Here is a 47,786-nt window from a genome sequence, read left to right as displayed (position 1 = left end):
GGCGAGCTGACACTCGGCCATTTGAGTGGTGAAAAGCATGCGCTTGGCTTTAGCTTTTTCTGTGGGAGCTGGCTTGCCAGCGATGGCGGCCTGATAGCCGACCAATTTCTACCTGAATACACCGGGTTCAACCTGTGGGAGCGGGCTTGCTCGCGAAGGCGGCCTGACAGCCGACCAATTTCTACCTGAATACACCGGGTTCAACCTGTGGGAGCGGGCTTGCTCGCGAAGGCGGCCTGACAGCCGACCAATTTCTACCTGAATACACCGGGTTCAACCTGTGGGAGCGGGCTTGCTCGCGAAGGCGGCCTGACAGCCGACCAATCTCTACCTGAATACACCGGTCTCAACCTGTGGGAGCCAGCCTGCTGGCGATGGCGGCCTGACAGCCGACCAATTTCTACCTGAATACACCGGGTTCAACCCGTGGGAGCGGGCTTGCTCGCGAAGGCGGCCTGATAGCCGACCAATTTCTACCTCAATACACCGGTTTCAACCTGTGGGAGCGGGCTTGCTCGCGAAGGCGGCCTGACAGCCGACCAGTTTATCTAATCCAATTGAGCGACTGAAGGCAGCTCCTGAAGGGACTGTAGGACGAATCCGTATTTTGGAATATCGATGTTCTTGAGCGCGACAACCGGCGTGCTGGACGTTAGTGTTCCAGGTCATGCCAGTCGCTTTGAGAGGTCAATGGAATGACGCGCAACCTCATCCATCTGCTGCGCCCCAATGGCTATTTCAGTCTGATGGCCTGGGTGCTTGCGGCGTTGCTGTTCATCAATCGTCTGAGCAGCATGGTCAAGTTGTTCATGGCGCTGTATCTGCGCCAGGAGCTGGGGCTGGCGATTGAAACCGTCGGCTGGTTGCTGTCGGCCTATGGTGCCGGGTTGTTGGTCGGTTCGATGCTCGGTGGGCTGCTCAGTGATCATGTGCGCACGGCGCGGCTGACGGCGACGTTGTTCTTTGTTTCGGTGTGGGTGTTGATCCTGCTGGGGCTGGTCTCGCAAGTGCCGTTGCTGGCGGCATTGCTGTTGCTCAGCGGGACGATCGATGGGGCCATTCGCACCCTGCACCAGCGCCTGATCATGGAGTACTGCGAAGTCGCTCAACGCTCGCGCGCGCAGGCCTTGAGCCGGGTGGCGCGCAACCTTGGCATGGCCGCCGCGGGTGTGGCGGGCGGGGTGTTGGCGCAGACGGATTTCCGTTGGGTGTTTTTCGGCAGCGCGGCGATGACGCTGTTGGCCTTGCTGTGGTTTGTTCGCACTACGTGGCGTCGGCCGGTACTGATCAATGACGCCCCCTCTACAAACGGCGCCGGTGGATCCGTTGCGCCGTTTTACGATAAAGCGTTCCTGTGGTTGCTCGCGGCGACGGCCGTGCTTGGCATTGCATTCGACACGGTCTACAGCACGCTGGGCAATTATCTGCGTGATTACTACCACTTGAGTACCGAGGCGATCGGCTGGCAGTTCGGGCTCAATGCGTTGCTGGTGATCGCCTTGCAGATTCCCTTGTCACACTGCGGCGAGCGTTGGGGCACGCGGCGGCAAATGCTCGCGGGGAGTTTGTTGCTGGCCGGCGGATTGGGCATGTTGCCGTTCGGATCCGGGCCGGCGTTCGTCTGCCTGTCGACGGTGATCTGGACCTTGGGCGAGGCGTTGTTCATGCCGCCGCTGAATGTGCTGGCGATGCAATTTGCCCAGCGCGGCAAAAGCGGCCAGTACTTTGGTCTGTTCTTTATGAGCTGGAGCGCCAGTGCGCTGTTGTCGCCGGTGCTCAGCGGTCAGTTGTACGGCAATTTCGGTGGCCATAGCGTCTGGCTGGGTAGCGCCGTACTGGTGTTGATGTCGATTCCCTTGACGTGGCAAGCGACCCGTCCGCATAGCTGATTCCGCGATAGGTGTTATTCGAAACCTGTCTGTCTGTGGAGGGCATTTCTGTCTGCTCGTTAGCGTCCTATCTGGTGAACCCGACGGATCGGAACTAGATTTCACACAGCGCCAGTCAGGCACCCATGTCTCACCTGAAAGTGGATGGAGTCAGCTATGAAAAGCAGGTTGCTACGGTTTTTATTGCTATTGAAAGTGATGGTCATGCTGTCCCTCGGCACCGCGACGGCCTGGGCCGAGTGCGAGGATCACGATTCCCAGGCCTTTAACGGCCAGGTTGGACACAGCGGCCTGATGCTCGCCAAGTCCGAATCAGAGCCAGGTGATCAGGGGCAGGGTGGCAGCGCCGATGACGATGACTCGACTACTGATGAACCGGACTCTGATGATCCGGACGACGAAGGCGACAGCCAGACGTAAATCGCAAATAAAAGAAAACCCCCTCTTCCCCGACTGATGCGCAATCGGGGGAGAAGGGGTTTGGTTAACGCTTTAGCGACAACTCAAGTTCCCTGTGGGAGGGGGCTTGCTCCCGAAAGCGGTGTGACAGTCACCATTATCAGTGACTGTCACACCGCATTCGCGAGCAAGCCCGCTCCCACAATTTCGTCCGCCGTTAATCAGGCGGCGCCGTCGAGGAATTGCTCGGCGTAGTGGCAGGCCACCTGGCGATTATCCAATTCACGCAACAACGGCTCTTCAGTGCTGCAACGCTCGGTCGCGTACGGGCAGCGCTTGTGGAACGCGCAGCCCGGTGGCGGGTTCAGCGGGTTGGGCAATTCGCCGACGATCTTGATTTTCGGCTTGTTCGGGTCCGGGTGAATGGTCGGGGTCGCCGACAGCAACGCCTGGGTGTACGGGTGCAGCGGACGTTCGTAAATAGCGTCTTTCGGGCCCATTTCCACCGGGCGACCGAGGTACATCACCATCACGTCATCGGCCACATGTTGCACCACCGCCAGGTTGTGCGAGATGAACACGTACGCGGTGTTGAACTCTTGCTGCAGATCCATGAACAGGTTCAGCACCTGTGCCTGAATCGACACGTCCAGTGCCGAGGTAGGCTCATCCGCGACCAGCACTTTCGGTTGCAGCATCATCGCCCGGGCGAGAGCGATCCGCTGGCGCTGACCGCCGGAGAACATGTGCGGATAGCGCTGGTAGTGCTCGGGACGCAAGCCGACCTGCTTCATCATCGCCTGGACTTTTTCGCGGCGTTCAGCGGCGGACAGGTTGGTGTTGATCAGCAGCGGCTCGCCGAGTTGGTCACCGACTTTCTGCCGTGGGTTCAACGACGCGTACGGGCTCTGGAATACCATCTGCACGTCTTTGCGCAGTTGTTTGCGCTGGGCCTTGTCGGCGCCAGCCACTTCCTGACCGGCGATTTTCAGCGAACCGGACGACGGCTCTTCAATCAGGGTCAGGGCGCGGGCGAGGGTGGATTTGCCGCAGCCCGATTCGCCGACCACGGCGAGGGTCTTGCCGGCTTCCAGTTCGAACGACACGCCGTTGAGCGCGCGCACGGTGGCGTGCCCCTTGAACAGGCCACGGGAGACTTCGTAGTGACGGGTCAGGTCGCGGGCGGTAAGTACGACGGCCATTACGCCACCTCCTGGTTCAGCGGGAAGAAGCAGCGGGCGAGGCTGTGGCTTTTCGGATCAAGGGCCGGACGCTGCGCGCGGCAGGTGTCCTGCACGTACGGGCAGCGCGGCGACAGCAGGCAACCCTGCGGACGGTCGTAGCGGCCCGGGACGATGCCCGGCAGTGTCGCCAGACGCTCGGCGCCCTGGCTGTGTTCCGGAATCGCCTTGAGCAACGCTTCGCTGTACGGGTGTGCCGGGATGTCGAACAGTTGCGGCACCTGACCGACTTCGACAGCCTGGCCGGCGTACATCACGCACACGCGCTGGGCGGTTTCGGCCACGACCGCGAGGTCGTGAGTGATCAGCACCAGGCCCATGTTCTGTTCTTTCTGCAACGCCAGCAGCAGATCCATGATCTGTGCCTGAATCGTCACGTCCAGCGCCGTGGTCGGTTCGTCGGCGATCAGCAGTTTCGGTTCGCCGGCAATCGCCATGGCAATCGCGACACGCTGGCTCATACCGCCAGACAGTTGGTGCGGGTAGGCGTCCATACGGCTGGCGGCGCCCGGGATCTCCACTTTTTCCAGCAGTTCGATCGCACGTTTGCGCGCTTGCTTGCCGGACATTTTCAGGTGCAGACGCAGCACTTCTTCGATCTGGAAACCGACGGTGTAGCTCGGATTCAGCGCGGTCATCGGGTCCTGGAACACCATCGACAGGTCTTTGCCGACGATTTGCCGACGTTGACGATTGCTCAGCTTGAGCATGTCTTTGCCGTCAAAGCTGAGCGAGTCGGCGGTGACGATGCCGGGATGCTCGATCAGGCCCATCAGCGCCATCATGGTCACGGATTTACCCGAACCCGATTCGCCTACGATCGCCAGGACTTCGCCTTTGTCGACTTTCAGGTCGAGGCCATCGACAACGGGTGTCGCGGTTTTGTCGCCGAAGCGAACGTTGAGATTCTTGATTTCTAGCAGTGACATGGGAATCTCCTCAGGCGGCGTTCTTGAGTTTCGGGTCCAGCGCATCGCGCAGACCGTCGCCCATCAAGTTGATTGCCAGCACGCTGAGCAAAATGGTCAAACCAGGCAGACTCACGACCCACCAGGCGCGTTCGATGTAATCGCGGGCCGAGGCCAGCATGGTGCCCCATTCAGGGGTTGGCGGTTGTACGCCAAGGCCGAGGAAGCCCAGTGCCGCAGCATCGAGAATCGCCGAGGAGAAGCTCAGGGTGGCCTGCACGATCAGCGGCGCCATGCAGTTCGGCAGCACGGTGATGAACATCAGACGTGGCAGACCGGCACCGGCCAGGCGCGCGGCGGTCACGTAGTCGCGGTTCAGTTCGCCCATCACCGCAGCACGGGTCAGACGCACGTAGGACGGCAGCGATACCACAGCAATGGCGATCACGGTGTTGATCAGGCCAGGGCCGAGGATGGCGACGATCGCCACAGCCAGCAGCAGGGACGGCAGGGCCAGCATGATGTCCATCAGACGCATGATGGTCGGGCCGATCATTTTCGGGAAGAAACCGGCGAACAGACCCAGCAGGATCCCCGGGATCAGCGACATCACCACCGACGACAGACCGATCAGCAGCGACAGGCGCGAACCCTGAATCAGCCGTGACAGCAGGTCGCGACCCAGTTCATCGGTGCCGAGCAGGAATTGCATCTGCCCGCCTTCGAGCCACGCCGGTGGCGTCAGCAGGAAGTCACGGTATTGCTCGCTTGGGTTATGCGGCGCGACCCACGGCGCGAAGATCGCGCAGAAGATGATCAGCAGCATGAACAGCAGGCCGGCAACCGCGCCCTTGTTCTTGGAGAAGGCTTGCCAGAATTCTTTGTACGGTGACGGGTACAGCAGGCTTTGATCCGCGCTTGGGGCGGAAGTGGCTACTGAGGATGTTGGAGTGCTCATGGTATGGACCTCAGCGCTGATGACGGATGCGTGGGTTGGCAAAGCCGTAGAGGATGTCCACTACGAAGTTGACCAGAATCACCAGGCAGGCGATTAACAGGATGCCGTTTTGCACAACCGGGTAGTCCCGGGCGCCGATGGCTTCGATCAGCCATTTACCGATGCCGGGCCAGGAGAAAATGGTTTCGGTCAGGACTGCACCGGCCAGCAGGGTGCCGACTTGCAGGCCGACCACGGTCAGCACCGGAATCAGCGCGTTGCGCAGGCCGTGCACGAACACCACGCGCGAGGGCGACAGGCCTTTGGCCTTGGCGGTGCGGATGTAGTCTTCGCGCAGCACTTCGAGCATCGACGAACGGGTCATCCGCGCGATCACCGCCAGCGGAATGGTGCCGAGCACGATGGCCGGCAGGATCAGGTGATGCAGCGCATCGAGGAATGCGCCCATGTCATCGGCCAGCAGCGTGTCGATCAGCATGAAACCGGTGCGCGGCTCGATGTCGTAAAGCAGGTCGATCCGTCCGGACACCGGGGTCCAGCCCAGGCTCACCGAGAAGAACATGATCAGGATCAGGCCCCACCAGAAGATCGGCATCGAATACCCCGCCAGGGAGATGCCCATCACCCCATGGTCGAACAGGGATCCTCGCTTTAGAGCCGCAATCACCCCGGCCAGAAGACCGAGGATGCCGGCAAACAGCAGGGCGGCCATGGACAGTTCCAGGGTCGCCGGGAAGAGGGATGTGAACTCGGTCCATACGCTCTCACGCGTACGCAGGGATTCGCCGAGATCGCCGTGGGCCAGTTTGCCGATGTAGTCCAGGTACTGGGCATACAGTGGCTTGTTCAGACCTAGGCGTTCCATTGCCTGAGCGTGCATTTCGGGGTCGACCCGACGTTCGCCCATCATCACTTCCACGGGGTCGCCCGGAATCATGCGAATCAACGCGAAAGTCAGCAAGGTGATGCCGAAAAACGTGGGGATCAACAACCCCAGTCGGCGGGCAATAAAACTAAACATCTTGTGTGGTACCTCATCAGCCGGTTAGGCGTGCCCGGCGACCCTGGGGTCAGGGAGGCCGGGAGTTTCTTATCTACTTCACCTGGGTAGTGGCGAAGTTATTGGTTGTGAGAGGGCTGATGTGATAACCCTCTACGTTGTTGCGCATTGCGGTAAACATCCGGGTGTGGGCCATGCTGATCCACGGTTGGTCCTGATTAAACAGCACCTGGGCCTGTTCGTAGAGTTTGGCGCGTTCGGCCGGATCTACTTTAGCCCGTGCTTCGTCGAGCAGGGTCTGGAATTTCTCGTTGCACCAGCGCGCGTAGTTTTCGCCGTTCTTGGCTGCTTCGCAACTGAGCATAGGCGTCAGGAAGTTATCCGGGTCGCCGTTGTCGCCCGCCCATCCGGCCGATACCATGTCGTGCTCGCCGGCCTTGGCGCGCTTGAGCATTTCGCCCCATTCCATGACGCGGATGTCGATCTTGATTCCGACCTTGGCCAGGTCAGCCTGCATCATCTGCGCGCCGAGCATCGGGTTCGGGTTGGTCGGGCCACCGCCGTTACGGGTAAACAGGGTAAACACGGTGCCTTCCGGAACCCCGGCCTCCTTGAGCAGGGCACGCGCCTTGTCCAGATCGCGTGGCGGGTTCTTCAGGTCGTGGTTGTAGCCCAGAAGGGTCGGCGGGTACGGGTTGACCGCCACACTGGCGTTGCCTTTGCCGAACAGCGCGTTGACGTAGGCTTCCTTGTCGAAGGCGATGTCGATGGCCTTACGCACGCGCACGTCGCTCATGTATTTGTGCTGGGTGTTCATGGCGATGTACGAGACGGTCATCGCGTCCATCTCGTCGACTTTCAGGTTGCTGTCTTTCTTGATGCTCGGGATGTCATCCGGTTTCGGATACAGCGCGATCTGGCACTCGTTGGCCTTGAGCTTCTGCAGGCGCACGTTGTTGTCGGTGGCGATCGCCAGGATCAGCGCGTCGGCCGGGGCCTTGCCACGGAAGTAGTCCGGGTTGGCCTTGAAGCGCACCTGCGCATCCTTGGCATAACGCTGGAAGATGAACGGGCCGGTGCCGACTGGCTTGTTGTTGAGGTCGCCGGTCTTGCCGGACTTGAGCAACTGGTCGGCGTATTCGGCCGGGTAGATCGAGGAGAACGCCATGGCGATGTCGGCCAGGAACGGCGCTTCGCGGCGGGTCAGGGTGAACTTGACCGTGTTGTCGTCGACTTTCTCTACGCTTTTGAGCAGTTCCTTGAAGCCCATGCTTTCAAAGTACGGGAAGCCCACGCTCGACAGTTTGTGCCACGGGTGATTCGGGTCCAGCTGACGCTGGAAGCTCCAGACCACGTCGTCGGCGTTCATGTCGCGGGTCGGCTTGAAGTATTCGGTGGTGTGAAACTTGACGCCTTTGCGCAGGTGGAACGTGTACGTCAGGCCGTCTTCACTGATGTCCCAGGATTCGGCCAGTGCCGGAATCACTTCGGTGGTGCCGGGCTTGAAGTCGGCCAGGCGGTTGAAGATCGTTTCGGCCACCGCGTCGGCAGTGACTGCAGTTGTGTACTGGACCATATCGAAGCCTTCCGGACTGGCTTCGGTGCAGACCACCAAGGGTTTGGCCGAGACGCCGATGGCGGCGCTCAACAACGCGGCAGCGACGGCCGCACGTAGGGGAAGCATTTTCATCGATAACCCTCTGCAATCGGTTGAAGACAAAAAACCGAACGGCCGACTCGTCATGAGTCAGCCGTCGGTTGGCGGTTTTTACAGGATGTTGAACGGGATGGTGGTCACGAGACGGAACTCGTTGATGCTGCCATCCAGCTGGTTTTCACTGGCACGGTGTGCGGTGTAGGTTGCGCGTATTGCGGTAGCCTTGAGCGGCCCGCTTTGCACGGCGTATGCAGCACCGATCCCGTATTCGTAGTGGTGTTCGCCATCCATCGCCAGCACGCTGTCGTAAGCGCCGCCTTTGTAGTGAGTGCCGTCGATGCCCCAACCACGAGCGCTGTAGATGTTGAACTTCAGGCCTGGCACGCCATATTCAGCCATGTTCAGACCGTAAGCGACCTGGAAGGATTTCTCGTTCGGGCCGTTGAAGTCCGAGAGCAGGGAGTTGGCCAGGTAAATACCGTTGGTTTCGTGCAGATAGTCGAAGTATTCGTTACCGTTAATTTCCTGGTACGAGAAGGTCAGGCTATGGGCCTGGTGAGTCAGGCCCAGCGACAGCGAGTAGGTATCGTTGTCGATTTCGCCCAGCTTCTTTTTGCCTTCATCGACGGTCTTGTAGTAGTTCAGACCGGTGGTCAGGCTGAGGATCTGGCTATCGCCCAACTCGTGGGTGGCGCCGAAGTAATACTGTTTCCACATATCTTCAGCCTGAGTTGCCCACAGGCTGGTTTTCAGACTGGCAAACGGCTGGTAGGAAATACCAGCGGTGTTGACGTGATCAATTTCAATGAGCGTGTCAGCATATTCGGAGCGGAACTTGCGCTGGCTTTCTTCCATACGTGGCGAGTTCTTGTCGAACGTAGCGATGTCGAAGGTCAGGTTTTCCAACTCTTCGCTGTGCAGGCTGACACCTTGGAAGCTCGAAGGAAGAGCGCGGTTGCCGATCACATCGACCATCGGGCTGCTGAAGTTTTGGCGGCCGGCGGTCAGAGTGGTATTTGAAACCCGCGCCTTGATGTTGGCCAGACCCAGTTTGCTCCACTGTCCCTCCGCATCGCCACCGTCTCGGGTCAGGGTCCGGTTGTTACCGGAGGCGACGTTAGGAATCGGCGCCCCACCGACGTTTGCAGCGAGGTTTTTGCGGTCACGCTCAAGAGCTACAGCGTTATAGACCGCCACTTCAGTGCTGATGCCGACAGTACCTTCGGTGAACCCCGAGTTGTACTTGAGAATCGTGCCTTGTACCCAGTTGATCCGGCGATCAGTAAGTTCGGTTGTACCGTTTTTTTGGTACTTGAACTTGGCACCACGTTTCAATTGCTCATTGGCGTACCAGTTACGCGTCGTACCGGTAATCGACTGTCCTTCGACGAAGCCGGTCGCTTCAGCCTGGGCGCTCTTGGTGTTGACGGTCACCGGGGTGAACGCCTGGCTTTGGGTTTCCGCATAAGCCGTAGCGGTGACGCTGCTGATGGCCAGGGCCAGTATCGCGGTGCTGCTCAGTTTCATGGGTGAAGCTCCTTTACTTTCTTTTTATGCCGGCTTTTTTGGGTGGGCCGGTTATTGGTTTAGAACTCATTTCACACATCGCAAACGTTTGCAAAATGCCGGATCGGCGAATTTCGGCAAAGCGCTTGCGTGAGGGGATAGACGGTCCCCTCAGCGTTGCGGCTAATCGGTTGGGTTAATCGATACTGACGCCCGAGAACACATTGCGACCGAAGGGGCTGACCTTGAAGCCTTCAACCCGGGCGCTTAACGGCTGGTTGACCGTCGAGTGGGCGACAGGCGTGATCGGCACTTGCTGCTTGAGCAACTGCTGCGCCTGTTTGTAGAGCGTGGTGCGCTGGTCGCGATCGGTGACGACCTTGGCCTCTTTGATCAGCTTGTCGTACGCCGGATCGCACCACATGGAATAGTTGTTGCCGCCAATCGCGTCGCAGCTGTACAGGGTGCCCAGCCAGTTGTCCGGGTCCCCGTTGTCGCCGGTCCAGCCGATCAGGCTGATATCGTGCTCGCCATTCTTGGTGCGCTTGATGTACTCGCCCCATTCGTAGCTGACGATCTTCACTTTCAGACCGATTTTCGCCCAGTCTGCCTGGAGCATTTCGGCCATCAGTTTGGCGTTCGGGTTGTATGGACGCTGTACCGGCATCGCCCACAGGGTGATCTCGGTGCCTTCTTTCACGCCGGCAGCCTTGAGCAGCTCGCGGGCTTTTTCCGGGTTGTAGGCGGCGTCTTTGATGCTGTCGTCGTAGGACCACTGGGTCGGTGGCATGGCGTTGACCGCCAGTTGCCCGGCGCCTTGATAAACAGCGTTGAGAATCCCCTGTTTATTCACCGCCATGTCCAGCGCCTGACGTACTTCGAGCTGGTCGAAGGGCTTGTGGCGCACGTTGTAGGCGATGTAGCCGAGGTTGAAGCCCGGCTTGGAAATCAGCTGCAGTTTCGGGTCGACCTTCAGTGCTTCGACATCGGCAGGGCGTGGATGCAGGGTGATCTGGCATTCGCCGGCCTTGAGCTTCTGCACGCGTACCGAAGCGTCGGTGTTGATCGCGAAGATCAGGTTCTTCAGCTTGACCCGGCTCGGGTCCCAGTAGTGCTCGTTACCGGTGTAACGGATATTCGAGTCTTTCTGATAGCTCTTGAACACGAACGGCCCGGTGCCGACCGGCTTCTGGTTGATGTCGCTCGGCTTGCCTTCGGCCAGCAGCTTGTCGGCGTATTCGGCGGACAGGATGGCAGCGAAGCTCATGGCGATGTTCTGGATGAACGCGGCGTCGACGCTGTTGAGCGTGAACTCCACGGTCAGCGGCCCGGTCTTTTCGACCTTGGCAATGTTCTTGTTCAGGCTCATCCCGTTGAAATACGGGAATTCGGTCGGATAAGCCTTACGGAATGGCTGTTGCGGATCGAGCATGCGGTTAAACGTGAACAGCACGTCGTCGGCGTTGAAATCGCGCGTCGGTTTGAAGTACGGCGTTGTATGAAATTTCACACCTTCACGCAGGTGAAAGGTGTACTTGAGACCATCCTCGGAAATATCCCACTTGGTTGCCAGTCCCGGTACGACGTTGGTCGCGCCTTTTTCAAACTCGACCAGGCGGTTGTACAGCGGCTCGGCGGCATCGTTATCGGTGGCCGTCGTGTATTGCGCGGTATCAAAACCCGCCGGGCTGCCTTCGGAGCAGAACACCAGGCTGTTGCTGGCGGCGTAACTGGCGGACGTGGCGGCCAACAGGCCGGCGCCCAGCAGTGCGGAAAAAACCAAGGTATGGCGCATGACGCTCCCTCTTTTTTGTAGTGTTGTTCAATGCACCGCGGTCCCGTCCAGGGACGCTGAGGTGGCATTGAGCTCAATCCAGTGCGTACGGCAAGCCGGTGGCACACGCAGAAACTGGTCAGAACCCGACGGTAGGGGCCGTGGGTCTGGCAGTAAATGCGTAATTGCCTGAAAACTCGTAGGAAAAGTCGACGCGTCCTATGCCACTGCAGTCATCCGCAGCGGAATTGGCTGTAGGCAAATTCCTGACTTCCCGGCAGCTAAAGCAAAGGCGACGTCATGAACGTCGCCCTTGCAATGGCTTAATTGCTGACGCTGACGCCGTAGAAGGAGTTCAAGCCGAATGGGCTGATCTTGAAGTCCTGCACGTTGGCGCGCATGGGTTGATACACCGTCGAGTGAGCGATAGGTGTCATTGGGACTGCATCTTTGAGGACGTGTTGCGCCTGTTTGTACAGTTCAGTGCGCTTGGCCTGGTCGGTCGTGCGCTTGGCTTCCTTGACGAGACCGTCGAACTTCTTGTCGCACCACTTGGAGAAGTTGTTGCCGCTGAGCGAGTCGCAGCCGAACAGCACGTTCAGCCAGTTGTCCGGATCACCATTGTCACCGCTCCAGCCAATGATCATGGCCTGGTTCTCGCCACCTTTGGAACGCTTGATGTACTCGCCCCACTCGTAGCTGGTGATCTTCACGTTCAGGCCGATCTTCTTCCAGTCGGACTGGAGCATTTCAGCCATCAGCTTGGCGTTCGGGTTGTACGGACGCTGCACCGGCATCGCCCACAGCACGATCTCGGTACCTTCCTTGACGCCGGCTTCCTTGAGCAGTTGCTTGGCTTTTTCAGGATCGTACTTGGCGTCCTTGATGGTGGTGTCGTAGGACCACTGGGTCGGTGGCATGGCGTTGACGGCCAGCTGGCCGGCGCCCTGGTAAACCGAATCGATGATCTGCGGCTTGTTCACCGCCATGTCCAGCGCCTGACGTACGCGCAGGTCAGCCAGCGGGTTAGCCTCGTTGCTGCCCTTGACCTTGTCCATCACGTTGTAGGCGATGTAGCCCAGGTTGAAACCGGCCTGGTCAGGCATCTTCAGGGTTTTGTCGGCCTTCAGCGCCGCGAGATCCGCCGGACGCGGGAACAGGGTGACCTGGCACTCGTTCTTTTTCAGTTTCTGGATACGTACCGACGGGTCGGTGGTGATGGCGAAGATCAGGTTGTCGATCTTCACGTCCTCAGGCTTCCAGTAATCCTTGTTGCCGGTGTAGCGGATGTTCGAGTCTTTCTGGTAGCTCTTGAACACGAACGGGCCAGTGCCGATCGGCTTCTGGTTGATGTCGGCAGCCTTGCCTTCCTTGAGCAGCTGGGCAGCGTACTCGGCGGACTGGATCGAGGCGAAGCTCATGGCCATGTTCTGGATGAACGCGGCGTCGACTTCTTTCAGCGTGAACTTGACGGTGTGGTCGTCGACTTTATCGATCTTGGTGATGTTGGTGTCCATCCCCATGTCGGTGAAGTACGGGAATTCGGTCGGGTACGCCTTACGGAACGGGTCATCCTTGTTAATCATGCGATTAAAGGTGAACAGCACGTCGTCGGCGTTGAACTCACGAGTCGGCTTGAAATACGGGGTGGTGTGGAACTTGACGCCTTCACGCAAGTGGAAGGTGTAAGTCAGGCCGTCCGGGGAAATGTCCCAGCTGGTGGCCAGGCCCGGGATAACGGCGGTGCCGCCACGCTCGAACTGGCTCAGACGGTTGAACATGGTTTCGGCTGAGGCGTCGAAGTCGGTTCCGGTGGTGTACTGGCCTGGATCAAAACCGGCCGGGCTCCCTTCGGAGCAGAACACCAGGTTAGTCGCAGCGGATGCGAAAGGTGCGGAGGCTAACAAGCCTGCGCCGACTAAAAACGGAATGACCGCGTGTTTAAGCATGTTGGCCTCATGATTTGTTGTCATTTTTTAATATTGAGGTACGACCTCGTGAGTCGTGCCTGCGGATACTTATGCAGGGGCCATACCCAATGCAAGATCCAGAGTGTGAGCGAGCGTTAAACGGTGGCACGTACGTACCTTAATGTCGCATCTGTATAACTTTTGACGCATTTGACCGTTTGCGGGTGGTTTTTACGGTGCAAACGAAGCCCCAAAACGGTGCGCCGGTCACGTTGTGCGCGCCGCATTGGGGCTCGGTGTTACTTATTTATACCCACGCCGTAAAAGGGCGTAAGGCCAAACGGACTGATCTTGAAGTCGGTCACTTCCTTGCGCAGCGGCTGGAACACCGTGGAGTTGGCGATCGGGGTGATCGGCACCTGCTGTTTAAGGATCAGTTGCGCCTGTTGATACAGTTTTACCCGTTGCGCCTTGTCGGTGGTCACCTTGGCCTGCTGCACCAGTTTGTCGTAGGCCGGGTCGCACCACTTGGCGTAGTTGCTGCCCTTGACCGCGGCGCAGCTGTAGAGCACGCCGAGCCAGTTGTCCGGGTCGCCGTTGTCACCTGTCCAACCATAGATCATCGCGTCGTGTTCGCCATTTTTCGCACGCTTGATGTACTCGCCCCATTCGTAGCTGACGATGTTGGCCTTGATGCCGATTTTCTCCCAATCCTGCTGGATCATCTGCGCCGACATGCGTGCATTCGGGTTTGAGGCGCGCTGCACCGTCATCGCCCACAGGTTGATGGTGGTACCCGGCGCAACCCCGGCTTCCTTGAGTAGCGCCTTGGCTTTCGCCGGGTCGTATGGTGCGTCCTTGATGTTCGGGTCATACGACCATTGCGCCGGCGGCAAGGCGTTCTGCGCCAGTTGGCCGGCACTCTGGTAAACCGCTTTGATGATCGCCGGTTTGTCGATGGCCATGTCCAGTGCCTGACGGACCTTGAGCTGGTCCAATGGCGGGTGAGTGGTGTTGTAGGCGAGGAAGCCGAGGTTGAAACCGGGCTGCTTGAGCACACGCAGGTTCGGGTCTTGTTGCATCACTTCGATGTCGGCCGGGCGCGGGTAGCCGCTGACCTGGCATTCGCCGGCCTTGAGTTTCTGCAGGCGTACGGCGGCGTCGGGGGTGATCGAGAAGATCAGGTTGTCGATCTTCACGTCTTCGGGTTTCCAGTAGGCCGGGTTGGCGGCGTAGCGGATCTGCGAATCTTTCTGGTAGCGCTTGAATACGAACGGGCCGGTGCCCACCGGTTTCTGGTTGAGGTCGGCGGCTTTGCCTTCCTTTAGCAGTTGCGCGGCGTATTCGGCCGATTGCACCGAGGCGAAGCTCATGGCGAGGTTTTGCACGAACGCGGCGTCGACGTTGTTCAGGTTGAAGCGCACGGTGTTGTCGTCGATTTTTTCTACCGATTTGATCGTGGTGTTCAGGCCCATGTCGGTGAAGTACGGGGACTCGGCGGGGTAGGCCTTGCGAAAGGCGTTGTCGGGGTCGAGCAGGCGCTGGAAGGTGAACAGTACGTCGTCGGCGTTGAAGTCGCGGGTCGGGGTGAAATATTCCGTTGTGTGGAATTTCACGCCTTGCCGTAGGTGGAAGGTGTATTGCAGGCCGTCGCTGGAGACGTCCCATTTTGTCGCCAGGCCGGGTTCGATGTCGGTGCCGCCGCGCTGGAATTGGGTGAGGCGGTTGAAGACGGTTTCGGCTGAGGCGTCGAAGTCGGTGCCGCTGGTGTATTGGCTGGGGTCGAAGCCTGCCGGGCTGGCTTCGGAGCAGTAGACCAGGGTTGTTGCTGCGTTTGCGATTGGGGTTATGGCGCTCAGGGCCAGTGTGATCAGGAGTGGTTTGAGGGTGGATCTTTGCATGTCTGGCCCGTAGGTCTGGAGGTGGTTGTTCCTTGAGGTTAGCGGGGATTCGGGGGTGTTCGGAAATATCGTTTTTTGAGGGGATGCGTCTATCTCGGTATATCCAGCGCTGTTTGGGCATATCCGTTTCTTCGGGTGCTGCGGCTTATGGTTCCGCCCTGACGGCGGGTCACTTTTTACAAACGCCTAAAAAGTAACCAAAAACGCTTGCTCCTGCGTTCGGCCCGCTCGCTGGGGCTCGGGGTGCCTTCGCTGCGGGATCGATCCGGGGGGCAGCGCCTACGGTTTGCTTCGCTGCACCTCCTCTCGCTGTGTTTGGCTGCGCCAAACGGTCGCTGCGCTCCCACCCCCGGATCAATCCCTCCACTCAGCCTTCCGACGTCGCCCGTGGATCAAGATCAAAAGCGGTACTCGAGCTAACGCTCATCGTGTGAGTGGTGAAAAGCGGGTGCGGCGACTGGCTAAGTGATGGCGGCCTGACAGCCGACCAATCTCTAACGGCCTGCACGCCATCCACTGTGGGAGCGGGCTTGCTCGCGAAGAGGCCCGTCCAGTCACCTGATAAAATTGGCTTGTTTAAAGTCGTTTCAAATAACCAGAACCTTCCCACAAGGTTTTCAGGTTGTCCCTCGGACGTGAGCTCTCTAGCCTTGAACTGTCGCTGAAGATTCAGCGATCGGGCGTGAGAACCCGGCAGTTCATAGTCATTCAGTGCCCATACCCGCATAATTGCCGCCAGCCAATACGCTGTATGCAATTACGTTATGGCGGCTCTGTGCGGGCAGACTTTTGTCTGGCCGGGTGCCTATGACCGGTTTCTCACCCCGCACAAAGCTGCCACCTCTTCGTCGTGTGAGAAACGGCTTGAGGTGGCCTAACGTCATAGGTGAAATGCATGTCCAAACCCGTCCCAGATCCACCGCTCGAACCTACAACCCCACTCACCGAAGCCCTCCACGCCGAAGACCTCGCAAAAAACCGCGAAGCGATCAAACGCGCCCTCGATTTCTACCTCAGCCCCGAATCCACAAAACCGCGTCCACCCAGTTCGATGTTCCTCGTCCATCCGGGCATCGACACGGAAAGTCTGCTGGCCCACGCCTGCGAGTCCCTGGCCTCGGCCAACACCATGGCCAGTGATTTCGCCGATCAGCTCAGTCGCCCGCAGCGCAATACGGCGCTGGCGATTCAGCAGATCATCATGCTGGCTGAACTGGCGGTGAATCGGGCGCTGGATCGGGTTGATCCACAAGCCTGAGACCGCGTCATCGTTCATCGCTGGCAAGCCAGCTCCCACAGGTTTTTGCCGATTTTGAAATTGGCGCATGACTTTGTGGGAGCTTGGCTTGCCAGCGATGACGGCAGATCAGACAACACAAAATCCAGGCACAAAAAAACCGGCGATCATTCTCTGATCACCGGTTTCTCATTCAGCCCGCATCAATTCACTGCATCAGCACTTCAATCGAGCCGTCGGCGGTCAGGCTGACCTGGCTGGTGCCGGCTTCGACTTCCGGCGTGACCGGTGCCGAATCCGCCATGCCGGCAGCTTTCATCATCATCGGGGCGCGCATGTACGGTTGTGGGTAGCCGTTGCTGTTGAGGTTCAGGTTGACGATTTTGTAGCCCTTGCCGCCCAAGGCATCGGTGGCCAGTTGCGCGCGGGCCTTGAAGGCGCTGACGGCTTCCTTGAGCAGTTTGTCTTCGCTGGCCTTGCGGGTCGGCTCGGCGATGGCGAAGTCCATGCCGCCCATTTTCAGGTCGGTCAGCAGTTCGCCGGTGAGTTTGGACAGGGCGGCGAAGTCGGCGCTTTCCAGGCGCAGTTCGGCGCGTTCACGCCAGCCGGTGATTTTCTGGCCCTTGGTGTCGTAGATCGGGTAGCTGTTGCGGCTGCCCTGGCGCAGGGTGATGTCCTTGACTTGCTTGGCCTGGGCCAGTGCCTTGTTCATGGTGGTGCTGACGTCGGCGGCGAGTTTGGCCGGGTCGGTGTTTTGCGCTTCGGTGTAGAGCGTCACGATCATCAGGTCGCGGGCCACTTCCTGGCTGACTTCGGCGCGCAGGGAAATCTGGTTGTAGTGCAGCTCATCGGCGGCCAGCGCCGGAAGGCTGGCGATGCTGCCGACGGTCAGGGCGATAAGGGCGGCGCTGCGGCGAAAGTTGTGCATGAAGGCTCCTTGAATAATGCGCAGGTGTTGGTTCGTCCCTGCGTGAAACCATCAGACTCTAGCTTCTGCGATCCGGTTCGCCCAGTTACAACTTCTATACAGATGCAGCGGGCCGCTGCGCGGCCATTCGCGAGCAGGCTCGCTCCCACTTTTGAAATGCATTCCTCTGTGGGAGCGAGCCTGCTCGCGAAGGCGCCCTTATAGCCGCCGAAAATGTTTTCGCCATGTGGTCATTTGCCGCACTTTCGCCTCTCAAAGGCGCGGCTTGGTTATACTCCGTGCGATCCGCCTGGAGCGCTCATCAGGAGAGCTCATGCTCGCCCCCGTACAACTGACTTCCGCCACTCGCCAGAACCTCTGGCGGCTGACCTTCATTCGCACCCTGGTGCTCGCCGCGCAGGCCGGTTCCGTCGGCCTGGCCTACTGGCTGCAACTGCTGCCGTTGCCGTGGGTGCAACTGGCGATGACCCTCGGCTGCTCGATTCTGCTGTGCGTGTTCACCGCCGTACGCCTGCGCACTTCATGGCCGGTGACTGAACTCGAATATGCCCTGCAACTGGCCTGTGATCTGGTGATCCACAGTGCGTTGCTGTATTTCTCCGGCGGTTCGACCAACCCGTTCGTTTCCTACTATCTGGTGCCGCTGACCATCGCGGCGGTGACGCTGCCGTGGCGTTATTCGGTGATTCTGTCGGGTATCGCGCTGGCGCTGTACACCGTGATGCTCACGCGTTTCTATCCGTTGGAAACCCTGCCGGTGGCTCGCGAGAACCTGCAGATCTACGGCATGTGGCTGAGCTTCGCGCTGGCCGCTGCGGTCATCACGTTTTTCGCCGCGCGCATGGCGGAAGAGCTGCGTCGTCAGGAAGAGTTGCGGGCGATTCGTCGCGAAGAAGGCTTGCGCGATCAGCAATTGCTCGCCGTCGCCACTCAGGCGGCCGGCGCCGCGCATGAACTCGGCACGCCGCTGGCGACCATGAGTGTGTTGCTCAAGGAAATGCAGCAGGATCATCCCGACGCGATGCTGCAGGATGATCTGAAGGTGCTGCAGGATCAGGTCAAACTCTGCAAAGAAACCCTGCAGCAACTGGTGCGCGCCGCCGAAGCCAACCGTCGTATGGCCGTGGAGATGCAGGACGTCACCCAATGGCTCGACGAAGCGCTGAACCGCTGGCACCTGATGCGTCCGGAAGCCAGTTACCGTTTCCAGCGTCTCGGCCAGGGCACCGTGCCGCGCATGGCGCCGCCGCCGGACCTGACCCAGGCGCTGCTCAACCTGCTGAACAATGCCGCCGACGCCTGCCCGGAAAATCTTCAGGTGACGCTGGACTGGGACGCGGAAACCGTGACCATCAGCATTCGCGACCACGGCGCTGGTGTGCCGCTGGCCATCGCCGAGCAGATCGGCAAACCGTTTTTTACCACCAAGGGCAAAGGTTTCGGCCTGGGCCTGTTTTTGAGCAAGGCCAGCGTGACACGCGCCGGCGGCTCAGTGAAACTCTATAGTCATGAGGAAGGCGGCACGCTCACCGAGCTGCGCCTGCCCCACGGCGCCCGAGGAGACCAACATGAGTGACGAAATCCAAGTCGAAGGCGAAGAACTGCCGCATTTGCTGCTGGTCGACGACGACGCAACGTTCACCCGAGTAATGGCCCGTGCCATGGCTCGTCGTGGCTTTCGCGTCAGCACCGCCGGTTCCGCCGAAGAAGGCCTGACCATCGCCCAGGCCGACCTGCCGGACTACGCCGCGCTGGACTTGAAAATGGACGGCGACTCCGGCCTGGTGCTGCTGCCCAAGCTGCTGGAGCTGGACCCGGAAATGCGCGTGGTGATCCTCACCGGTTATTCGAGCATTGCCACCGCGGTCGAAGCGATCAAGCGCGGCGCCTGCAACTACCTGTGCAAACCGGCCGACGCCGATGACGTACTGGCCGCGCTGCTCTCCGAGCACGCCGACCTCGACAGCCTGGTGCCGGAAAACCCGATGTCGGTTGACCGTCTGCAATGGGAGCACATCCAGCGCGTGCTGACCGAACACGAAGGCAACATCTCCGCCACTGCCCGTGCCTTGGGCATGCACCGCCGCACCCTGCAGCGCAAACTGCAGAAGCGCCCGGTTCGTCGTTGAAAGTTTTTCTGGGCAAATGAGCTGGACTGAATGAAACAGGCGCTACCCTGCATTCGGGTAGCGCCTTGGGTTCAATCTACAACCGTGAAGTGCGTTGGTGGCGATTTGTAATGCCATTCGCCCAGAGTTCCGTTGCATTGTGCGTAGAGTTTCTTTCCTACCCATTGTTTCAAGATAGCTTTTGATACCGGGAGAATGACCTTGTTCTGATTACCGACTTGTCGGTTGATTTCAGATTGGGTGCCTTCATAACGGACATAGGCATCATCGATATGAACCTCGGTATTATCGGACCAGAATATGAATTTAGCCCCCGCATCACTCAGCTCACTGATAGACAGTTCGCCTTTCTTGATCGAATCGCTGGTTGGAGCATTAAGCGGGTTTTCTTCTTTGTTCATGACCAATTCCTTTCGTTGTCAGAGGGGTAACCTGCTCTCCTGATTCACAGCGAATTCCTTGCAGGAGGCCAGCCCAGTTGATCAGCCTGAATCGCCCCCCTCTACTGTCAACTCTGACAGTCCCGATGAACGGTACGTGCGCTCGCTGCGATACTGAAACCCCCATCAATCTGAACAATCCCTGAATGAGCCAGTCCCACTCTGGCGATAAAACGAACCGATCAACTATGATCGGTGCGTGTCTGTTCTTTTCTTTATCGAGCCTTTTCCATGAATCAGAACGCTGAATATTCCGCGGTCAACGATGCTGTGCGCGGGCAGTTTTTTCGCAAGGTGTGGGCGATCATCACGCCTTACTGGCGCAGCGAAGAGAAGGGCAAGGCCTGGACGTTGCTGATTGCGGTGATCGCACTCTCGCTGCTGAGTGTGGGTATCTCGGTGTGGTTCAACACCTGGTACAAGGATTTCTACAACGCCCTGCAAAAGAAGGATGAAGCGGCGTTCTGGCGCTTGATTCTGTATTTCTGCGGCATTGCGGCGGTGGCGATTGTCGGTGCGGTGTATCGGCTGTATCTGACCCAGATGCTGACGATTCGCTGGCGGGCGTGGCTCACCGAAAAGCATTTCTCCCGTTGGCTCGCCGACAAGAATTACTACCAGCTGGAGCAGGGTGGTTACACCGATAACCCGGACCAGCGGATTTCCGAAGACCTCAACAACTTCACTTCCAACACCCTTGAGTTGGGGATCGGCCTGCTGCGCAATATTGTCAGCCTGGTGTCGTTCTCGATCATTTTGTGGGGCGTGTCGGGCAGCATCGAAGTCTACGGCATCACCATTCCCGGCTACATGTTCTGGTGCGTGCTGGTCTACGCCGTGGTGGGCAGCTGGCTGACGCATTTGATCGGTCGTCGCCTGATCGGCCTGAACAACCAACAACAACGCTTCGAAGCCGACCTGCGTTTTTCCATGGTGCGGATTCGCGAGAATGCCGAGAGCATCGCGTTGTACAACGGCGAGCCGAACGAGAATCGCCGCTTGAGCAACCGTTTCGGCATGGTCTGGCATAACTTCTGGGACATCATGAAAGTGTCCAAGCGCCTGACATTTTTCACTGCCGGTTACAGCCAGGCTGCGATCATTTTCCCGTTTATCGTTGCGTCGCCGCGTTACCTCGCCGGCAAGATCGAACTGGGTGAGCTGATGCAGATCAGCTCGGCATTCGGCAACGTCCAGGAGAGTTTCAGCTGGTTCATCAGTGCTTATCAAAGCCTCGCGTCCTGGCGTGCCACCTGTGATCGTCTGCTGAGTTTCCGTCAGGCCATGACCGATAACGAACAGCGCACCCCGGCCATCGATGTGCAGAATCAGGGCAGCGAACTCAAAGTGCACAATCTCGGTCTGGACTTGGCTGATGGTCGTCACCTGCTGACCAATGCCGACATGACGGTGGAGCCGGGCGAGCGGGTGATGCTCAGCGGCCGATCCGGCAGCGGCAAGTCGACGTTGCTGCGGGCGATGGGGCATCTGTGGCCGGCGGGCCACGGCAACATCCGGCTGCCGGCGGCGCGTTACCTGTTCCTGCCGCAGAAACCGTACCTGCCGATCGGCACCTTGCGCGAGGCCTTGAGTTATCCACAGCCGGGCGATACCTACGCGCCAGAACGTTACGCGCAGGTGCTGGAAATCTGCCGGTTGCCGCATCTGGTTGCGCGTCTGGACGAAGCCAATCACTGGCAGCGCATGCTGTCGCCGGGTGAGCAGCAACGCCTGGCTTTCGCCCGCGCCATGCTTTATGCACCGCAATGGCTGTACATGGACGAAGCGACGTCGGCGATGGATGAAGAGGATGAGGCAACGTTGTATCAGGCGCTGATCGATCAGTTGCCGGGCCTGAGCATCGTCAGCGTCGGCCATCGCAGCAGCCTGAAGCGTTTCCACCCTAGACATGTGCGGATCGACAGCGGGCATCTGGTGGAGCAGGCCGTGACCGCTTGATCACCACAACCCCCTGTGGGAGTGGGCTTGCTCGCGAAGGCGTCTCTTCAGTCGACAAATCGGTTGCCTGACACACCGCCTTCGCGAGCAAGCCCGCTCCCACATGGGGTATTGTGAGGCGGGATGTGATCGTACAACCCGCCTGCGCTATGATGCCCACCAAGCCGAATTTTCGAGACCAGACGTTGACCATGGAAAACCCGATCGACACTCCACGCCTCCCACGCAAGCGCCGCAGCCTGGCTCAGGAGCTGGTGACGGTGCTGACCGAGCAGATCCGCGACGGTCTGCTCAAGCGCGGCGACAAATTGCCCACCGAGTCGGCGATCATGCAGGAGCACGGCGTCAGCCGCACCGTGGTGCGCGAGGCGATCTCCCGCTTGCAGGCTGCCGGCCAGGTGGAAACCCGCCACGGCATCGGCACCTTCGTGCTCGACACGCCGAGCCCCAGCGGTTTTCGCATCGACCCGGCCACGGTCGTCACCCTGCGTGACGTGCTGGCGATTCTCGAATTGCGCATCAGCCTGGAAGTGGAGTCCGCCGGCCTCGCCGCGCAACGCCGCAGTCCCGAACAACTGGCGACCATGCGCGCCGCCCTCGATGCGCTGAACGACAGCGTCGCCCACGCCAGCGATGCGGTGGCCTCGGACTTTGCCTTCCACCTGGAAATCGCCCTGTCCACCGGCAACCGCTACTTCACCGACATCATGACCCACCTGGGCACCAGCATCATTCCGCGTACGCGGCTGAATTCGGCGCGCCTGGCCCATGATGATCAGCAGCACTACATGAACCGCCTGAGCCGCGAGCACGAGGAAATCTACGATGCGATTGCCCGTCAGGATTCCGATGCGGCGCGAGCGGCAATGCGCCTGCATTTGACCAACAGCCGCGAAAGACTGCGCCAGGCCCATGAAGAGGCGCAGGCGCAGGGGTGAAAGGTTACCGTTCCAGTTTAATGCGCAGAGACGGTGATTTCTCTGGTACCTGATTGAAACGTGTGACGATGTAGTGGAGATCGGCAGTCGCTTCGGGAATCAGTTTCTTTTCAAAAACATCTTTGGGGATTAAGAAAATGATTGGCTTTCCTACCTCGGGCGCAGTCAGTACGTGATGGTCGTTCCACGTGTTACCGGAGGTGGTCACTACATGAAAAGTAATTCCGTCACCGACAGATGCATGAAGGTATGGCGGCACTTCTCCGTGGGCAGCTCCCGTCAGTTCGCCAACATAAAGTTTTCCGTCTTCTGCTTCCCTGAGACTTGGCGCAGCGAAAGCTTTAGCTTGTGCGGTCATGATCAAACTCCGTTTCAATATCCATCAAACCGTTTGAAGGCAAGCTGATTACGGCGTTACCTGGCGGAGCCGGTTCGTTAACTCCTTGAACATTGAAGCCGGGAGAGGATTGATCTGGCACCTGTAAGAAATACCAGTTTCGACGAACGGTCTTAGTCACGGGCCCTTCGCGAGCAAGCCCGCTCCCACACTTGAAATGCATTCAACGTGGGAGCGGGCTTGCTCGCGAAGGGGCCGGTGAGTTCAGCGCGGCAATATCGAGCGGTCCACCCTCACTGCCAGTTGCGCTTTCCCCGGCTTGGCAGTAAACGCTACCAAACCGTCCTCATCCACAATCCCCCGCGCAATCGGCTTGCCATCTGCCAGCAACTCCAGCGGTGCACCTTGCAGCGATTGCCCCGATGCCAGTTCCAGTTTCAATCTGATCGTCATGCTCATTCTCCTTGATTGACGTTGCCCGTCGGGTGGTAATCCTTGAGCAGCAGGTACGTGCTCCAGCCCCACCAGTCGTCGACGGTGGCGGTGTCGTTGAGGTTGTTCACATCTTTGCGCCGCAGCACCTTGCCGCCTTCGACGCGGAACAGCGGCGCGAAGTTATTCGAAAGATTCAGCACCGCCGTCAGATCCGGCAGGCGTTGCAGCGCGGCAAATGTCGAAGGGGCGGGCACGTTGCCGCTGAGGTAAGCAGCGAAGACTTCATCCGCCGAGGCCTGCACCGCCAGATTGACCTGGGTCCGGTTGTCCGCATCGCTGGCGTCGAAGTAGCGTTTGTCGCCGTAGGCGCGCCATTGATCGCCATGGGCGTTGCGCACTTTGAGGCCGAATTTGCTGTCCTCGTCGTGCATGAAACGGGTCACCAGCGAGCCGAGATCGCCCGGCGTGACCACCGCCGCCATCTCCTTGCGCGGCACCCGCAGATGGCCGGCAGAGAACAGGTCAGTGAGGAAGTGGTCGGCAAACGCGTTCATCGCGTAGGCCCGTTCCAATCGTTGTTCATCGTGAGTGGCGCGGGCCGCGACTGCGGTTTGCAGGGCGGCGGTGTGGCCGGCGATGTAGGCCAGTCTGGCCCATTCGCCGAAGTGGTCGGCGTTGTTCGCCGCCAGTTTCAGATAACGCCCAAGCGGGAACAGCGCGGAGACAAAACTGCCGCCGCCGGTGATCTTGTTCCACTCTTCGGACAACGTATCTCCGAGCGCGTCGTAGGCTTCGTGCGGTGCTTTGCCGTCCTTGATCGCCTGCTTAACCGCGTCGATCTCTTTTTGCATGACCGCGAGAATCTGTGTGGCCTCGGCGCGGGAGGCCGGCAGCACGGCGAGAGAGTCGAAGGCGGCATTGAAACGGTTCAGGCGATCAGCCGGGGTCGCGCCTTCGTTGATCGGTCGATCGACCACGCCGTAGAAATCTCCAGCCAGCGCCACCACCTGGCCGTAGGTCAGTGCGAGGCCATTGGGCAAGTGCAAGGGCTTGGTTTGCGCGCGGATCGGTTCGGCGGTTTCGCTGAAGCGCAGCAGGGTGTTGTCGCCGATGGCCGTGTGTTCAGCGCCTTCAAAGCGCAGTGGCGGTCGAATGTTCAACGCTTTGCCGGGGAGGGCGATGGCCGATTCGACATCGCTGTGGGCGTCGGCGATGTGCAGCAGCAGACGCGGATTGTCGGTGCTGAAGTGGATGCCGTTTACAGTGAAAAGATCTTCGAATCGGGCGATGACCAGTGTGGGTCTTTCCTGTGGTTTTGCATGCAGTCCGGACATTTCTGGCTCCTTGATATGTCGTCGGTGGATTTATTTTTAGCTGTATGTATATACAGTTAAATCGAGCCTAGACCAGATTTTTCCTACGTCAAGAAGGAATCTTGTCCGACAAAAAGTGCGGGGCAACGATGAAATGCAGTTGACGGTTATCTTTTAAGTTGTACGATGACCTACAACTTCAGCGCTGGCTGAACCATAAAACTCACAAAAAAATGTTGCTACCCAGGGTGTTCGAAAAATGAATCCACAAGAACTGAAGTCCATCCTCTCCGCCGGTCTGCTGTCGTTCCCGGTCACCGATTTCAATGCCCAGGGCGATTTCAACCGCGCTGGCTACATCAAACGTCTGGAATGGCTGGCCCCGTACGGCGCGTCGGCACTCTTCGCCGCCGGCGGCACCGGTGAGTTCTTCTCCCTGGCAGCCAGCGAATACTCGGAAATCATCAAGACTGCCGTCGACACCTGCGCCAGCAGCGTGCCGATTCTGGCCGGTGTCGGCGGCTCGACCCGTCAAGCCATCGAGTACGCCCAAGAAGCCGAGCGCCTGGGCGCCAAAGGCCTGTTGCTGCTGCCGCACTATCTGACCGAGGCCAGCCAGGACGGCGTTGCCGTCCACGTTGAAGCGGTGTGCAAATCGGTGAACATCGGCGTGGTGGTCTACAACCGCAACGTCTGCCGCCTGACCGCGCCACTGCTGGAACGTCTGGCCGAGCGTTGCCCAAACCTGATCGGCTACAAGGACGGTCTGGGCGATATCGAGTTGATGGTGTCGATCCGTCGCCGCCTCGGTGATCGCTTCAGCTACCTCGGTGGCTTGCCGACCGCCGAAGTCTACGCCGCTGCCTACAAGGCTTTGGGCGTGCCGGTTTACTCCTCGGCGGTGTTCAACTTCATCCCGAAAACCGCGATGGATTTCTACCACGCGATTGCTCGCGAAGATCACGCCACCGTCGGCAAGATCATCGACGACTTCTTCCTGCCATACCTCGACATCCGCAACCGCAAAGCCGGTTATGCCGTGAGCATCGTCAAGGCAGGCGCCAAGATCGCCGGCTATGACGCAGGCCCGGTGCGGGCGCCGCTGACCGACCTGACCGGCGAAGAGTACGAAATGCTCGCTGCGCTGATCGACAAGCAAGGCGCGCAATAAACACCGACCCACAAGGCCGCTGAGCAATCAGCGGCTTTTGCGTAGAGAGGAGAATTTTCTGTGGCTGATTCCAAGCGTTACGACAACTACATCAACGGTGAATGGGTCGCCGGTGCCGATTACTCGGCGAACATCAATCCGTCCGAGTTGAGCGACACCATCGGCGACTACGCCAAGGCTGACCTGACTCAGGTTCACGCCGCCATCGATGCGGCCCGCGCCGCGTTCCCGGCGTGGTCGACTTCGGGCATTCAGGCCCGTCACGATGCGCTGGATAAAGTCGGCACGGAAATCCTCGCCCGTCGCGAAGAACTCGGCACCCTGCTGGCCCGGGAAGAGGGCAAGACCCTGCCCGAAGCCATCGGCGAAGTGACCCGCGCCGGCAACATCTTCAAGTTTTTCGCCGGTGAATGCCTGCGTCTGTCCGGCGACTACGTGCCGTCGGTGCGCCCGGGCGTCAATGTCGAAGTGACCCGCGAGGCCCTTGGCGTGGTCGGCCTGATCACCCCGTGGAACTTCCCGATTGCGATCCCGGCCTGGAAGATCGCCCCGGCGCTGGCCTACGGCAACTGCGTGGTGCTGAAACCTGCGGATCTGGTGCCGGGTTGTGCCTGGGCGCTGGCGGAAATCATCTCCCGTGCAGGCTTCCCGGCCGGCGTGTTCAACCTGGTGATGGGCAGCGGTCGAGTGGTCGGCGAAGCGCTGGTCAACAGCCCGAAAGTCGATGGCATCAGCTTTACCGGTTCGGTGGGCGTGGGGCGGCAGATCGCTGTTAATTGCGTGTCGCGCCAGGCCAAGGTGCAACTGGAAATGGGCGGCAAGAACCCGCAGATCATTCTCGACGACGCCGACCTCAAACAAGCGGTCGAGCTCTCGGTGCAGAGCGCGTTCTATTCCACCGGCCAGCGTTGCACGGCGTCGAGCCGCCTGATCGTCACCGCCGGGATTCACGACAAATTCGTCGAGGCCATGGCCGAGCGCATGCAGTCGATCAAGGTCGGCCACGCGCTGAAATCCGGCACCGACATCGGTCCGGTGGTTTCCCAGGCGCAGCTTGAACAGGACATGAAGTACATCGACCTCGGCCAGTCCGAAGGTGCACGTCTGGTCAGCGGCGGTGGTCTGGTGACCTGCGACACCGAAGGCTACTTCCTCGCGCCAACGCTGTTTGCCGACAGCGAGGCGTCGATGCGCATCAGCCGTGAAGAGATCTTCGGCCCGGTGGCCAACGTCGTTCGCGTGGCCGATTACGAAGCGGCGCTGGCGATGGCCAACGACACCGAGTTCGGTCTGTCGGCTGGTATCGCCACCACGTCGCTGAAGTACGCCAACCACTTCAAGCGTCATTCGCAGGCCGGGATGGTGATGGTCAACCTGCCGACCGCCGGTGTCGATTACCACGTTCCGTTCGGTGGCCGTAAGGGTTCATCCTATGGCTCACGTGAGCAAGGGCGCTATGCGCAAGAGTTCTACACCGTGGTGAAAACTGCCTACATCGGTTCCTGATACACGCAATACCTGTGGGAGCTGGCTTGCCAGCGATGCGGACGACGCGATATGTCCTCGTACCGCGGTGATGCCATCGCTGGCAAGCCAGCTCCCACAAAAGCAACACCAAAGAAGATTCACCCGCGCATAAAAATAATCAGTGGGAGTACATCTACATGCAATCGTCCAAGCCGACTCACGTCCGCTATTTGATCCTGCTCATGCTGTTTCTGGTGACCACGATCAACTACGCCGACCGCGCGACCATCGCCATCGCCGGTTCCAGCCTGCAAAAAGACCTCGGCATCGACGCGGTCACCCTCGGCTACATCTTCTCTGCTTTCGGCTGGGCCTACGTCGCCGGGCAGATTCCCGGTGGCTGGCTGCTCGATCGCTTCGGCTCGAAAAAAGTCTATGCCCTGAGCATTTTCACCTGGTCGCTGTTCACCGTGCTGCAAGGCTTTGTCGGTGAATTCGGCATGTCCACGGCGATCGTCGCGCTGTTCATGCTGCGCTTTCTGGTGGGTCTGGCCGAAGCGCCGTCGTTCCCCGGCAACGCGCGCATTGTCGCGGCCTGGTTCCCGACTGCAGAACGCGGTACCGCCTCGGCGATCTTCAACTCGGCGCAATACTTCGCCACCGTGCTGTTCGCACCGCTGATGGGCTGGATCGTCTATACCTTCGGCTGGGAACACGTATTCATCGTCATGGGCCTGTTCGGCATCGTGTTCTCGGGGATCTGGCTCAAGGTTATCCACAGCCCGCGTCAACACCCGCTGGCCAACGAAGCCGAAGTGCAGTTCATCGCCGACAACGGCGGCATGGTCGACATGGACGTCAAGCAAGGCAAAAAATCCGACGGTCCGAAGTGGGATTACATCCGTCAGTTGCTGACCAACCGCATGATGCTCGGTGTATATCTGGGTCAGTACTGCATCAACGGCATCACCTATTTCTTCCTGACCTGGTTCCCGGTGTACCTGGTGCAGGAGCGTGGCATGACCATCCTCAAGGCCGGTTTTATCGCCTCGTTACCGGCGATCTGCGGTTTCATAGGTGGCGTGCTTGGCGGGGTGATTTCCGATTACTTGCTGCGCAAAGGGCATTCGCTGACCTTCGCCCGCAAGGCACCGATCATCGCCGGTCTGCTGGTGTCCAGCAGCATCGTCGCTTGCAACTATGTTGATGTGGAGTGGATGGTGGTTGGCTTCATGGCTTTGGCATTCTTCGGCAAAGGCGTGGGCGCGCTCGGTTGGGCAGTGGTGTCCGACACTTCGCCAAAACAGATCGCCGGTCTGAGCGGTGGCCTGTTCAATACCTTCGGCAACATCGCCTCGATTACTACGCCGATCGTGATTGGCTACATCATCAGCTCCACCGGTTCGTTCAAGTGGGCGCTGGTGTTTGTCGGTGCCAACGCACTGGTCGCGGTGTTCAGCTACCTGGTGATCGTCGGTCCGATCAAACGTGTGGTGCTCAAAGAGCCGCCAACCAACGGTGGTTCTGAAATCACCGGCAAATTGTCTCAAGCGCATTCCTGAGGAGCGGCGTCATGCAGTTGATTGAACATTCCGACTCGCCGCGCTACATCCGCCTGCACGAGCGGGACAACGTAGTGATTGTGGTCAACGACCAGGGCGTACCGGCCGGCACCGAGTTCCCGGACGGTCTGGTGACCGTGGACTTTGTGCCGCAGAGCCACAAGGTCACCCTCGAGGACATTCCCGAGGGCGGCCAGGTGATTCGCTACGGCCAGACCATCGGCTACGCGTTGCAGCCGATCCCGCGTGGCAGCTGGGTCAAGGAAGATCAACTGCGCATGCCGACCGCGCCGCCGCTGGACAGCCTGCCGCTGTCCACCGAGGTGCCTGCCGCACAGGCCCCGCTGGAAGGCTTCACGTTCGAGGGTTATCGCAACGCCGACGGCACCGTCGGTACGCGCAATATTCTCGGGATCACCACCACAGTGCAGTGCGTGACTGGCGTGCTCGATCACGCGGTGAAACGCATCAAGGACGAGTTGCTGCCGAAGTATCCGCACGTCGATGACGTGGTGGCGCTGACCCACAGTTACGGCTGCGGCGTGGCGATCACCGCCACTGACGCCTATATACCGATCCGCACCGTTCGCAATCTGGCGCGTAACCCGAACCTCGGTGGCGAAGCGCTGGTGATCAGCCTAGGCTGCGAGAAATTGCAGGCCGGGCAGGTGATGCACGAGGACGATGCCTCGGTCGATCTCAGCGAGCCATGGCTGTATCGCCTGCAGGATTCCAGTCACGGTTTCACCGAGATGATTGAGCAGATCATGGCGCTGGCCGAAGTCCGTTTGAAGAAGCTCGACCAGCGCCGCCGCGAAACCGTGCCGGCCTCCGAGCTGATCCTCGGTATGCAGTGCGGCGGCAGCGATGCGTTCTCCGGCATTACCGCCAACCCGGCGCTGGGTTATGCCTCGGACTTGCTGCTGCGCGCAGGGGCGACGGTGATGTTTTCCGAAGTCACCGAAGTACGCGATGCGATTTATCTGCTGACTTCCCGTGCCGAAACCAAGACCGTGGCGCAGGAACTGGTGCGCGAGATGGATTGGTACGACCGTTATCTAGCCAAAGGCGAGGCGGATCGCAGCGCCAACACCACGCCGGGCAACAAGAAGGGCGGGTTGTCGAACATTGTCGAGAAGTCGCTGGGTTCGATCGTCAAATCCGGCAGCAGCGCGATCAACGGCGTGCTCGGCCCGGGCGAGCGGTTCAAGCAGAAGGGTTTGATTTTCTGCGCGACGCCGGCCAGTGATTTTGTCTGCGGCACCTTGCAGTTGGCAGCGGGGATGAACCTGCATGTGTTCACCACCGGACGGGGTACGCCGTATGGTTTGGCGATGGCGCCGGTGGTCAAGGTCTCGACCCGCACCGAACTGGCGCAGCGCTGGCCGGATCTGATCGATATCGATGCCGGGCGGATTGCTACCGGCCGTGCGTCCATCGAGGAGTTGGGCTGGGAGTTGTTCCACTATTACCTGGATGTGGCGAGCGGCAAGCAGCAGACGTGGGCGGAGAAGCACAAGCTGCATAACGACATCACCCTGTTCAATCCGGCGCCGATTACCTGATACCGCGTCATCGTTCTTCGCGAGCAGGCTCGCTCCCACATTTGAAATGCATTCCCCTGTGGGAGCGAGCCTGCTCGCGAAAGCGATCCAACAGACGCCAAAGGATCGGGTGGCTTATCATTAAGCCCTGACGACGCTCACCCAAAGGCTCCCCCGGCATGCTGGCAATCTTCCTCGAAACCCTGAACATCACCGCGCCGGTGTTCGCCATGCTGTTCCTCGGGGTGTTGCTCAAGCGCATCGACTGGATCAACGATAACTTCATCCACACCGCCTCGGCGCTGGTGTTCAACGTCAGCATGCCGGCGCTGCTGTTTCTCGGGATTCTGCATGCGGATCTGCACGCCGCACTGCAACCGGCGCTGCTGATCTATTTTGCGATCGCGACGCTGGTGAGTTTTGCCCTGGCCTGGGGCTGGGCGATCATCAAGTGCCCGCGCGAAGATCGCGGCATCTACACCCAGGGCGCGTTTCGCGGCAACAACGGGGTGATCGGTCTGGCGCTGGCGGCGAGCATGTACGGCGACTACGGGATTTCCCTCGGGGCGATTCTCGCGGCGCTGGTGATCCTGTTTTACAACACGCTGTCGACCATCGTGCTCGCGGTGTACAGCCCGGTGATCAAGTCCGATCCGTGGAGCATTTGCAAAAGCGTGTTCAGCAACCCGCTGATCATCAGCGTGATTGCCGCCGCGCCGTTCGCCTATTTCCAGATCAGCCTGCCGGGCTGGCTGGAAACCTCCGGCCAGTATCTGGCGCAAACCACTTTGCCGCTGGCGCTGATCTGCATTGGTGGCACGCTGTCACTGGCGGCGCTGCGCAAGAGCGGCAGCATGGCGCTGAGTTCGAGTCTGGTGAAGATGATCGGCCTGCCGGTGCTGGCGACGCTGGGGGCGTGGTTGTGGGGCTTTCGTGGCGCAGAGCTGGGGATTCTGTTTCTGTACTTCGGCAGCCCGACGGCGGCGGCCAGTTTCGTCATGGCCCGGGCGGCGCAGGGCAATCATGAGCTGGCAGCGGCGATCATTGTGCTGACCACGCTGATGGCGGCGGTGACCACCAATATCGGGATCTTTCTGTTGCAGTGGGGTGGGTGGATCTGACTGACAGATCTTCAGTGGCTGACAGGGCCTCTTCGCGAGCAGGCTCGCTCTCACAGGGAAATGCATTCCCAATGTGGGAGCGGGCTTGCTCGCGAAGGCGTCAGTTCGATCATTCAGGTTTCTGATAGGTATCGATCACTTCCTGCGCCGCACGAAACGCATCAATCGCCGCCGGCACCCCGGCGTACACCGCGCAATGCAGCAGCGCCTCGCGAATCTCTTCGACCGTGCAGCCGTTGTTCAGCGCACCGCGCACGTGGCCCTTCAATTCCTGCGGGCACTTCAATGCGGTCAGCGCTGCAAGGGTAATCAGGCTGCGGGTTTTCAGCGGCAGACCTTCGCGATTCCACACGCCGCCCCAGGCGTGTTCATTGACGAAATCCTGCAACGGCTGAGTGAATTCGGTGGCGTTGCCCAGCGCGCGATCAACGAACGCATCGCCCATTACCTGACGGCGGATCTCAACCCCGGTTTTCTGCGAATCGGTCATGGCACATCCCTCTTGTGGTGTTGGCGGCGCCAGGCGCGTACGGACGTGAACAACAGAAACGCCAGCAGCGTCGGCAGCACGTAGAACAGCATCAGTTTTTCCAGTTTGCCGGCCAGCGGCATGCCGGTGGTGAACGACACCACGTGCAGCCCGTAAGCCGCGTACAAACCGAGCAACAACAAACCTTCGGCGCGGGTCACGCGGTAGCCGGAATAGAACACCGGCAGGCACAGCGCGGCGACGCCGAGCATCACCGGCAAGTCGAAATCCAGCGCGTTCGGCGAGACCGACAACGGCGTCGGCGCAATCAACGCAGTGACCCCGAGCACCCCGAGCAGGTTGAACAGGTTGGCGCCAATCACGTTGCCCACGGCGATATCGCGTTGTCCGCGCAATGCGGCGATCAGCGAGGTGGCGAGTTCCGGCAGCGAGGTGCCGACCGCAACCACCGTCAGACCGATCACCCGTTCGGAGAAGCCCAGATCGGTCGCCACCGCCACCGCTGCGCCGAGCAGCAAATGCCCGGCGAACACCAACAGCGCCAGGCCGACAACGATCATCAGCAGACTGCTGAACCACGGCACCTGCGGAGGTTGTGGCGATTCCGAATGCGGGCGCGCCGAGTGCCGCGACTGGCGCAGCAACAGGCCCAGATACAACGTCAATGCCGCGAGCAACAGCACGCCGTCGAAGCGGCCGATCTGTTCATTCCAAGCGAGGACGAACACCAGCAGGCTGGCGCCGATCATCAGCGGAATGTCCAAGCGCACCAGTTGCCGCGACACCCGCAGCGGAATGATCAGCGCCGACAGGCCGAGGGTCACGAGGATGTTGAAGATGCTGCTGCCGATCACGCTGCCGACGGCAATGTCGGGGTTGTGCGCCAGGGTCGCTTGCAAGCTGACCGCCATCTGTGGGGCGCTGCTGCCGAGGGCGACGATGGTCAGGCCGATGATCAGCGGTCGCACATGCAGGCGCGCGGCGAGACGCACGGCGGCGCGCACCATCAGTTCGGCGCCGAGGATCAGCAGGATCAGGCCGCTGAGCAGCTCGATCACATTGATCAGCGGTAAATCGGCTAGAGCAAAAATGGTCAGTGCTCCATCAGTCGTCGAGGGCCTGTATGCGCACCCGTGCCGTGCCGCTGCCGAGCATGCCGAGGCGTTCGGCGGCTTCGCGCGAGACATCGATCAAGCGGCCACGGGTGTGCGGGCCGCGATCGTTGATGCGCACAACGCAGGATTTGTCGTTTTTCAGGTTGGTGACCTTCACCCGGGTGCCGAATGGCAATTGGCGGTGGGCGGCGGTCAGGGAATTCTGGTTGAACGCTTCGCCGCTGGCGGTGCGTTTACCGTGGTGTTTGGCACCGTAATAGGAGGCGACGCCGGTCTGGTCGTAACCGTGCGGGTCGATGATGTCGTTGCTGGCGCAACCGGCGAGCAAGGAGAGCAGGGCGCAGGCGCCGAGCAGACGTTTCATTCAAAGGCTCCACAAAACAAATGTGGAAACAACCCAATGTGAAGATCAGCTTCTGTGGCGAGGGGATTTATCCCCGATGGGGCGCGCAGCGCCCCCAAATTCCAGATACAGAAGAATTTGGGCCGCTTCGCAGCCCATCGGGGATAAATCCCCTCACCACAAAAAACCTCCAGCCATAGAAGATTGTTCCCACAGGGGATGGAGCCAGGCTTCAGGTCTGGCCCCATTTGCATCAGCCTTCGAGCTTGCTTTTCAGCAGTTCGTTCACTTGCTGCGGGTTGGCTTTGCCTTTCGAAGCCTTCATGGCCTGACCGACGAAGAAGCCGAACATCTTGCCGCGTTTGGCTTCGTCTGCCGCACGGTATTGTTCGACCTGCTCGGCGTTGGCCGCGAGCATTTCGTCCAGCACCGCGGAGATCGCGCCGCTGTCGGTCACTTGCTTGAGGCCGCGCTTGTCGATGATCTCGTCCGCGGTGCCTTCGCCGTTGGCCATCGCTTCGAACACCACTTTGGCGATCTTGCCGGAGATGGTGTTGTCCTTGATGCGCTGCAGCATGCCGCCCAACAGTTCAGCGGAAACCGGCGATTCGTCGATGTCCAGGCCTTGCTTGTTGAGCAGGCTGCCCAACTCGACCATCACCCAGTTCGCCGCCAGTTTGGCGTCGCCACCGATGGCTGCGACCTTCTCGAAGTAGTCCGCTTGCTCACGGCTGGTGGCCAGCACGTTGGCGTCGTAGGCCGACAGACCGAACTGGCTCTGGAAGCGCTCGCGTTTTTGCGGTGGCAGTTCCGGCAGGGTGGCGCGCACCTCGCCGAGGAACGACTCTTCGATGACCACCGGCAGCAGGTCCGGGTCGGGGAAGTAACGATAGTCGTTGGCTTCCTCTTTGGAGCGCATCGGACGGGTCTCGTCCTTGTTCGGATCGTACAGACGGGTCTGCTGGATCACTTTGCCGCCGTCTTCGATCAGCTCGATCTGCCGCTGGATCTCGGAGTTGATGGCCTTCTCGATGAAGCGGAACGAGTTGACGTTCTTGATCTCGCAGCGGGTACCGAACTCGACCTGGCCTTTCGGGCGTACCGAGACGTTGCAGTCGCAACGCAGCGAACCTTCGGCCATGTTGCCGTCACAGATGCCCAGGTAACGCACCAGCGCATGGATCGCCTTGACGTACGCCACGGCTTCCTTGGCGCTGCGCATGTCCGGCTCGGAAACGATTTCCAGCAGCGGCGTGCCGGCACGGTTCAGGTCAATGCCGGTGGCACCGTTGAATTCTTCGTGCAGGCTCTTGCCGGCGTCTTCTTCCAGGTGCGCGCGGGTGATGCCGACACGTTTGACGGTGCCGTCTTCCAGCGCGATGTCCAGGTGACCCTTGCCGACGATCGGCAATTCCATCTGGCTGATCTGGTAGCCCTTCGGCAGGTCCGGGTAGAAGTAGTTTTTGCGGGCGAACACGTTGTGCTGACCGATCTCGGCGTCAATCGCCAGACCGAACATCACCGCCATGCGCACCGCTTCCTGGTTCAGCACCGGCAATACGCCGGGCATGCCCAGGTCGATCAGGCTGGCCTGGGTGTTCGGCTCGGAGCCGAACTGGGTGGAACTACCGGAAAAGATTTTCGACCGGGTAGTGAGCTGAGTGTGAATCTCCAGCCCGATCACGACTTCCCATTGCATGTGTGTCTCCTCAGAAGCCGGTTGGGGTGCGGGTGTGCCAGTCAGTGTTCAACTGATACTGGTGCGCAACGTTGAGCAAACGGCCTTCCTGGAAATACGGCGCAAGCAACTGCACGCCCACCGGCAGACCGTCGACAAAACCGGCCGGCATCGACAGGCCCGGCAGGCCCGCGAGGTTGGCGGTGATGGTGTAGACGTCTTCCAGATAGGCAGCGACCGGATCGCTGTTCTTGGCGCCGAGCTTCCAGGCCGGGTTCGGCGTGGTCGGGCCGAGAATGATGTCGACTTCACTAAAGGCCGCCATGAAGTCGTTTTTCACCAGGCGACGGATCTTCTGCGCTTTCAGGTAGTAGGCGTCGTAGTAACCGGCGGACAGCGCGTAGGCACCGACCATGATCCGGCGCTGCACTTCAGGCCCGAAGCCTTCGCCGCGGGAGCGCTTGTACAGGTCGATCAGGTTTTCCGGGTTCTCGCAGCGATGGCCGAAGCGCACGCCGTCGAAACGCGACAGGTTCGAGGAGGCCTCGGCTGGCGCGATCACGTAGTACGCAGGAATCGCGTGCTGCATGTTCGGCAGGCTGATTTCCTTGATCACGGCACCGAGCTTCTGCAGCTCTTTGATGCTGTTCTGGATCAGTTCGGCGATGCGCGGGTCGAGACCGGCGCTGAAGTACTCCTTCGGCACGCCGATGCGCAGGCCCTGCAGCGAAGTGTTGAGGCTGGCGGAGTAATCCGGAACCGGCTCATCGATGCTGGTGGAGTCGTTCTGGTCGAACCCGGCCATACCTTGCAACAAAATCGCGCAGTCTTCGGCCGTACGCGCCAACGGGCCACCCTGATCGAGGCTGGAGGCGTAAGCGATCATGCCCCAGCGCGAAACACGACCGTACGTCGGTTTCAGGCCTGTGAGGTTGGTGAATGCAGCGGGCTGACGGATCGAACCACCGGTATCGGTGGCCGTGGCCGCCGGCAACAGACGAGCGGCAACCGCCGCCGCCGAACCACCGGACGAACCGCCCGGCACGTGTTCCAGGTTCCACGGGTTTTTCACCGCGCCGTACCAGCTCGACTCGTTGGCCGAACCCATGGCGAATTCGTCCATGTTGGTCTTGCCCAGGGTCACGGCGCCGGCAGCGGCCAGTTTCGCGACCACGGTGGCGTCGTACGGCGCCTTGAAGTTGTCGAGCATCTTCGAACCGCAGCTGGTGCGGATGCCTTGAGTGCAGAACAGGTCCTTGTGGGCGATCGGCGCACCGAGCAGGGCGCCGCTCTCACCGTTGGCCCGGCGTGCATCGGCGGCTTTCGCCTGCTCGAGTGCCAGCTCTTCGGTGAGGCTGATGAAACTGTTGAGCTGCGGATCGAGCTGGGTAATACGCGCCAGCAGGACTTTGGTCAGCTCTTCGGAGGAAAACTTTTTATCGGCGAGACCGCGGGCGATCTCGGCCAGAGTCATTTGATGCATTGCAGGCTCTTTCCCTTTAGTCGATGACTTTCGGAACCAGATACAGGCCGTTTTCGACCGCTGGTGCGATGGACTGATAGGCCTCGCGGTGATTGGTCTCGGTCACGACGTCGGCGCGCAGGCGCTGACTGGCTTCCAGCGGGTGGGCCAAAGGCTCGATACCGTCGGTATCGACGGCCTGCATTTCGTCGACCAGTCCGAGAATGCTGTTGAGGGCGGAAGTAATGTGCGGAAGATCGGCATCATTCAGGCCAAGGCAGGCCAGATGTGCGATTTTTTCCACGTCGGAGCGTTCTAGCGCCATCGGGATTCTCCAGTGGAAAACAGAACGGACGGCGTCCGTGTGTTAGATTGTCGGAACACTACCGCACTTCTACGGTCATAAGGCCGCGATTGTGGGGCTTGGTGCACAGAAAAGCGGCCAATTTAACATATTGGCGCCTTGCCCAAAATCCCTGTCGTTGTTAGAGTTTGCCGCACTTTTTTACCCACGCGTTGCCTAGGGTCCCTTTCCCATGTTCAAGAAACTGCGTGGCATGTTTTCCAGCGATCTTTCCATTGACCTGGGCACTGCCAACACCCTTATTTACGTGCGCGAGCGCGGTATCGTCCTGAATGAGCCATCGGTTGTGGCCATTCGGACACACGGTAACCAGAAAAGTGTCGTTGCTGTCGGCACCGAAGCCAAGCGCATGCTCGGCCGTACGCCGGGCAACATTGCTGCCATTCGTCCGATGAAGGACGGCGTGATCGCCGACTTCAGCGTCTGCGAAAAGATGCTGCAATACTTTATCAACAAGGTTCACGAAAACAGCTTTCTGCAGCCCAGCCCTCGTGTGCTGATCTGCGTTCCATGCAAATCCACCCAGGTTGAGCGTCGTGCCATCCGTGAATCGGCCCTTGGTGCCGGTGCCCGTGAAGTGTTCCTGATCGAAGAGCCGATGGCTGCTGCGATCGGTGCCGGCCTGCCGGTTGAAGAAGCACGCGGTTCGATGGTCGTCGATATTGGTGGTGGTACCACTGAAATCGCGCTGATCTCCCTGAACGGTGTGGTCTACGCCGAATCCGTCCGCGTGGGCGGCGACCGCTTCGACGAAGCGATCATCACCTACGTGCGCCGCAACTACGGCAGCCTGATCGGTGAATCGACTGCCGAGCGCATCAAGCAGGAAATCGGTACGGCCTACCCGGGCGGCGAAGTTCGCGAAGTCGACGTTCGCGGTCGCAACCTGGCCGAAGGCGTTCCACGTGCATTCACCCTGAACTCCAACGAAGTGCTGGAAGCTCTGCAAGAGTCCCTGGCCACTATCGTTCAGGCTGTGAAAAGCGCCCTGGAGCAATCGCCGCCGGAACTGGCTTCCGACATCGCCGAGCGCGGCCTGGTGCTGACCGGCGGTGGCGCACTGCTGCGTGACCTCGACAAGTTGCTGGCCCAGGAAACCGGTCTGCCGGTGATTGTTGCCGAAGATCCGCTGACCTGTGTTGCTCGCGGCGGTGGCCGTGCATTGGAAATGATGGACAAGCACACCATGGACCTGCTCTCCAGCGAATAAGCGCCGGTTTGCAATACGTGGGTGAGCGCACAGGCAGCACTTTGCAGTGCTGCCTGTTGGCGTTTATCTTCTGTCAGTCTTCATCCAGGCCGGTTTGATGCCGTATGAATAAACAGAACATTTGCCTGGGAGGAGCGGCTTATTAAACCGCTTTTCGCCAAAGGCCCTTCGTTGGGTGTGCGCCTGTTGGTGCTGGCCGTGCTGTCGGTCGCGCTGATGGTGGTCGATGCCCGCTTCGACCTGCTCAAACCCGCGCGCAAACAAGCGTCGCTGGTGTTGATGGACGCCTACTGGATCACCGACCTGCCCGGACGGCTGTGGGAAGGGATCGCCAGTCAGTTCGGCAGCCGCACCGAGCTGGTCGCCGAAAACGAAAAACTCAAGACCGAGAACCTGCTGTTGCAGGGGCGCATGCAGAAGCTCGCCGCCCTTACCGAGCAGAACGTGCGGCTGCGCGAGTTGCTCAATTCCTCCGCGCTGGTCAACGAAAAGGTCGAAGTGGCCGAGTTGATCGGTATGGACCCCAATCCCTTCACCCATCGCATCATCATTAATAAAGGTGAGCGCGATGGCGTGGTGCTCGGTCAACCGGTGCTCGATGCACGCGGTCTGATGGGCCAGGTGGTCGAGTTGATGCCTTACACCTCCCGGGTGCTGCTGCTGACCGACACCACTCACAGCATTCCTGTGCAGGTGAACCGTAACGGTCTGCGGGCGATTGCCAGCGGCACCGGTAACCCGGAACGCCTGGAACTGCGCCATGTCGCCGATACCGCCGACATCAAGGAAGGCGATCTGCTGGTCAGCTCCGGCCTGGGTCAGCGTTTCCCGGCCGGTTATCCGGTGGCGACGGTCAAGGAAGTCATCCACGACTCCGGCCAGCCGTTCGCAATTGTCCGCGCGGTGCCAACCGCTGCGTTGAACCGCAGCCGTTATCTGCTGCTGGTGTTCAGTGACAACCGCACCGCCGAAGAGCGCGCCAACGATGCGGCGCAGGCCCAGGAAAATCTCGATGCGCAGGGCGGTGGCCCGATGCTTCCGGCCACGGTGCCGAAAGTCGTCAACACACCGGCAGCGGCGGCAACGCCAGCTGCGTCGACCGCTCCAGCGCCCGCTGCTGCGGCCAGCACCACGCCGGCCAAACCTGCAGCCAAGCCCCCGGCGGCAAGCAAGCCGCCGGCATCCCAGCCTGCTGCGCGCCCGACGGCGAAACCACCTGCCGCCACGCCAGCCAACACCGGGAGACAAGAATAATGGTCGGCGCTACCGCTTCGCGTAACGGCTGGATTGTCTGGCTGACGTTTGTCTTCGGCATCCTGCTCAGCGTTTCACCGCTGCCGATGTTCATGGAAATCCTGCGTCCCCTCTGGCTGGCCTTGCTGCTGACTTTCTGGGCGTTGTACATGCCGCATACGGTCGGCATGGTCACCGCGTTCTGCCTGGGGCTGGCCGAAGACGTGCTGCAGGGCGATCTGCTTGGCCAGAATGCCTTGATCCTGACGCTGATCACTTTCCTCGTGCTGTCGTTGCAGCAGCGTCTGCGGATGTTCCCGATGTGGCAGCAATGCCTGGTGATCCTGGTGATCTTCGGCCTCGCTCAACTGGTTCAACTGTGGCTCAGCGCCTTGACCGGCAACCGTCAGCCCACCCTGGCGCTGGTACTGCCGGCACTGGTCAGTGCCTTGCTCTGGCCTTGGGTCAGCTTCGCTTTGCGTGGATTGCGCCGGCGCTACAAAATCAACTGATTCGGTCAGGCATGTGCCCGCACCTCGACAAGGGAGATGTCTTGATGAAGCCGCTTTACCTCGCCTCTGGTTCGCCGCGTCGGCGTGAGTTGCTCACGCAGATCGGCGTGCCGTTCTCCGCCATCAGTGCGGACATCGATGAAACCCCGCTCCCCGAAGAATCGCCCTCGGCCTATGTCGAACGCCTGGCGCGTGGCAAGGCCGAGGCCGGTCGACGCACGCGGGTGTCCGACGCGGCATTTTGCGTTCTGGGCGCGGACACCGCCGTGGTGCTGGACGGCAAAATTCTTGGCAAACCGGTGGACGAAGCCGACGCATGCGCCATGCTGATGATGTTGTCCGGCAAGGAGCATGAAGTGCTGACCGCCATCGCCGTGCTCGAAGGCGAGCGCTGTGAGTCGCGCGTGGTGCGCAGTCTGGTGCGGTTCCGCCTGATCAGCCGCGAAGAGGCGGCGGCCTACTGGGCCAGTGGCGAACCCCGGGACAAGGCCGGCGGTTATGGCATTCAGGGCCTCGGCGCGGTGTTTGTCGCCGGGCTCAATGGCAGCTATTCGGCGGTGGTCGGGCTGCCGGTTTGCGAAACCGCAGAACTGTTGGGCCATTTCGGCATACCCTGTTGGCAAAACCTGAACGCGCAATGAGCGTCGTACGAATCAAGATGCGGCCATTATCGTGAACATGCCTGAACGAGACCCTGCCATGAGTGAAGAGATTCTGATCAACATCACGCCGATGGAATCGCGCGTGGCGGTGGTCGAAAACGGTGTGCTGCAAGAAGTCCATGTCGAGCGCACGCAAAAACGCGGGATCGTCGGCAACATCTATAAGGGCAAGATTGTCCGGGTGCTGCCGGGCATGCAGGCGGCATTCGTCGACATCGGTCTGGATCGTGCGGCATTCATCCACGCCTCGGAAATCTCCCTTCGCGAAGGCCCGGCGGTGGAAAGCATCAGCGCGCTGGTGCACGAAGGGCAGAGCCTGGTGGTACAGGTGACCAAGGACCCGATCGGTTCCAAGGGCGCGCGCCTGACCACGCAGCTGTCGATTCCGTCGCGTTATCTGGTGTACATGCCGCGCACCGCCCACGTCGGCATTTCCCTGAAAATCGAAGACGAAGCCGAGCGCGAGCGCCTCAAGCAGGTGGTCAGCGATTGTGTGGCCAAAGAAGGAATCAAGGAGGCCGGTGGCTTCATCCTGCGTACCGCCGCCGAAGGTGCCGGGGCCGATGAGATCCTCATGGACATCCGCTACCTGCGCCGCCTGTGGGATCAGATCAATGCGCAGATCCAGACCATCGGCGCGCCAAGTGTGATCTACGAAGACCTCGGTCTGGCCCTGCGCACCTTGCGCGATCTGGTCAGCCCGAAGATCGAGAAGATCCGTATCGACTCCCGGGAAACCTTCCAGAAAACCACGCAGTTCGTCGCCGAACTGATGCCGGAAATCGCCGATCGTCTGGAACACTATCCGGGCGAACGGCCGATTTTCGACCTGTATGGCGTCGAAGACGAAATCCAGAAAGCCCTCGAACGCAAGGTGCCGCTCAAGTCCGGCGGTTATCTGGTGGTCGATCCCGCGGAAGCCATGACCACCATCGACGTCAACACCGGCGCGTTTGTAGGCCATCGCAACCTTGAAGAAACCATCTTCAAGACCAACCTCGAAGCCGCCACCGCGATTGCCCGGCAGATGCGCCTGCGCAATCTGGGCGGGATCATCATCATCGACTTCATCGACATGGAAGATGAGGAGCATCAGCGCCAGGTGCTGCGCACCCTGGAAAAACAGCTCGAACGTGATCACGCCAAGACCAACATCATCGGCATCACCGAGTTAGGCCTGGTGCAGATGACCCGCAAGCGCACCCGCGAAAGCCTTGAGCAAGTGCTGTGCGAGCCGTGCAGCAGTTGCCAGGGCCGGGGCAAGCTGAAGACCCCGGAAACCATCTGTTACGAGATTTTCCGCGAGATTCTGCGCGAAGCCCGCGCCTATCAGGCCGAAGGTTACCGGGTGCTGGCGAACCAGAAAGTGGTGGACCGTTTGCTCGACGAAGAGTCGGGTAATGTCGCCGAACTTGAAGGGTTTATCGGCCGCACCATACGCTTTCAGGTCGAAACCATGTATTCCCAGGAACAATATGACGTGGTGCTGCTCTGAACCCCTGCAGCACATTTAATCCACAACGGCTGGCCTCAGCTTTCAGTAGTTTTTTTGCCATGGGAGCCAACTGACATGGAGCGTCTGACACGCATTTTGGCCGCACTGACCCGCTGGGGGCTGGGCCTGTGCGCGTTGGTTCTGGTGTTGATGGCGTTGTACGTCAGCCTCGGTCGGGAACTGACGCCACTGGTGGCGGAATACCGCACCGATATCGAAGACAAGGCCACGGCTGCGCTCGGCATGCCGTTGCAGATCGGCGAACTGGAAGGCAACTGGAGCGGTTTCGCGCCGATTCTGCTGGCCCACGATGTGATGGTCGGTGACGGCGCCAATGCCTTGCGTCTGGATCGGGTGCGCGTGGTGCCTGACCTCTGGGCCAGTCTGCTGGCGCGCGAAGTCCGCATCGCCCACCTGGAATTGAACGGCCTGAAGATCAGCGTCAAGGAAGCGCAGGACGGCACTTGGGCGCTGGAAGGCCTGCCGGTGCAGAACGATCAGCCGCTGGATCCCGAGCAATTGTTCCAACGTTCGCAGATGGTTCAGCAACTGTCGGTGCTCGACAGTCAGGTGACCGTGCAGCCGCTGGATCAGGCGCCGATGACCTTTACCTACGTCGGACTGAATCTGAAAACCGGCAGCAGCCGTCAGCGTCTTGATGCTCGTCTGACCTTGCCCGATGGGCAACCGGTGGCGATGAGCCTGCGTACACGGATTCGCCCCTCTCAATTGCCGAACAGTTCGGTGGAAGGTTATGTCAGCCTGCCGCAAAGCGATTGGTCGAAGTGGCTGCCTGAGCGTGTGACTCAACAGTGGAATTTTTCCGAGATCAAAGCGGGCGGCGAGCTGTGGGTGAACTGGAACGACGGCGCTCTGCAAAGCGCCGCCATCCGTTTGAACGCACCACAGGTGACCGGCGCTTATGCCGAGCGCAAGCCGATCAAGATCAGCAATCTGGCGCTCAACGGCTATTACCAGCGTGATGACGAGGGCGCGATTGTCACTCTCGATTCGCTGGCGATGAACTTCGGCGAGACCCGCTGGGAATCCCATGTGCAGCTCAAGCAGACGGTGGCCACCGATAAAACCGATGAGTTGTGGCACTTGCAGGCCGACCGCCTCGACCTGACACCGATCACACCGTTGCTCAATGCGCTGGGGCCGTTGCCCGAAAACGTCGCCACGGTGATCGACCACCTGAAGGTAACGGGTGGACTGCGCAACGTACTGCTGGATTTTCGCCCCAACGCCACCGACGGTTCGAAATTCGGCTTCGCTGCCAACCTCGATAATGTCGGTTTCGATGCCTATCACGGTGCCCCGGCGGCGCGAAACGTCAGTGGCAGCCTCAGCGGCAACCTCGACGGTGGCGAGTTACGCCTGGACAGCAAGGATTTCGTCCTGCACCTCGATCCGATCTTCGCCAAGCCATGGCAATACATCCAGGCCAATGCCCGACTGACCTGGAAGCTCGATAAAGAAGGTTTCACCCTGATCGCGCCGTACCTGAAAGTGCTGGGCGAAGAGGGCAAAATTGCCGGCGACTTCCTGATCCGCCTGCACTTCGACCATAGCCAGGAAGACTACATGGACCTGCGCGTCGGGCTGGTCGATGGCGATGGTCGCTACACCGCCAAATACCTGCCCGAAGTCTTGAGCCCGGCCCTCGACGAGTGGCTGCGTACAGCGATCCTCAAGGGCGCCGTGGATCAGGGCTTCTTCCAGTACCAGGGTTCGCTGAGCAAAAACGCCAAGGACGTGGATCGCAGCATCAGCCTGTTCTTCAAGGTGCATGACGCCGAGCTGGCGTTCCAGCCGGGCTGGCCGCACGTGAGCAAGGTCAGCGGCGATGTGTTCATCGAGGACAGCGGCGTGCGCATCGTGGCCGACAAGGGCCAGCTGCTCGACACCCAGGTCAGCGACGTTTTCGTCAACATTCCCCATGTGCCGGCCGGGCAGCCCACCCATCTGTTGCTCGACGGCGGGTTTGCCGGCGGGCTGGGCGATGGCTTGAAGATTCTGCAGACCGCGCCGATCGGTACCGGCGAAACCTTTGCCGGCTGGGAAGGCGAGGGCGATTTGCAGGGCAGGGTCAAACTCGACATTCCGCTGGAAAAGGGCGATCTGCCGAAGATCCTCGTCGATTTCAAAACCGCCAATGCGCGCCTGAAACTGGCTGAGCCGAAGCTGGAACTGAGTCAGCTCAAGGGCGATTTCCGTTTTGACAGCACCAAGGGGCTGAGCGGGCAGAACATCGCCGCCAGGGCCTTCGACAAGCCGGTGACCGCGCAGATTTTCGCTGATGGCAGCCCGAACAAGCTCAAGACTCGGGTCGCGGCTTCCGGGCAGGTCGAGGTCAAGAAGCTCACTGACTGGCTGGGCGTGACTCAGCCGTTGCCGGTGTCCGGGACCCTTCCGTATCAGTTGCAGGTCAACCTTGACGGCACTGACAGTCAGCTCACTGTCAGCTCCAGCATGAAAGGCGTGGCAGTGGATCTGCCGGCACCGTTTGGCATGTCGGCCGAGCAGGGGCGTGACACGGTGTTCCGCATGACGCTGCAAGGTGCGGAGCGGCGTTACTGGGTCAACTACGATCAACTGGCGAGCTTCACCTTCGCCGCGCCGCCGAGCAATATCGCCGATGGTCGCGGTGAGCTGTTCCTCGGTACGGGCGACGCCGTACTGCCGGAGGCCAAGGGCTTGCGCATTCGCGGGGTGCTGTCGGAGCTGGACGTCGCGCCGTGGCAGGATCTGGTCAGCAAATACGCCGGCAACGATCCGGGCGGCAGTGCCAAACAATTGCTCAACAGTGCCGACTTCAAGGTGGGCAAGCTCACCGCCTTCGGCACCACGCTCGATCAGGCCGCCGTGCAGGTCAATCGCAAGCCATGGGCGTGGAATCTGTCGCTCGACAGCCAGCAGGCCAAGGGTTCGGCCAGCCTGCCCGATGCCAAGGGCGCGCCGATCGCGGTCAATCTGCAATACGTACGCCTGCCGGCGCCGGATCCGACGGTGCAGGCCGACGAGAATTCGCCTGATCCGCTGGTTTCGGTCGACCCGACCAAGATTCCCGCGCTGGATATCACCATCAATCAGTTGTTTCTGGGCCAGGATCTGGTCGGTGGCTGGTCGCTGAAAGTTCGCCCGACGGCCAAAGGCATCGCCCTGAACAACATGGACATGGGCCTCAAGGGCATCCTGTTGCAGGGCAATGGCGGCTGGGAAGGGGCGCCGGGTTCGACCAACAGCTGGTTCAAGGGCCGGATCAGCGGCAAGAACCTTGCCGATGTGCTCAAGGGCTGGGGCTTTGCGCCGAGCGTGACCAGTGAAGAGTTCCACATGGATGTCGATGGCCGCTGGCCGGGCTCGCCGGCATGGCTGGCAACCAAGCGCTTCTCCGGCACGCTGGATGCCTCGCTCAATAAAGGTCAGTTCGTTGAAGTTGAGGGCGGCGCGCAGGCGTTGCGGGTGTTCGGTCTGCTCAACTTCAACTCCATCGGCCGTCGTCTGCGTCTGGACTTCTCCGACTTGTTTGGCAAAGGCTTGAGCTACGATCGGGTCAAGGGCCTGTTGGTGGCAAATAACGGCGTGTATGTCACCCGCGAGCCGATTCGTCTGACCGGTCCTTCGAGCAACCTTGAGCTGGACGGTACGCTGGATTTGGTCGGCGATAAGGTCGATGCGAAATTGCTGGTGACCTTGCCGGTGACCAACAACCTGCCGATTGCTGCGTTGATTGTCGGCGCGCCGGCGGTCGGCGGGGCGTTGTTCCTGATCGACAAGCTGATCGGCGACCGCGTAGCGCGCTTCGCCAGCGTCAAGTACACCGTCAAAGGCCCGTGGAAAGAGCCGAAAATCACCTTCGACAAGCCTTTTTGAACAGCCACATCCCAGGCCTATGGAGTAGCATGGCCGCATACCTGTTACGGAGTGCGCCATGTCTTTAGCGGTGATTCAAATGGTCAGCCAGAGTGATGTGCTGGCCAATCTGGCGCAGGCTCGACGCCTGCTCGAACAGGCCGCGGCCGGCGGCGCGAAGCTGGCGGTGCTGCCGGAAAACTTCGCCGCCATGGGCCGTCGCGACATCGCCGACATCGGCCGTGCCGAAGCGCTGGGCGAAGGTCCGATCCTGCCATGGTTGAAACAGACCGCCCGCGACCTCAAGTTATGGATAGTGGCCGGCACGTTGCCGTTGCCGCCGCTTGGGCAACCGGACGCCAAGTCGCATGCCTGTTCGCTGCTGGTCAACGATCAGGGTGAAACCGTGGCACGGTATGACAAGTTGCACCTGTTCGATGTTGATGTGGCGGACAATCGCGGGCGGTATCGCGAATCCGATGACTATGCTTATGGCAGTGGCGTGGTGGTCGCAGACACGCCGGTTGGCCGAGTCGGCCTGACCGTGTGTTACGACCTGCGCTTTCCGGAGCTGTACAGCGAATTGCGCGCCGCCGGTGCCGAGTTGATTACCGCCCCGTCGGCCTTCACCGCAGTGACCGGTGCGGCGCATTGGGACGTGCTGATTCGCGCCCGTGCCATCGAGACGCAGTGCTATGTATTGGCGGCAGCGCAGGGCGGAACCCACCCGGGACCGCGTGAGACCTTCGGTCATGCGGCGATCATCGATCCGTGGGGCCGTGTGCTGGCGCATCAGGATCAAGGCGAGGCGGTATTGTTGGCCGCACGCGACAGTGATGAACAAGCGTCTATCAGGGCGCGAATGCCGGTGACGAGTCATCGGCGGTTTTTCTCGCAGGGCGCCCAGCGGCCTGCTTCAGAACATGAATTTAAGGCGTAAACCTATGAGCGAGTTGTTGTCCTCAGTCAGTGATCACCTGTTGGCGCCCGGCGGCGTGACCATCGAGAGCCTGCAAGGTGTGCTCGGCGATCTGGCCGGCCCGGGCATCGATGCTGCCGATCTGTATTTCCAGGGCCAGATCTCCGAGTCGTGGTCGCTGGAGGACGGTATCGTCAAGGAAGGCAGCTTCAACCTCGACCAAGGTGTTGGCGTGCGTGCGCAGTCCGGCGAGAAAACCGGTTTTGCCTACAGCAACGCGATCACCCTCGAAGCCCTGGGCGCTGCGGCCCGTGCCGCCCGCTCGATTTCCCGCGCCGGGCAGAACGGCACGGTGCAGGCGTTCAGCACCCAGGACGTCGCGCAGTTGTATGCGCCGGACAATCCGCTGGAAGTGCTGAGCCGCGCCGAGAAAGTCGAGCTGCTCAAGCGCATCGACGTCGCCACCCGCGCCCTCGATCCACGGATTCAGCAGGTCAGCGTGAGCATGGCCGGGGTCTGGGAACGGATTCTGGTGGCGTCCACCGACGGTGGCCTGGCCGCTGATGTGCGTCCGCTGGTACGTTTCAACGTCAGCGTGATCGTCGAGCAGAATGGGCGTCGCGAGCGCGGCGGACATGGCGGCGGCGGGCGTACCGACTACCGTTATTTCCTCGCCGAAGACCGTGCCATGGGCTATGCCCGTGAAGCACTGCGTCAGGCC

Annotated in this window: 40 protein-coding genes and 1 pseudogene (1 of these 41 cut by a window edge); 21 read left to right on the top strand and 20 right to left on the bottom strand. The window is 60.3% G+C overall.

Annotated features, from left to right (window positions below; all coding sequences use genetic code 11):
- The 3 genes and pseudogenes from QRN61_RS22710 to QRN61_RS22700 all read left to right on the top strand — a co-directional run.
- Positions 1-189: pseudogene (locus QRN61_RS22710) on the top strand (hypothetical protein); the annotation flags it as partial.
- A gap of 506 nt (positions 190-695) precedes the next feature.
- Entirely contained in the window at positions 696-1,889 is a 1,194-nt protein-coding gene (locus QRN61_RS22705) for an MFS transporter (RefSeq protein WP_285375566.1), read from the top strand.
- 156 nt (positions 1,890-2,045) lie between these two features.
- Complete coding sequence (locus QRN61_RS22700) at positions 2,046-2,309, top strand: hypothetical protein (RefSeq protein ID WP_027610809.1); 264 nt, start codon at positions 2,046-2,048, stop codon at positions 2,307-2,309.
- Between the two features lie 200 nt (positions 2,310-2,509).
- Here the strand turns inward: QRN61_RS22700 and QRN61_RS22695 are convergent, their stop codons facing one another.
- The 9 genes from QRN61_RS22695 to QRN61_RS22655 all read right to left on the bottom strand — a co-directional run bounded on the left by QRN61_RS22695 (position 2,510) and on the right by QRN61_RS22655 (position 15,143).
- Positions 2,510-3,490, bottom strand: coding sequence for a peptide ABC transporter ATP-binding protein (locus QRN61_RS22695; protein ID WP_027610810.1), 981 nt, complete (start codon positions 3,488-3,490; stop codon positions 2,510-2,512).
- On the bottom strand, positions 3,490-4,458 hold the full coding sequence (locus QRN61_RS22690; protein ID WP_027610811.1) for an ABC transporter ATP-binding protein: 969 nt from the start codon (positions 4,456-4,458) through the stop codon (positions 3,490-3,492). Before QRN61_RS22690 ends, QRN61_RS22695 begins: the two co-directional genes overlap by 1 nt.
- 10 nt (positions 4,459-4,468) lie before the next feature.
- Positions 4,469-5,395: an ABC transporter permease subunit gene (locus QRN61_RS22685; protein WP_027610812.1), complete on the bottom strand. Its 927-nt coding sequence runs from the start codon at positions 5,393-5,395 to the stop codon at positions 4,469-4,471.
- Between the two features lie 10 nt (positions 5,396-5,405).
- Positions 5,406-6,416, bottom strand: coding sequence for an ABC transporter permease subunit (locus QRN61_RS22680; protein WP_007953665.1), 1,011 nt, complete (start codon positions 6,414-6,416; stop codon positions 5,406-5,408).
- 73 nt (positions 6,417-6,489) lie between these two features.
- Positions 6,490-8,085, bottom strand: a complete 1,596-nt coding sequence (locus QRN61_RS22675; protein ID WP_097090378.1) for an ABC transporter substrate-binding protein — start codon at positions 8,083-8,085, stop codon at positions 6,490-6,492.
- A 78-nt stretch (positions 8,086-8,163) separates the two neighbouring features.
- Positions 8,164-9,579, bottom strand: a complete 1,416-nt coding sequence (locus QRN61_RS22670; protein WP_027610814.1) for an OprD family porin — start codon at positions 9,577-9,579, stop codon at positions 8,164-8,166.
- Between the two features lie 175 nt (positions 9,580-9,754).
- Complete coding sequence (locus QRN61_RS22665) at positions 9,755-11,353, bottom strand: ABC transporter substrate-binding protein (RefSeq protein WP_027610815.1); 1,599 nt, start codon at positions 11,351-11,353, stop codon at positions 9,755-9,757.
- 302 nt (positions 11,354-11,655) lie between these two features.
- Positions 11,656-13,281 (bottom strand): ABC transporter substrate-binding protein, encoded by a 1,626-nt coding sequence (locus tag QRN61_RS22660; RefSeq protein WP_027610816.1) that lies wholly within the window; start codon positions 13,279-13,281, stop codon positions 11,656-11,658.
- A 260-nt stretch (positions 13,282-13,541) separates the two neighbouring features.
- Positions 13,542-15,143, bottom strand: a complete 1,602-nt coding sequence (locus QRN61_RS22655; RefSeq protein WP_285375564.1) for an ABC transporter substrate-binding protein — start codon at positions 15,141-15,143, stop codon at positions 13,542-13,544.
- A gap of 895 nt (positions 15,144-16,038) precedes the next feature.
- Between QRN61_RS22655 and QRN61_RS22650 the strand changes: the two genes are divergently transcribed.
- Positions 16,039-16,401, top strand: coding sequence for a DUF6124 family protein (locus QRN61_RS22650; RefSeq protein ID WP_285375563.1), 363 nt, complete (start codon positions 16,039-16,041; stop codon positions 16,399-16,401).
- A gap of 187 nt (positions 16,402-16,588) precedes the next feature.
- Here QRN61_RS22650 and QRN61_RS22645 read toward each other — a convergent pair whose 3' ends face one another.
- Positions 16,589-17,308: an SIMPL domain-containing protein gene (locus QRN61_RS22645; RefSeq protein WP_202370191.1), complete on the bottom strand. Its 720-nt coding sequence runs from the start codon at positions 17,306-17,308 to the stop codon at positions 16,589-16,591.
- Between the two features lie 313 nt (positions 17,309-17,621).
- Between QRN61_RS22645 and QRN61_RS22640 the strand changes: the two genes are divergently transcribed.
- Together QRN61_RS22640 and QRN61_RS22635 are read left to right on the top strand one after the other, a co-directional pair.
- Positions 17,622-18,884 carry an ATP-binding protein gene (locus tag QRN61_RS22640; RefSeq protein WP_027610820.1) on the top strand — a complete coding sequence of 421 codons (1,263 nt, stop codon included), beginning with the start codon at positions 17,622-17,624 and terminating at the stop codon, positions 18,882-18,884.
- Entirely contained in the window at positions 18,877-19,437 is a 561-nt protein-coding gene (locus QRN61_RS22635) for a response regulator transcription factor (RefSeq protein ID WP_003221630.1), read from the top strand. Before QRN61_RS22640 ends, QRN61_RS22635 begins: the two co-directional genes overlap by 8 nt.
- Positions 19,438-19,508: 71 nt before the next feature.
- On the opposite strand, the gene QRN61_RS22630 is transcribed toward QRN61_RS22635, so the two are convergent.
- Positions 19,509-19,838, bottom strand: coding sequence for a hypothetical protein (locus QRN61_RS22630; protein WP_285375559.1), 330 nt, complete (start codon positions 19,836-19,838; stop codon positions 19,509-19,511).
- Between the two features lie 270 nt (positions 19,839-20,108).
- On the opposite strand from QRN61_RS22630, the gene QRN61_RS22625 reads away from it, so the two are divergent.
- Both QRN61_RS22625 and QRN61_RS22620 read left to right on the top strand, forming a co-directional pair.
- A complete protein-coding gene (locus tag QRN61_RS22625) occupies positions 20,109-21,836 on the top strand; it encodes an ABC transporter ATP-binding protein/permease (RefSeq protein ID WP_027610822.1) in 1,728 nt (575 codons plus the stop codon).
- A 191-nt stretch (positions 21,837-22,027) separates the two neighbouring features.
- Positions 22,028-22,774 carry a FadR/GntR family transcriptional regulator gene (locus QRN61_RS22620; RefSeq protein ID WP_177325602.1) on the top strand — a complete coding sequence of 249 codons (747 nt, stop codon included), beginning with the start codon at positions 22,028-22,030 and terminating at the stop codon, positions 22,772-22,774.
- 4 nt (positions 22,775-22,778) lie between these two features.
- On the opposite strand, the gene QRN61_RS22615 is transcribed toward QRN61_RS22620, so the two are convergent.
- The 3 genes from QRN61_RS22615 to QRN61_RS22605 form a co-directional block, all read right to left on the bottom strand.
- Positions 22,779-23,132, bottom strand: a complete 354-nt coding sequence (locus tag QRN61_RS22615) for a hypothetical protein (RefSeq protein ID WP_115988217.1) — start codon at positions 23,130-23,132, stop codon at positions 22,779-22,781.
- A 243-nt stretch (positions 23,133-23,375) separates the two neighbouring features.
- Complete coding sequence (locus QRN61_RS22610) at positions 23,376-23,564, bottom strand: hypothetical protein (protein ID WP_183784662.1); 189 nt, start codon at positions 23,562-23,564, stop codon at positions 23,376-23,378.
- Between the two features lie 2 nt (positions 23,565-23,566).
- On the bottom strand, positions 23,567-24,880 hold the full coding sequence (locus tag QRN61_RS22605) for a phospholipase (RefSeq protein ID WP_285375556.1): 1,314 nt from the start codon (positions 24,878-24,880) through the stop codon (positions 23,567-23,569).
- Positions 24,881-25,118: 238 nt separating this feature from the next.
- Between QRN61_RS22605 and kdgD the strand changes: the two genes are divergently transcribed.
- From kdgD to QRN61_RS22580, 5 genes are all read left to right on the top strand, one after another.
- Positions 25,119-26,030, top strand: coding sequence for a 5-dehydro-4-deoxyglucarate dehydratase (gene kdgD / locus QRN61_RS22600; protein ID WP_285375555.1), 912 nt, complete (start codon positions 25,119-25,121; stop codon positions 26,028-26,030).
- A gap of 60 nt (positions 26,031-26,090) precedes the next feature.
- On the top strand, positions 26,091-27,536 hold the full coding sequence (locus tag QRN61_RS22595) for an aldehyde dehydrogenase family protein (protein WP_285375553.1): 1,446 nt from the start codon (positions 26,091-26,093) through the stop codon (positions 27,534-27,536).
- A gap of 158 nt (positions 27,537-27,694) precedes the next feature.
- Positions 27,695-29,059 (top strand): MFS transporter, encoded by a 1,365-nt coding sequence (locus tag QRN61_RS22590; RefSeq protein WP_098967198.1) that lies wholly within the window; start codon positions 27,695-27,697, stop codon positions 29,057-29,059.
- A gap of 11 nt (positions 29,060-29,070) precedes the next feature.
- Positions 29,071-30,624: a galactarate dehydratase gene (garD, locus tag QRN61_RS22585; protein ID WP_096795342.1), complete on the top strand. Its 1,554-nt coding sequence runs from the start codon at positions 29,071-29,073 to the stop codon at positions 30,622-30,624.
- 158 nt (positions 30,625-30,782) lie between these two features.
- Positions 30,783-31,724, top strand: a complete 942-nt coding sequence (locus QRN61_RS22580) for an AEC family transporter (protein ID WP_134785438.1) — start codon at positions 30,783-30,785, stop codon at positions 31,722-31,724.
- Between the two features lie 109 nt (positions 31,725-31,833).
- Here QRN61_RS22580 and QRN61_RS22575 read toward each other — a convergent pair whose 3' ends face one another.
- The 6 genes from QRN61_RS22575 to gatC form a co-directional block, all read right to left on the bottom strand.
- Positions 31,834-32,214, bottom strand: coding sequence for a carboxymuconolactone decarboxylase family protein (locus QRN61_RS22575; protein ID WP_027610831.1), 381 nt, complete (start codon positions 32,212-32,214; stop codon positions 31,834-31,836).
- Complete coding sequence (locus tag QRN61_RS22570; RefSeq protein ID WP_183784655.1) at positions 32,211-33,272, bottom strand: calcium/sodium antiporter; 1,062 nt, start codon at positions 33,270-33,272, stop codon at positions 32,211-32,213. Before QRN61_RS22570 ends, QRN61_RS22575 begins: the two co-directional genes overlap by 4 nt.
- Positions 33,273-33,318: 46 nt before the next feature.
- Positions 33,319-33,693, bottom strand: coding sequence for a septal ring lytic transglycosylase RlpA family protein (locus QRN61_RS22565; protein WP_041072815.1), 375 nt, complete (start codon positions 33,691-33,693; stop codon positions 33,319-33,321).
- 232 nt (positions 33,694-33,925) lie between these two features.
- The gene (gatB, locus tag QRN61_RS22560; RefSeq protein ID WP_007961565.1) at positions 33,926-35,371 is read right to left on the bottom strand and encodes an Asp-tRNA(Asn)/Glu-tRNA(Gln) amidotransferase subunit GatB; all 1,446 of its coding nucleotides are present in this window, start codon (positions 35,369-35,371) and stop codon (positions 33,926-33,928) included.
- Between the two features lie 10 nt (positions 35,372-35,381).
- Positions 35,382-36,833 carry an Asp-tRNA(Asn)/Glu-tRNA(Gln) amidotransferase subunit GatA gene (gatA, locus tag QRN61_RS22555; protein WP_285375551.1) on the bottom strand — a complete coding sequence of 484 codons (1,452 nt, stop codon included), beginning with the start codon at positions 36,831-36,833 and terminating at the stop codon, positions 35,382-35,384.
- Between the two features lie 16 nt (positions 36,834-36,849).
- The gene (gene gatC, locus QRN61_RS22550; RefSeq protein ID WP_003221657.1) at positions 36,850-37,137 is read right to left on the bottom strand and encodes an Asp-tRNA(Asn)/Glu-tRNA(Gln) amidotransferase subunit GatC; all 288 of its coding nucleotides are present in this window, start codon (positions 37,135-37,137) and stop codon (positions 36,850-36,852) included.
- 211 nt (positions 37,138-37,348) lie between these two features.
- Between gatC and mreB the strand changes: the two genes are divergently transcribed.
- The 8 genes from mreB to tldD form a co-directional block, all read left to right on the top strand.
- The gene (gene mreB, locus QRN61_RS22545) at positions 37,349-38,386 is read left to right on the top strand and encodes a rod shape-determining protein MreB (RefSeq protein ID WP_002555108.1); all 1,038 of its coding nucleotides are present in this window, start codon (positions 37,349-37,351) and stop codon (positions 38,384-38,386) included.
- A 141-nt stretch (positions 38,387-38,527) separates the two neighbouring features.
- Positions 38,528-39,640, top strand: a complete 1,113-nt coding sequence (mreC, locus tag QRN61_RS22540) for a rod shape-determining protein MreC (protein WP_150370275.1) — start codon at positions 38,528-38,530, stop codon at positions 39,638-39,640.
- Entirely contained in the window at positions 39,640-40,131 is a 492-nt protein-coding gene (gene mreD, locus QRN61_RS22535; protein ID WP_096795347.1) for a rod shape-determining protein MreD, read from the top strand. Before mreC ends, mreD begins: the two co-directional genes overlap by 1 nt.
- 44 nt (positions 40,132-40,175) lie before the next feature.
- Positions 40,176-40,772: a Maf family protein gene (locus QRN61_RS22530; protein WP_285375549.1), complete on the top strand. Its 597-nt coding sequence runs from the start codon at positions 40,176-40,178 to the stop codon at positions 40,770-40,772.
- Positions 40,773-40,830: 58 nt separating this feature from the next.
- On the top strand, positions 40,831-42,288 hold the full coding sequence (gene rng, locus QRN61_RS22525; RefSeq protein ID WP_007961585.1) for a ribonuclease G: 1,458 nt from the start codon (positions 40,831-40,833) through the stop codon (positions 42,286-42,288).
- A gap of 75 nt (positions 42,289-42,363) precedes the next feature.
- Positions 42,364-46,167 (top strand): YhdP family protein, encoded by a 3,804-nt coding sequence (locus QRN61_RS22520; RefSeq protein ID WP_285375548.1) that lies wholly within the window; start codon positions 42,364-42,366, stop codon positions 46,165-46,167.
- A 58-nt stretch (positions 46,168-46,225) separates the two neighbouring features.
- On the top strand, positions 46,226-47,086 hold the full coding sequence (locus QRN61_RS22515) for a carbon-nitrogen hydrolase family protein (protein ID WP_285375547.1): 861 nt from the start codon (positions 46,226-46,228) through the stop codon (positions 47,084-47,086).
- A 4-nt stretch (positions 47,087-47,090) separates the two neighbouring features.
- A protein-coding gene (tldD, locus tag QRN61_RS22510) for a metalloprotease TldD (protein WP_007961588.1) crosses the window boundary here: on the top strand, positions 47,091-47,786 show its beginning. Its footprint extends 747 nt past the window's final position; the window shows 696 of its 1,443 coding nt (coding positions 1-696); its start codon is at positions 47,091-47,093; its stop codon lies off the right edge, out of view.

The organism is Pseudomonas sp. lyk4-TYG-107, assembly GCF_030209055.1.
Taxonomy (GTDB): Bacteria; Pseudomonadota; Gammaproteobacteria; order Pseudomonadales; family Pseudomonadaceae; genus Aquipseudomonas; species Aquipseudomonas putida_A.
Note: the sequence above shows the minus strand (reverse complement) of the source record. Positions and strands in the feature narration are given on the sequence as shown.

Excerpts from the sequence above, each read along its gene's own strand:
- kdgD (WP_285375555.1), top strand. The coding sequence starts at position 25,119 with ATGAATCCACAAGAACTGAAGTCCATCCTCTCCGCCGGTCTGCTGTCG.
- QRN61_RS22645 (WP_202370191.1), bottom strand. The coding sequence starts at position 17,308 with ATGCACAACTTTCGCCGCAGCGCCGCCCTTATCGCCCTGACCGTCGGC.
- QRN61_RS22685 (WP_027610812.1), bottom strand. The coding sequence starts at position 5,395 with ATGAGCACTCCAACATCCTCAGTAGCCACTTCCGCCCCAAGCGCGGAT.
- QRN61_RS22675 (WP_097090378.1), bottom strand. The coding sequence starts at position 8,085 with ATGAAAATGCTTCCCCTACGTGCGGCCGTCGCTGCCGCGTTGTTGAGC.
- QRN61_RS22680 (WP_007953665.1), bottom strand. The coding sequence starts at position 6,416 with ATGTTTAGTTTTATTGCCCGCCGACTGGGGTTGTTGATCCCCACGTTT.
- QRN61_RS22590 (WP_098967198.1), top strand. The coding sequence starts at position 27,695 with ATGCAATCGTCCAAGCCGACTCACGTCCGCTATTTGATCCTGCTCATG.
- QRN61_RS22665 (WP_027610815.1), bottom strand. The coding sequence starts at position 11,353 with ATGCGCCATACCTTGGTTTTTTCCGCACTGCTGGGCGCCGGCCTGTTG.
- QRN61_RS22515 (WP_285375547.1), top strand. The coding sequence starts at position 46,226 with ATGTCTTTAGCGGTGATTCAAATGGTCAGCCAGAGTGATGTGCTGGCC.
- QRN61_RS22610 (WP_183784662.1), bottom strand. The coding sequence starts at position 23,564 with ATGACGATCAGATTGAAACTGGAACTGGCATCGGGGCAATCGCTGCAA.
- QRN61_RS22620 (WP_177325602.1), top strand. The coding sequence starts at position 22,028 with ATGGAAAACCCGATCGACACTCCACGCCTCCCACGCAAGCGCCGCAGC.
- QRN61_RS22625 (WP_027610822.1), top strand. The coding sequence starts at position 20,109 with ATGAATCAGAACGCTGAATATTCCGCGGTCAACGATGCTGTGCGCGGG.
- gatB (WP_007961565.1), bottom strand. The coding sequence starts at position 35,371 with ATGCAATGGGAAGTCGTGATCGGGCTGGAGATTCACACTCAGCTCACT.
- QRN61_RS22530 (WP_285375549.1), top strand. The coding sequence starts at position 40,176 with ATGAAGCCGCTTTACCTCGCCTCTGGTTCGCCGCGTCGGCGTGAGTTG.
- gatC (WP_003221657.1), bottom strand. The coding sequence starts at position 37,137 with ATGGCGCTAGAACGCTCCGACGTGGAAAAAATCGCACATCTGGCCTGC.
- rng (WP_007961585.1), top strand. The coding sequence starts at position 40,831 with ATGAGTGAAGAGATTCTGATCAACATCACGCCGATGGAATCGCGCGTG.
- QRN61_RS22690 (WP_027610811.1), bottom strand. The coding sequence starts at position 4,458 with ATGTCACTGCTAGAAATCAAGAATCTCAACGTTCGCTTCGGCGACAAA.
- garD (WP_096795342.1), top strand. The coding sequence starts at position 29,071 with ATGCAGTTGATTGAACATTCCGACTCGCCGCGCTACATCCGCCTGCAC.
- QRN61_RS22640 (WP_027610820.1), top strand. The coding sequence starts at position 17,622 with ATGCTCGCCCCCGTACAACTGACTTCCGCCACTCGCCAGAACCTCTGG.
- QRN61_RS22635 (WP_003221630.1), top strand. The coding sequence starts at position 18,877 with ATGAGTGACGAAATCCAAGTCGAAGGCGAAGAACTGCCGCATTTGCTG.
- QRN61_RS22520 (WP_285375548.1), top strand. The coding sequence starts at position 42,364 with ATGGAGCGTCTGACACGCATTTTGGCCGCACTGACCCGCTGGGGGCTG.
- mreD (WP_096795347.1), top strand. The coding sequence starts at position 39,640 with ATGGTCGGCGCTACCGCTTCGCGTAACGGCTGGATTGTCTGGCTGACG.
- mreB (WP_002555108.1), top strand. The coding sequence starts at position 37,349 with ATGTTCAAGAAACTGCGTGGCATGTTTTCCAGCGATCTTTCCATTGAC.
- QRN61_RS22650 (WP_285375563.1), top strand. The coding sequence starts at position 16,039 with ATGTCCAAACCCGTCCCAGATCCACCGCTCGAACCTACAACCCCACTC.
- QRN61_RS22615 (WP_115988217.1), bottom strand. The coding sequence starts at position 23,132 with ATGACCGCACAAGCTAAAGCTTTCGCTGCGCCAAGTCTCAGGGAAGCA.
- QRN61_RS22670 (WP_027610814.1), bottom strand. The coding sequence starts at position 9,579 with ATGAAACTGAGCAGCACCGCGATACTGGCCCTGGCCATCAGCAGCGTC.
- QRN61_RS22660 (WP_027610816.1), bottom strand. The coding sequence starts at position 13,281 with ATGCTTAAACACGCGGTCATTCCGTTTTTAGTCGGCGCAGGCTTGTTA.
- QRN61_RS22695 (WP_027610810.1), bottom strand. The coding sequence starts at position 3,490 with ATGGCCGTCGTACTTACCGCCCGCGACCTGACCCGTCACTACGAAGTC.
- QRN61_RS22580 (WP_134785438.1), top strand. The coding sequence starts at position 30,783 with ATGCTGGCAATCTTCCTCGAAACCCTGAACATCACCGCGCCGGTGTTC.
- QRN61_RS22605 (WP_285375556.1), bottom strand. The coding sequence starts at position 24,880 with ATGTCCGGACTGCATGCAAAACCACAGGAAAGACCCACACTGGTCATC.
- QRN61_RS22575 (WP_027610831.1), bottom strand. The coding sequence starts at position 32,214 with ATGACCGATTCGCAGAAAACCGGGGTTGAGATCCGCCGTCAGGTAATG.
- QRN61_RS22655 (WP_285375564.1), bottom strand. The coding sequence starts at position 15,143 with ATGCAAAGATCCACCCTCAAACCACTCCTGATCACACTGGCCCTGAGC.
- QRN61_RS22700 (WP_027610809.1), top strand. The coding sequence starts at position 2,046 with ATGAAAAGCAGGTTGCTACGGTTTTTATTGCTATTGAAAGTGATGGTC.
- QRN61_RS22630 (WP_285375559.1), bottom strand. The coding sequence starts at position 19,838 with ATGAACAAAGAAGAAAACCCGCTTAATGCTCCAACCAGCGATTCGATC.
- QRN61_RS22705 (WP_285375566.1), top strand. The coding sequence starts at position 696 with ATGACGCGCAACCTCATCCATCTGCTGCGCCCCAATGGCTATTTCAGT.
- gatA (WP_285375551.1), bottom strand. The coding sequence starts at position 36,833 with ATGCATCAAATGACTCTGGCCGAGATCGCCCGCGGTCTCGCCGATAAA.
- QRN61_RS22565 (WP_041072815.1), bottom strand. The coding sequence starts at position 33,693 with ATGAAACGTCTGCTCGGCGCCTGCGCCCTGCTCTCCTTGCTCGCCGGT.